Source organism: Pseudomonas sp. HMSC08G10 (assembly GCF_001808425.1).
Classification (GTDB): domain Bacteria; phylum Pseudomonadota; class Gammaproteobacteria; order Pseudomonadales; family Pseudomonadaceae; genus Aquipseudomonas; species Aquipseudomonas guariconensis.
This window is the reverse complement of record NZ_KV793298.1, coordinates 185,346-240,806: the sequence shown is the minus strand read 5'-3', so window position 1 is coordinate 240,806 and position 55,461 is coordinate 185,346. Positions and strand designations below refer to the sequence as shown.

52 protein-coding genes (1 of these 52 cut by a window edge) are annotated in these 55,461 nt (G+C 63.1%); 24 read left to right on the top strand and 28 right to left on the bottom strand.

All coding sequences use genetic code 11. The features are described from left to right. The 5 genes from HMPREF3173_RS07150 to tcyJ form a co-directional block, all read right to left on the bottom strand. Positions 1-925: the 5' portion of an SfnB family sulfur acquisition oxidoreductase gene (locus HMPREF3173_RS07150; RefSeq protein WP_070572032.1), read on the bottom strand. The gene continues 281 nt to the left of window position 1, outside the view; the window shows 925 of its 1,206 coding nt (coding positions 1-925); its start codon is at positions 923-925; its stop codon lies beyond the left edge, outside the window. Between the two features lie 97 nt (positions 926-1,022). Continuing rightward, positions 1,023-2,249 (bottom strand): SfnB family sulfur acquisition oxidoreductase, encoded by a 1,227-nt coding sequence (locus HMPREF3173_RS07145; protein WP_070572031.1) that lies wholly within the window; start codon positions 2,247-2,249, stop codon positions 1,023-1,025. A gap of 235 nt (positions 2,250-2,484) precedes the next feature. Beyond that, positions 2,485-3,240, bottom strand: coding sequence for an L-cystine ABC transporter ATP-binding protein TcyN (gene tcyN, locus HMPREF3173_RS07140; RefSeq protein ID WP_043208268.1), 756 nt, complete (start codon positions 3,238-3,240; stop codon positions 2,485-2,487). Positions 3,241-3,242: 2 nt separating this feature from the next. Then, positions 3,243-3,911, bottom strand: a complete 669-nt coding sequence (gene tcyL / locus HMPREF3173_RS07135) for a cystine ABC transporter permease (RefSeq protein WP_043208270.1) — start codon at positions 3,909-3,911, stop codon at positions 3,243-3,245. Beyond that, positions 3,908-4,702, bottom strand: coding sequence for a cystine ABC transporter substrate-binding protein (gene tcyJ, locus HMPREF3173_RS07130; protein ID WP_043208272.1), 795 nt, complete (start codon positions 4,700-4,702; stop codon positions 3,908-3,910). Before tcyJ ends, tcyL begins: the two co-directional genes overlap by 4 nt. 292 nt (positions 4,703-4,994) lie before the next feature. Between tcyJ and epsC the strand changes: the two genes are divergently transcribed. Continuing rightward, on the top strand, positions 4,995-5,927 hold the full coding sequence (gene epsC / locus HMPREF3173_RS07125; protein ID WP_070572270.1) for a serine O-acetyltransferase EpsC: 933 nt from the start codon (positions 4,995-4,997) through the stop codon (positions 5,925-5,927). A gap of 342 nt (positions 5,928-6,269) precedes the next feature. Further along, positions 6,270-8,231 (top strand): choline transporter BetT, encoded by a 1,962-nt coding sequence (betT, locus tag HMPREF3173_RS07120; RefSeq protein WP_167358082.1) that lies wholly within the window; start codon positions 6,270-6,272, stop codon positions 8,229-8,231. A 74-nt stretch (positions 8,232-8,305) separates the two neighbouring features. Here the strand turns inward: betT and tauD are convergent, their stop codons facing one another. The 4 genes from tauD to tauA all read right to left on the bottom strand — a co-directional run bounded on the left by tauD (position 8,306) and on the right by tauA (position 11,954). After that, positions 8,306-9,139, bottom strand: a complete 834-nt coding sequence (gene tauD / locus HMPREF3173_RS07115) for a taurine dioxygenase (protein ID WP_070572029.1) — start codon at positions 9,137-9,139, stop codon at positions 8,306-8,308. A gap of 41 nt (positions 9,140-9,180) precedes the next feature. Further along, positions 9,181-10,020 carry a taurine ABC transporter permease TauC gene (gene tauC, locus HMPREF3173_RS07110; RefSeq protein WP_070572028.1) on the bottom strand — a complete coding sequence of 280 codons (840 nt, stop codon included), beginning with the start codon at positions 10,018-10,020 and terminating at the stop codon, positions 9,181-9,183. Further along, the gene (gene tauB, locus HMPREF3173_RS07105) at positions 10,017-10,811 is read right to left on the bottom strand and encodes a taurine ABC transporter ATP-binding subunit (RefSeq protein ID WP_043208280.1); all 795 of its coding nucleotides are present in this window, start codon (positions 10,809-10,811) and stop codon (positions 10,017-10,019) included. The genes tauC and tauB overlap by 4 nt, the downstream gene beginning before the upstream one ends. A gap of 171 nt (positions 10,812-10,982) precedes the next feature. Beyond that, positions 10,983-11,954: a taurine ABC transporter substrate-binding protein gene (gene tauA, locus HMPREF3173_RS07100; protein WP_070572027.1), complete on the bottom strand. Its 972-nt coding sequence runs from the start codon at positions 11,952-11,954 to the stop codon at positions 10,983-10,985. A gap of 498 nt (positions 11,955-12,452) precedes the next feature. On the opposite strand from tauA, the gene HMPREF3173_RS07095 reads away from it, so the two are divergent. The 9 genes from HMPREF3173_RS07095 to HMPREF3173_RS07055 all read left to right on the top strand — a co-directional run bounded on the left by HMPREF3173_RS07095 (position 12,453) and on the right by HMPREF3173_RS07055 (position 20,248). Then, complete coding sequence (locus tag HMPREF3173_RS07095) at positions 12,453-13,769, top strand: OprD family porin (protein ID WP_070572026.1); 1,317 nt, start codon at positions 12,453-12,455, stop codon at positions 13,767-13,769. A 162-nt stretch (positions 13,770-13,931) separates the two neighbouring features. After that, a complete protein-coding gene (locus tag HMPREF3173_RS07090; protein WP_043208283.1) occupies positions 13,932-14,570 on the top strand; it encodes a peroxiredoxin in 639 nt (212 codons plus the stop codon). Between the two features lie 440 nt (positions 14,571-15,010). Continuing rightward, entirely contained in the window at positions 15,011-15,262 is a 252-nt protein-coding gene (locus tag HMPREF3173_RS07085) for a DUF3077 domain-containing protein (protein ID WP_043208284.1), read from the top strand. Between the two features lie 265 nt (positions 15,263-15,527). Next, complete coding sequence (gene ssuE, locus HMPREF3173_RS07080; protein ID WP_070090814.1) at positions 15,528-16,121, top strand: NADPH-dependent FMN reductase; 594 nt, start codon at positions 15,528-15,530, stop codon at positions 16,119-16,121. Positions 16,122-16,213: 92 nt separating this feature from the next. Further along, positions 16,214-17,179 (top strand): sulfonate ABC transporter substrate-binding protein, encoded by a 966-nt coding sequence (locus HMPREF3173_RS07075; RefSeq protein WP_070572025.1) that lies wholly within the window; start codon positions 16,214-16,216, stop codon positions 17,177-17,179. 59 nt (positions 17,180-17,238) lie between these two features. Beyond that, positions 17,239-18,387: an FMNH2-dependent alkanesulfonate monooxygenase gene (gene ssuD, locus HMPREF3173_RS07070; protein ID WP_043208289.1), complete on the top strand. Its 1,149-nt coding sequence runs from the start codon at positions 17,239-17,241 to the stop codon at positions 18,385-18,387. Positions 18,388-18,397: 10 nt separating this feature from the next. Next, positions 18,398-19,192 carry an aliphatic sulfonate ABC transporter permease SsuC gene (gene ssuC / locus HMPREF3173_RS07065; RefSeq protein ID WP_043208290.1) on the top strand — a complete coding sequence of 265 codons (795 nt, stop codon included), beginning with the start codon at positions 18,398-18,400 and terminating at the stop codon, positions 19,190-19,192. Beyond that, positions 19,189-20,001 (top strand): aliphatic sulfonates ABC transporter ATP-binding protein, encoded by an 813-nt coding sequence (ssuB, locus tag HMPREF3173_RS07060; RefSeq protein ID WP_070572024.1) that lies wholly within the window; start codon positions 19,189-19,191, stop codon positions 19,999-20,001. Before ssuC ends, ssuB begins: the two co-directional genes overlap by 4 nt. Positions 20,002-20,032: 31 nt before the next feature. Further along, positions 20,033-20,248: a TOBE domain-containing protein gene (locus tag HMPREF3173_RS07055; RefSeq protein WP_003255829.1), complete on the top strand. Its 216-nt coding sequence runs from the start codon at positions 20,033-20,035 to the stop codon at positions 20,246-20,248. A 116-nt stretch (positions 20,249-20,364) separates the two neighbouring features. Here the strand turns inward: HMPREF3173_RS07055 and HMPREF3173_RS07050 are convergent, their stop codons facing one another. The 4 genes from HMPREF3173_RS07050 to HMPREF3173_RS07035 form a co-directional block, all read right to left on the bottom strand. Further along, positions 20,365-20,991, bottom strand: a complete 627-nt coding sequence (locus tag HMPREF3173_RS07050; RefSeq protein WP_070572023.1) for a TetR/AcrR family transcriptional regulator — start codon at positions 20,989-20,991, stop codon at positions 20,365-20,367. After that, positions 20,991-22,568, bottom strand: a complete 1,578-nt coding sequence (gene gshA, locus HMPREF3173_RS07045; RefSeq protein ID WP_168166368.1) for a glutamate--cysteine ligase — start codon at positions 22,566-22,568, stop codon at positions 20,991-20,993. The genes HMPREF3173_RS07050 and gshA overlap by 1 nt, the downstream gene beginning before the upstream one ends. A 228-nt stretch (positions 22,569-22,796) precedes the next feature. Continuing rightward, positions 22,797-23,180, bottom strand: a complete 384-nt coding sequence (locus HMPREF3173_RS07040; RefSeq protein WP_052352403.1) for a PaaI family thioesterase — start codon at positions 23,178-23,180, stop codon at positions 22,797-22,799. After that, the gene (locus HMPREF3173_RS07035; protein ID WP_070572021.1) at positions 23,180-25,501 is read right to left on the bottom strand and encodes a Tex family protein; all 2,322 of its coding nucleotides are present in this window, start codon (positions 25,499-25,501) and stop codon (positions 23,180-23,182) included. Before HMPREF3173_RS07035 ends, HMPREF3173_RS07040 begins: the two co-directional genes overlap by 1 nt. Positions 25,502-25,732: 231 nt before the next feature. On the opposite strand from HMPREF3173_RS07035, the gene ompR reads away from it, so the two are divergent. Both ompR and HMPREF3173_RS07025 read left to right on the top strand, forming a co-directional pair. After that, positions 25,733-26,473 (top strand): osmolarity response regulator transcription factor OmpR, encoded by a 741-nt coding sequence (gene ompR, locus HMPREF3173_RS07030; RefSeq protein ID WP_043208299.1) that lies wholly within the window; start codon positions 25,733-25,735, stop codon positions 26,471-26,473. Between the two features lie 123 nt (positions 26,474-26,596). Beyond that, on the top strand, positions 26,597-27,910 hold the full coding sequence (locus tag HMPREF3173_RS07025; protein WP_070572020.1) for an ATP-binding protein: 1,314 nt from the start codon (positions 26,597-26,599) through the stop codon (positions 27,908-27,910). 31 nt (positions 27,911-27,941) lie between these two features. Here HMPREF3173_RS07025 and rimK read toward each other — a convergent pair whose 3' ends face one another. Continuing rightward, positions 27,942-28,847: a 30S ribosomal protein S6--L-glutamate ligase gene (gene rimK, locus HMPREF3173_RS07020; protein ID WP_070572019.1), complete on the bottom strand. Its 906-nt coding sequence runs from the start codon at positions 28,845-28,847 to the stop codon at positions 27,942-27,944. Further along, entirely contained in the window at positions 28,844-29,326 is a 483-nt protein-coding gene (locus tag HMPREF3173_RS07015) for a retropepsin-like aspartic endopeptidase RimB (RefSeq protein WP_043208301.1), read from the bottom strand. Before HMPREF3173_RS07015 ends, rimK begins: the two co-directional genes overlap by 4 nt. A gap of 109 nt (positions 29,327-29,435) precedes the next feature. Between HMPREF3173_RS07015 and HMPREF3173_RS07010 the strand changes: the two genes are divergently transcribed. After that, a complete protein-coding gene (locus tag HMPREF3173_RS07010; protein ID WP_043208302.1) occupies positions 29,436-29,837 on the top strand; it encodes an RNA-binding S4 domain-containing protein in 402 nt (133 codons plus the stop codon). 31 nt (positions 29,838-29,868) lie between these two features. On the opposite strand, the gene HMPREF3173_RS07005 is transcribed toward HMPREF3173_RS07010, so the two are convergent. After that, positions 29,869-30,669 carry a phosphatase PAP2 family protein gene (locus tag HMPREF3173_RS07005; protein ID WP_070572018.1) on the bottom strand — a complete coding sequence of 267 codons (801 nt, stop codon included), beginning with the start codon at positions 30,667-30,669 and terminating at the stop codon, positions 29,869-29,871. 108 nt (positions 30,670-30,777) lie between these two features. Between HMPREF3173_RS07005 and hslO the strand changes: the two genes are divergently transcribed. The 3 genes from hslO (at position 30,778) to HMPREF3173_RS06990 (ending at position 34,011) form a co-directional block, all read left to right on the top strand. Further along, on the top strand, positions 30,778-31,677 hold the full coding sequence (gene hslO, locus HMPREF3173_RS07000; RefSeq protein WP_070572017.1) for an Hsp33 family molecular chaperone HslO: 900 nt from the start codon (positions 30,778-30,780) through the stop codon (positions 31,675-31,677). A 179-nt stretch (positions 31,678-31,856) separates the two neighbouring features. Next, the gene (locus tag HMPREF3173_RS06995) at positions 31,857-33,398 is read left to right on the top strand and encodes a phosphoenolpyruvate carboxykinase (RefSeq protein WP_043208309.1); all 1,542 of its coding nucleotides are present in this window, start codon (positions 31,857-31,859) and stop codon (positions 33,396-33,398) included. A gap of 178 nt (positions 33,399-33,576) precedes the next feature. Further along, positions 33,577-34,011: an acyl-CoA thioesterase gene (locus HMPREF3173_RS06990; protein WP_070572016.1), complete on the top strand. Its 435-nt coding sequence runs from the start codon at positions 33,577-33,579 to the stop codon at positions 34,009-34,011. A 66-nt stretch (positions 34,012-34,077) separates the two neighbouring features. Here HMPREF3173_RS06990 and HMPREF3173_RS06985 read toward each other — a convergent pair whose 3' ends face one another. Further along, entirely contained in the window at positions 34,078-34,560 is a 483-nt protein-coding gene (locus HMPREF3173_RS06985) for a glycine zipper domain-containing protein (RefSeq protein ID WP_043208314.1), read from the bottom strand. Positions 34,561-34,805: 245 nt separating this feature from the next. Then, the gene (gene fdhD / locus HMPREF3173_RS06980) at positions 34,806-35,645 is read right to left on the bottom strand and encodes a formate dehydrogenase accessory sulfurtransferase FdhD (protein ID WP_070572015.1); all 840 of its coding nucleotides are present in this window, start codon (positions 35,643-35,645) and stop codon (positions 34,806-34,808) included. 173 nt (positions 35,646-35,818) lie between these two features. Here fdhD and lysM point away from each other — a divergent pair, with 173 nt between their 5' ends. After that, positions 35,819-36,259 (top strand): peptidoglycan-binding protein LysM, encoded by a 441-nt coding sequence (gene lysM, locus HMPREF3173_RS06975; RefSeq protein ID WP_070572014.1) that lies wholly within the window; start codon positions 35,819-35,821, stop codon positions 36,257-36,259. 78 nt (positions 36,260-36,337) lie between these two features. On the opposite strand, the gene yrfG is transcribed toward lysM, so the two are convergent. Beyond that, on the bottom strand, positions 36,338-37,000 hold the full coding sequence (yrfG, locus tag HMPREF3173_RS06970; RefSeq protein WP_070572013.1) for a GMP/IMP nucleotidase: 663 nt from the start codon (positions 36,998-37,000) through the stop codon (positions 36,338-36,340). A gap of 64 nt (positions 37,001-37,064) precedes the next feature. Between yrfG and nudE the strand changes: the two genes are divergently transcribed. Both nudE and cysQ read left to right on the top strand, forming a co-directional pair. Continuing rightward, the gene (gene nudE / locus HMPREF3173_RS06965) at positions 37,065-37,631 is read left to right on the top strand and encodes an ADP compounds hydrolase NudE (protein ID WP_043208324.1); all 567 of its coding nucleotides are present in this window, start codon (positions 37,065-37,067) and stop codon (positions 37,629-37,631) included. Further along, positions 37,628-38,461, top strand: coding sequence for a 3'(2'),5'-bisphosphate nucleotidase CysQ (gene cysQ / locus HMPREF3173_RS06960; RefSeq protein ID WP_070572012.1), 834 nt, complete (start codon positions 37,628-37,630; stop codon positions 38,459-38,461). Before nudE ends, cysQ begins: the two co-directional genes overlap by 4 nt. A gap of 39 nt (positions 38,462-38,500) precedes the next feature. On the opposite strand, the gene HMPREF3173_RS06955 is transcribed toward cysQ, so the two are convergent. Genes HMPREF3173_RS06955 through rfbB form a run of 7 tightly spaced genes read right to left on the bottom strand, consistent with a single transcriptional unit; the run spans position 38,501 to position 45,573 of the window. Beyond that, complete coding sequence (locus HMPREF3173_RS06955) at positions 38,501-38,956, bottom strand: thioesterase domain-containing protein (protein ID WP_070572011.1); 456 nt, start codon at positions 38,954-38,956, stop codon at positions 38,501-38,503. Further along, on the bottom strand, positions 38,953-40,362 hold the full coding sequence (locus HMPREF3173_RS06950; protein WP_070572010.1) for a sigma-54-dependent transcriptional regulator: 1,410 nt from the start codon (positions 40,360-40,362) through the stop codon (positions 38,953-38,955). Before HMPREF3173_RS06950 ends, HMPREF3173_RS06955 begins: the two co-directional genes overlap by 4 nt. After that, positions 40,359-42,173: a sensor histidine kinase gene (locus tag HMPREF3173_RS06945; protein ID WP_043208333.1), complete on the bottom strand. Its 1,815-nt coding sequence runs from the start codon at positions 42,171-42,173 to the stop codon at positions 40,359-40,361. The genes HMPREF3173_RS06950 and HMPREF3173_RS06945 overlap by 4 nt, the downstream gene beginning before the upstream one ends. A gap of 37 nt (positions 42,174-42,210) precedes the next feature. After that, positions 42,211-43,071, bottom strand: coding sequence for a dTDP-4-dehydrorhamnose reductase (rfbD, locus tag HMPREF3173_RS06940; protein WP_070572268.1), 861 nt, complete (start codon positions 43,069-43,071; stop codon positions 42,211-42,213). 5 nt (positions 43,072-43,076) lie between these two features. Continuing rightward, complete coding sequence (gene rfbC, locus HMPREF3173_RS06935) at positions 43,077-43,622, bottom strand: dTDP-4-dehydrorhamnose 3,5-epimerase (RefSeq protein WP_043208335.1); 546 nt, start codon at positions 43,620-43,622, stop codon at positions 43,077-43,079. Further along, entirely contained in the window at positions 43,619-44,494 is an 876-nt protein-coding gene (gene rfbA / locus HMPREF3173_RS06930) for a glucose-1-phosphate thymidylyltransferase RfbA (protein WP_070572009.1), read from the bottom strand. Before rfbA ends, rfbC begins: the two co-directional genes overlap by 4 nt. Beyond that, positions 44,491-45,573, bottom strand: a complete 1,083-nt coding sequence (rfbB, locus tag HMPREF3173_RS06925; protein WP_070572008.1) for a dTDP-glucose 4,6-dehydratase — start codon at positions 45,571-45,573, stop codon at positions 44,491-44,493. The genes rfbA and rfbB overlap by 4 nt, the downstream gene beginning before the upstream one ends. Positions 45,574-45,788: 215 nt before the next feature. On the opposite strand from rfbB, the gene HMPREF3173_RS06920 reads away from it, so the two are divergent. The 3 genes from HMPREF3173_RS06920 to HMPREF3173_RS06910 all read left to right on the top strand — a co-directional run bounded on the left by HMPREF3173_RS06920 (position 45,789) and on the right by HMPREF3173_RS06910 (position 50,372). Beyond that, positions 45,789-48,689, top strand: a complete 2,901-nt coding sequence (locus HMPREF3173_RS06920) for an aminotransferase (protein ID WP_070572007.1) — start codon at positions 45,789-45,791, stop codon at positions 48,687-48,689. Positions 48,690-48,886: 197 nt separating this feature from the next. Next, positions 48,887-49,993 carry an agmatine deiminase gene (gene aguA, locus HMPREF3173_RS06915; protein ID WP_043208342.1) on the top strand — a complete coding sequence of 369 codons (1,107 nt, stop codon included), beginning with the start codon at positions 48,887-48,889 and terminating at the stop codon, positions 49,991-49,993. A 181-nt stretch (positions 49,994-50,174) separates the two neighbouring features. Next, the gene (locus HMPREF3173_RS06910) at positions 50,175-50,372 is read left to right on the top strand and encodes a hypothetical protein (RefSeq protein ID WP_070572006.1); all 198 of its coding nucleotides are present in this window, start codon (positions 50,175-50,177) and stop codon (positions 50,370-50,372) included. Between the two features lie 96 nt (positions 50,373-50,468). Here HMPREF3173_RS06910 and HMPREF3173_RS06905 read toward each other — a convergent pair whose 3' ends face one another. Further along, the gene (locus HMPREF3173_RS06905; protein ID WP_070572005.1) at positions 50,469-52,556 is read right to left on the bottom strand and encodes a TonB-dependent receptor; all 2,088 of its coding nucleotides are present in this window, start codon (positions 52,554-52,556) and stop codon (positions 50,469-50,471) included. A 484-nt stretch (positions 52,557-53,040) separates the two neighbouring features. Between HMPREF3173_RS06905 and HMPREF3173_RS06900 the strand changes: the two genes are divergently transcribed. Beyond that, a complete protein-coding gene (locus tag HMPREF3173_RS06900; protein WP_070572004.1) occupies positions 53,041-54,327 on the top strand; it encodes an OprD family porin in 1,287 nt (428 codons plus the stop codon). A 30-nt stretch (positions 54,328-54,357) separates the two neighbouring features. On the opposite strand, the gene HMPREF3173_RS24855 is transcribed toward HMPREF3173_RS06900, so the two are convergent. Beyond that, positions 54,358-55,461, bottom strand: a 1,104-nt coding sequence (locus HMPREF3173_RS24855; RefSeq protein ID WP_256544068.1) for an FMN-binding glutamate synthase family protein, incomplete at its 5' end; no start/stop codon positions are given.

Here is a 55,461-nt window from a genome sequence, read left to right as displayed (position 1 = left end):
ATTCCCCGGCCCGCTCCAGCAAGGCCTCGGCAGCGTGCAAGCGGATGGCCAGATGACCGAAGCTTTTGAGTGTGAGCGGGTCGTCACTGGCCTTGTCGATCCCCGCGTCGACCCACGGCCGACTGCGGGTACGCACGAAGTGCAGGGCGTCCTCGAGGGCAGCGCGGGCGATGCCGGTGTCGATGGCGGCATGGAGGATCTGCGCCAGGGGGCCGACGGGTGTCGGGCGGTCAAAGGCGCTCTGGAACGGCACTACGTCTTCCTCGCGGACCGGCACGTTGTCGAACACTACCGAACCGCTGCCGGTGGTGCGTTGGCCGAAGCCGCTCCAGTCATCGATCACTTGCAGGCCTGGACTGTCGGCGGGTACGAACACCAATTGCTGAACGCCGGCATCATCGACCACCGAGGTGGGGATGCGCTGGGCGTACAGGGCGCCGGTGGCGTAGAACTTGCGACCGTTGATACGCAGGCCATCGCCGTCGCGGCTCAGGCGGGTGGTGCGGTCGTGGGCGGTCTTGGTGCCCAGCTCGGCCAGTGCGTTGCCGAAGCGTCGGCCCGCCAGGACTTCAGCGTAGAGGCGCTGTTGCTGCTCGGGCGTGCCGTTTACCCGCAGCACTTCCAGGGCATAGAAGTGGTTCTGCGGAATCTGGCCCAGGGCGGCATCGGCCTGGGCAATGCGCGCGATGACCTTGGCCAGGGTCACGTTGGACACGCCGGCGCCGCCAAAGACTTTGGGCACGCTGATGCCCCACAGGCCGGAGCGGGTGAACAGCTCGAGTTCGGCGTAGGGCAGCAGGCGTTCGCGGTCGCGTTGGGCGCTGTCGCGCTGCAGTTGCTGGGCGAGGTCCTCGGCGACGGCCAGAGCCTGGGCATCGCTGGTGATGACCGCCGCCTTGGGGGTGGGGTGGGTCAGTGCGTTCATGTGCTTCTCCAGTGCGGATCGTAAGGGGCTGCTCCGTGCCCCATCGCAGGCTGTCGCCAGCCCTGCAGGTTCAGTGCAGGTGCTGGCGCAGGCTCACTCAAATCCAGGAATGACGGGCAGGGCGGGTACCGTTGAGGTGCCAGGCGCCGACGGCGTGGTATTTCCAGCGCACCGGGTCGTGCAGCGTATGCACGCGGGCATTGCGCCAGTGGCGGTCGAGGTTGAATTCGGCGAGGGTGGCGCGGCTGCCGGCCAGCTCGAACAGCTTCTCGCTGGCCTGTAGGGCCACCTCGGTGGTCAGCACCTTGGCCTCGGCCACGGCGATCGAGGCGCGGGCTGCCGACGCTTCGTCCACCGGACCTGCATTGACCTCGTCGAGTACCTGGGCGGCCTTGCGCAGCAAGACCTCGGCGGCATGCAGCTCCAGCTTCAGACGGCCGATGTCGGCGATCACATAGGGGTCATCGCTGGCTCTATCCACCTTGGCTTCGATCCAGGGGCGGGATTTTTCCCGCACGAAGGCAATGGCATCGTCGATGGCCGCTTCGGCGATACCGGCATCGATGGCGGCCTGGATCAACTGCGAGGCCGCGCCCTGGGTGTTGGGCACCTCGCGCTGGCGCCAGTTGTCCACCACCAGCTCGGCGTCCACCGGGACTTGATCCAGCAACACGGTGCCGCTGGCGGTGGTGCGCTGGCCAAAGCCGGACCAGTCGTCGACGATGCGCAGGCCCGGGCTGCCCCGGCGGACGAAGGCCAGGCGCTGGCGGCCCTCTTCATCCAGGGCTTTGACCGCGACCCAATGGGCGAACAGGGCGCCGGTGGAATAGAACTTCTCGCCGCTGATGCGATATTGCTCACCGTCACGGACGATCCGTGCCTTGAGGGTGAGGGTGTCCTTGGTGCCACGTTCAGGCCCGGCATTGCCGATGCGCCAGCCGTCGAGCACGGAGCGGAACAGCACGGCTTGCTGGGCCTCGGTGGCGGTCAGGCGCAGCAGTTGAATCATGCCGAATTGGTTCTGTGGGATCTGTCCCAGGGCCGGGTCGGCTGCGCTGATCACGCGGAAGACTTCGGCGATGGTCTGGAACGAGACCTCGGGTCCGCCAAAGGCTTTGGGAATGCTGATGCTGCCCAAGCCGCTGCGGGTGAATTGTTCGATCTCGGCCCAGGGCAGCTTGCGCTGCTGGTCGCGGCGCGAGGCCTGTTGACGGGCCGCGTCGGCCAGTTCCCGAGCGGCCTGGAGGGCCTCGGCGTCGTTGCGCAATACCTTGGCCGGCAGTAGCGGGGGTGAGCTGTCGAGATCGCTTGTGGACCAGACCATTCCTTACCTCACAAAAGTTAAAAGCGTCGCTGGCGGCGACTGACGTTTGCTGGTCCGGTGGTCCGGTTTATATACCCTATTCGCTTATAAAAACTTTATGAACTAACTTTTTGGACTATGTATAGAAGCCATGCTTTTGTGTCGCGCACGCGAACGCATCCGCGGGCAAACCCGCTCCTACAGAACTGTGGGAGTGGGTTTACCCGCGAATAGGTAAGGGGGACAGCGAGAAAAATCAGCCGGCTGCGGTGCCCAGGAACTTGCGCAGGAACTGCCGCGTCCGCTCTTCCTTGGGATTGGCGAACAGCGCCTTGGCTTCACCCTGCTCCACGATCACGCCCTTGTCGAAGAAGATCACCCGGTTGGCCACGTCCCGGGCAAAGCTCATCTCGTGGGTGACAATGATCATGGTGCGCTTTTCCTCGGCCAGGCCGCGGATGGTCGCCAGCACCTCGCCGACCAGCTCAGGATCGAGCGCAGAGGTCGGTTCGTCGAAGAGGATCACTTCCGGCTCCATGGCCAGGGCCCGGGCGATGGCCACCCGTTGCTGCTGGCCACCGGACAGCCGCCGAGGGTAGGCGTCTTCCTTGCCCGCCAGACCGACCTTGGCCAGCAGGCGCCGGCCCAGTTCGACGGCTTTGTCCCGGGGTGTCTTCTTGACGATCACCGGCCCTTCGATGACGTTCTCCAGGGCGGTGCGGTGGGGAAACAGGTTGAAGTTCTGGAACACGAAGCCGGCCTGCTGGCGCAGGCGCCGGATCGCGCCTTGCTGGCTGCCCAGCGAGCGGTTGGCGTCGATGCTGATGTCGCCAATCTGGATGCGTCCGGCGTCGGGCGTTTCCAGCAGGTTGAGGCAACGCAGGAAGGTGGTCTTGCCCGAACCACTGGGGCCGATGATGGCCACCACTTCGCCGGGCTGGACGGTCAGGTCGATGCCGTTGAGCACGGTCTGGCCCTTGAACTGCTTGGTCAGGCCTTCTACTACGATCATCTTCAGTGCTCCTGGTCGTGCTGGTTGACCCGCGCTTCCATGCGGTTCTGGAAGTGCGCAAGGATGGTGCACAGGATCCAGTAGATCACTGCCACAGCCAGGTACATGGTGAAGACTTCGAAGGTCCGGGCGGTGATCAGCTGCGCCTGGCGGAACAGCTCAGGCACCTGGATGGTCGCCGCCAGGGCGGTGTCCTTGACCAGGGAAATGAAGCTGTTGCCCAGCGGCGGCAAGGCGGTGCGCATGGCCTGGGGCAGGATCGCTCGGCGCATGGCCTGGGTGCGGGTCATGCCGATGCTGGCGGCAGCCTCCCATTGGCCACGGTCGATCGAAGAGATCGCCGCGCGCAGGATTTCGCAGATGTACGCGGCCATGTTCAGCGAAAGGCCGATCAGCGAAGCCGGGATCGGGTCGAGTTCGATACCGATCTGCGGCATGCCGAAATAGATCACGAACAGCTGCACCAGCAGCGGCGTGCCACGGAAGAACGACACATACACCCGGGCCAGCCAGTCCAGCGGCAGGATCTTCGAGCGGCGCATCAGGGCCAGGGCAAAGCCCAGGACCAGGCCGAAGAACATGCCGCCTACACTGAGCAGCACCGTATAACCCGCGCCCTTCAACAGGAAGGGCGTGGAGTCGATGACAAGTTGCAGGCTTTCGGAAATCATTTAGTGACGTCGGCACCGAAATATTTCTCGGACAGCTTGGCCAAGGTCCCGTCGGCCTTGAGCTTGTCCAGCGCCTTGTTGATCGCCTCGAGCAGTTCAGGCTCGCCCTTGCGCAGGGCCACGCCCGACTCCAGGCGCGAGAAGGCTTCGCCGGCGAGTTCGGTGTCCTTGGCTTTCTGGGCGTATTCCAGGGCGGCCAGGCGGTCGATCAGGATGGCGTCGATGCGGCCGTTGCGCAGGTCGGCGAATTTGCTCGGGTCGTCTTCATAGGTGCGCACGTCGGCTTGAGGAACGTCCTTCTTCACCCACTGCTCGTAGTTGGTGCCCAGGCCTACGCCGACCTTCTTGCCGGCGAGGTCCGCGGCCTTGTGAATGTTCAGCTGGTCGGCTTTCTTCTTCAGGATCAGGGCCTGGATGCCGGAGATGGTGTAGGGCTCGGAGAAGTCATACTTCTTCTTGCGCTCGTCGGAAATGGTTACCTGGTTGATCACCACGTCCAGGCGCTTGGACTCCAGCGCGGCGAGGATGCCGTCCCACTTGGTTGGCTGCAGCTTGGCCTTCACGCCCAGCTCTTTGGCCAGCAGTTCGGACAGCTCGACCTCGAAGCCGGCGAGCTTGCCGTTTTCGTCAACGAAGCTGAAGGGTGGGTAGGTGCCTTCCAGGCCGACGCTGATGCTGCCTTTTTCCTGGATGGTCTTGAGCTGCTCGCCTGCGAACGCATGGCTGAACAGGCCGGTACCAAGCACAAGGGCCAGGCTGGCATTGAGAAGGGGTTTGGCGAATTTGGTCATGTAGGGCCCCGCGCTTGTTGTGGAAGTAGTGGGTGGCGACTATAGAGGTGGCCTTTATAGGCCTGGAAATAATAAAAATTTATTTTGTTATTTCTTTTTATAAGCATTGTCGAATTGGACAGCATTGAGGGTAGGCGAGGATTACACACTCTGTCAGCGCTGCTTATACCCGACTTAGCGCAGGATGGAATAAAGCGTTGTTTTTTCCAAGTACTGGATTTGCCGTACAGTTGAATCCATAGCGCGGCCCGCTCCCATGAAGGCCCGCACAGCCTCGATCCAGGAGACCACCGTGAGCGAACATCCATCCACCGGACACTGGCAACTGCAGACCATCGTCAGCGACCTGCGCAGCGCCCGCGAGCAATGGCGAACCCGCAATGGCCGCAGCAGCGGCGAACAGGGCGGGCGCGAGCTGCCTTCGCGCGAGGCGATGCGCCAGATTCTCGAGCAGCTGTGCGGGGCGTTGTTCCCCATGCGTTTGGGCCCGGTGGACCTGCGTGAAGAGAGCGAAGACTTCTATGTCGGGCATACCTTGGATGCCGCACTCACTGCGTTACTGGCCCAGGCACGCCTGGAACTGCGCTATGCCTCGCGCCATGGCAAGGCCGAGGTGGAGGACGTCGACGCCCATGCCCTGCAGCTGATCCAAGGCTTTGCCGCGGCACTGCCAAGCCTGCGTGTACTGCTCGATACCGACGTGCTGGCCGCTTATCACGGTGACCCGGCGGCGCGCAGCGTCGATGAGGTGCTGCTGTGCTATCCGGGGATCCTGGCGATCATCCATCACCGCCTGGCTCACCACTTGTACCGGGCCGGCCTGCCGTTGCTGGCGCGGATCAGCTCGGAGCTGGCGCATTCGGCCACCGGCATCGATATTCACCCCGGCGCCCAGATCGGCCCGAGTTTCTTCATCGATCATGGCACCGGCGTGGTGATCGGCGAGACCGCGATCATCGGCGAGCGGGTGCGCATCTACCAGGCCGTGACCCTGGGCGCCAAGCGCTTCCCGGCGGACGAGACCGGCATGTTGCACAAGGGCGAGCCGCGCCACCCGATCGTCGAGGACGATGTAGTCATCTACGCCGGGGCCACCATCCTTGGGCGGATCACCATCGGCAAGGGCTCGACCATCGGCGGCAATGTCTGGTTGACCCGCAGTGTGCCGGCCGAGAGCAACATCACCCAGGCGAATCTGCAGTTGGAGTGTGAAGGGCAGAAATAGCCCGTAACCGATGCCTTCTATGGCGCCCCATTCGCGGTTGTAACCGCGCCTACAGGTCCGGCGCTGACGCCAGGATCGAGCTGGACTTGTAGGCGCGGGTTCAACCGCGAACGTGTCGGAATTCACTGCAAATGACCGGTTCAGCGGTCGGGCGAGGTCGCGTTGAAAACCGATCCGTGTTTAACTTGAACGCTTGTTCAAAGTAAAAACGCTGGTCCATTGCCGGTGTTCAACAGGAGGATCCCCTTTGCTGAACCCGTTCAATCCGAGTCTTTCAACGCTGCATGAGGTGCGCGCCCAATGAGTGCACCGACCCCCTCACTTGCCAATGGCAAGATCCGCATGAACCCTCCGGTGTTCTACTTCGCGGCCAGTTTCATTCTCATCTTCGGCCTGGTGGTCATCGCCAACCCCAAAGCGGCGGGCGACTGGTTGCTCGCGGCGCAGAACTGGGCGGCCAACACCGTCGGCTGGTACTACATGCTGGCCATGACCCTGTACCTGGTCTTCGTGGTGGTCACCGCCTTGTCGGGCTACGGCAAGATCAAGCTCGGTGCTGACCACGACGAGCCCGAGTTCAGCTACCTGTCCTGGGCTGGGATGCTGTTCGCCGCCGGCATCAGCATCACCTTGTTCTTCTTCTGCGTCTCCGAACCGCTCACCCACATGCTGCAACCGCCCCAGGGCGAGGGTGGCACGGTGGAGGCCGGGCGCCAGGCAATGGAGCTGCTGTTCCTGCACTGGGGCCTGCATGGCTGGGGCGTGTTCGCCTTCGTCGGCATGGCCCTGGCGTATTTCGCCTATCGCCACAATCTGCCATTGGCGCTGCGTTCGGCACTGTATCCATTGATCGGCAAACGCATCAACGGGCCGATCGGCTACGCCGTCGACGGCTTTGGCATCATCGCCACGGTCTTCGGCTTGGGCGCCGACATGGGCTTTGGTGTGCTGCACCTGAACGCGGGCCTGGATTACCTGTTCGACATCAGCCACAGCCAGTGGATACAGGTCGCGCTCATCGTCCTGATGATGGGCGCCGCGGTGGCTGTGGCGGTCGCCGGGGTGGAAAAGGGGGTGCGGGTGATGAGCGACATCAACCTGTTCCTGGCCTGTGCGCTGCTGCTGTTCGTGCTGTTCGCAGGACCCACCCAGCACCTGTTCAACACCTTGATCCAGAACCTGGGCGACTACCTCGGCGCCTTGCCGCGCAAGAGCTTCGATGTCTATGCCTATGGCGAGAACCGCGACTGGCTGGGCGGCTGGACCGTGTTCTACTGGGCCTGGTGGATTGCCTGGGCGCCGTTCGTGGGGCTGTTCATCGCACGTATCTCCCGTGGCCGGACCATCCGCGAGTTCGTCTTCGGTGTGCTGTTGATCCCGCTGGGCTTCACCCTGGCGTGGATGTCGATCTTCGGCAACAGCGCCATGACCCAGGTGCTCGACCACGGCATGACCGCCCTGGGCCAATCGGCCTTGGAAAACCCGTCCATGAGCCTGTACCTGCTGCTGGAGACCTACCCGTGGAGCAAGACCGTCATCGCGGTGACGGTGTTCATCAGCTTCGTGTTCTTCGTCACATCGGCGGATTCCGGCACCGTCGTGCTCTCCACGCTGTCGGCCAAGGGCGGCGATGCTGATGAGGATGGCCCGAACTGGCTGCGCATCTTCTGGGGCGCCATGACCGCGTTGATCACCAGCAGCCTGCTGTTCGCCGGCAGCATCGACTCGCTCAAGTCGGCGGTGGTGCTGACGTCGCTGCCGTTCTCGCTGATCCTGCTGTGCATGATGTGGGGGCTGCACAAAGCGTTCTACCTGGAGTCCCAGCGGCAGATCGCGCAGATGCACTCGCTCGCGCCGTTCGCCGTGTCGCGCCGTGGCCGGGGTGGCTGGCGCCAGCGCTTGAGCCAGGCGGTGCACTTCCCGTCACGCGATGAGGTGTACCGCTTCATGGACGACGTGGTGCGCCCGGCCATTGGCGAGGTGACTGAAGTCTTCGTGCAGAAGGGTTTGAACGTGATCACCCAGGACGATCCGAGCCACGACAACGTCAGCTTGAAGATCGGGTTGGGCGAGGAGCAGCCGTTCATCTATCAAGTGCAGATGCGCGGGTATTTCACCCCGTCGTTCGCCTTGGCCGGGTTGGGCACCCAAGAGCTGAAGAACCGCCGTTACTACCGCGCCGAGGTGCATCTGTCCGAAGGTAGCCAGAACTACGACCTGGTGGGCTACAACAAGGAGCAGATCATCAACGACATCCTCGACCAGTATCAGCGGCACATGCAGTTCCTGCATCTGGTCCGGTAGTCGCCTCTTCGCAGGTAAATCCGCGCCCACAAGGATCGTTACAAGCCCTGTGGAAGCGGGTTTACCCGCGACCTTCAGAACGGCGCATCCCCCAGGATGGTCGCCCGATGCATCACCCGTCGGCTCGGCCGGTAGTCATCCACCGCATAGTGCTGGGTCACCCGGTTGTCCCAGAACGCTACGTCGTTCTCTTGCCACCGCCAGCGGATCGTGAACTCGGGCCGGGTTGCATGGGCGAACAGCAGCTTGAGCAGCGCCTCGCTCTCCTGCTCGTTCAGTTCGTTGATCCGCGTGGTGAATCCTTCGTTGACGAACAGCGCCTTGCGCCCGCTGACCGGGTGGGTACGCACCACCGGGTGCGACAGCGGCGGGTTGTTGCGCCGGGTGGTTTCCCACCGCGCTAGGTCTTCGGGCGTGGTGCCGAAGCGCTCGAGCGGGAAGGACTTGGTGAAGTCGTGGGTGGCGGTCAGGCCATCGAGCATCTCCCGCAGTGGCGCCGACAGCGCCTCGAAGGCCGCGATGCCGCTGGCCCACAGGGTATCGCCGCCGAAGGCGGGCAACTGCTTGGCGCTGAGCACCGCGCCCAGGGCGGGCGTGGGCAGGAACGTCACGTCGGTGTGCCAGACCGCATTGTCGCGCACGTCGGTGACGGCAGTGTCCAGGACCAGCACCTGCGGGGTATCCGGCACGTTGGGGTAGATCGGGTGGATGTGCAGGTCGCCGAAGCGGGCGGCGAAGCGGGCCTGTTGCTCAGGGGTGATGGGCTGGTCTCGGAAGAACAGCACCTGGTGCTTGAGCAAGGCCTGCTCGATGGCATCGCGTTGCTCGACGCTGATATCGCGGGAGAGGTCCACGCCACTGATCTGGGCGCCGAGCGCTGGGCTCAGGGGGGTGATGGTCAGGCTCATGTCGGTCTCGCTTGAATGTTTTGTGCCGGAGCAGGTGTTCATCAGTGGCTTTGCCCGTGCCAGGGCACCAGCTTGCGTTGCAGGGCGCGCAGGCCCATTTCCAGGGCGAAGGCGATCAGGGCGATCAGCAGGATCCCCAGTACCACCACATCGGTGACCAGAAACTGCGCCGCCGACTGCACCATGAAGCCCAGGCCGCTGGTGGCGGCGATCAGCTCGGCGGCCACCAGGGTCGACCAGCCGACCCCAAGGCCGATACGAATGCCGGTGAGGATGTCGGGCAGTGCACTGGGCAGGATCACATGGCGGATCAACTGCGCCTTGGTCGCGCCCAGGGACTGGGCGGCGCGCAGCTTGGCCGGGTCGACGGTGCGCACGCCGGTAGCGGTGGCGATGGCGATCGGGGCGAAGATGGCGAGGTAGATCAACAGCACCTTCGACAGCTCGCCAATGCCACACCAGATCACGATCAGCGGCAGGTAGGCCAGCGGCGGGATCGGCCGATAGAACTCGATCAGCGGGTCGAGAATGCCGCGGGCGACGCGGTTGTGGCCGATGGCCAGGCCCACCGGGATGGCAGTCAGGGCGGCGGCGACCAGGGCCAGGCCGATCCGTCCGAGGCTTGCGCACAGGTGCTGCCAGAGGCTGGCGTCCATGTAGCCCCGGGTGAGCAAGGTCCAGGCCTTGGCCAGGATATCGGCGGGCGAGGGCAAAAACAGCGGCTCGATCCAGCCGGCGGCGGTCACCAGCCACCAGGCCAGCAGCAGGCTGGCCAGAGTCAGGGCGCTGATCCAGCGGGTGGGCAACGGGCGGCGTACCTTGGCGGTTGGGGTTGGCCGGGCGACAGGTTTGTCGGCGGCCGTCAGGTCCAGGCTGCTCATGCGGACTCCTGCCGACGGGCGGCTTCGCGTTGAGAGAACACCCGCGCCAGGACGTGCTCGCGGGTCTCGATGAAACGTGGGTCGGACTTAATCGCCCGGGCCGATTCACCCGCGGCGTAGCGTTGGCCAAAATCCAGGTGCAGGCGTTCGACCACCCGTCCAGGATTGGGCGCTAGCAACACCAGCTCGCTGGCCAGGAACACGGCTTCCTCGATGTCATGGGTGATCAGGAACACCGGCTTGGCGGTGCGCTGCCAGACCTGCAGCAGTAGCTCCTGCATCTGCTCGCGGGTGAAGGCGTCGAGGGCGCCGAAGGGTTCGTCCATCAGCAGCACGCGCGGGTCGGCGGCCAACGCGCGGGCCAGGCCCACGCGCTGCTTTTGCCCGCCGGAAAGTTGCCAGATACGCCGGTCGCCGAATCCCGCGAGGTCGACCAGCGCGAGCATTTCCCGGGCCTTGGCTTCGCGTTCTGCGCGGGCGACGCCTGCCAGCTCAAGGCCGAAGGCGACGTTGCCCAGGACGTTCTGCCAAGGCAGCAGCGCGTCATCCTGGAACACCACGCCGCGCTCGGCACCCGGGCCTTCGACCGGCTTGCCGTCGAGGGTGATGCGACCGGCGCTGGGGGCGACGAAGCCGGCAATGAGGTTGAGCAGCGAAGTCTTGCCGCTGCCGGAGGGGCCCAGGGCCACCAGCAACTGGCGTGGCCCCAGGCTCAGGTTGATGTCGGTCAGCACCGGGGCATCGGTGCCGGGGTACTGTGCGCTGATACGCTCCAGTTCGAGCAAGGCCATGGCAGGCTCCGTCGTGACGTGTCGTGCGAGGGTGGGAGGTTGCGCGGTTCTGGGGGAGCGGGTTTACCCGCGAATGCTGTTTTGAATTCACCGACACATTCGCGGGTAAATCCGCTCCCACATGTTCTGCGCTGCTCTCGATAACACCGCTGTACCTGTGGGAGAGCTGGATCAGTTGGGCAGGTACTGGGCGCTGACGTACGGTGAGTAGTCCGGCAGCACCGCCTCGACCTTGCCCTGTTGCTTGAGGAAGTTGGCCGTGTCGGTCAGTGCCTGGGTGGTCGGAGCACCCAAAGCGCTGGCCTGGTCGCTGGCCAACGGGTAGACGTTGCCCTGCAGCAGTACCGGGATGTCGGTGGGCTTGGCGCCGGACAGCTTGGCCAGTTTGCTGACGTTGTCGGGGTTGGCCAGCCAGGCTTTCGGGTCCTTGCGGTAGTCGGCGTAGGCGTCGAGGGTGACCTTGGCGAACGATTTGACGATGTCCGGGTGCTTGGCGGCGAAGTCTTTACGCACGATCCACGCATCGAAGGTCGGGGCGCCTTTGCTGGCCAGCTCGCCGGAAGTGATCAGCACGTTACCGTTTTCCTTGGCCACGCCCAGGGCGGGGTCCCAGACGTAGGTGGCATCGATGTCGCCACGCTTCCAGGCGGCGATGATCGCAGGAGGGGCGAGATTGAGGATCTGCACCTTGCTCGGGTCGATGTTCCAGTTCTTGAGGGCGGCCAGCAGGCTGTAGTGGCCGGTGGAAACGAACGGTACGGCGACCTTCTTGCCGATCAGATCCTGCGGCGTCTTGATGCTGTCGCGGGCGACCAGCGCTTCGCCTGCGCCAATCTGAGTGGCGATAAGGAAGGTCTCCACCGGCAGCTTGCGGGTGGCCGCGGCAGCCAGGGGGCTGGAGCCCAGGTAGCCGATCTGCACATCGCCGGAGGCCACGGCGGTGATCACGTCGGCGCCATTGTCGAATTTGCGCCAGTCGATGCTGGCATTGCTGGCTTTTTCATAGGTGCCATCGACCTGGGCGACCTTGGCTGGGTCGACGGTGGTCTGGTAGGCGACGGTCAAGTCGGCGGCCTGGGCAAGCCAGCTGGCACTGGCGAGGGTCAGGGCGGCGAACAGGCGCAACGGAGTGTGCGGGATCATGGATGAGCTCCTCGTCAGGCAAATCAGGGCTGGGTTGACGAAGAGACTAAGTGATCTAAGAAATCAAAAATAAATAACTTTTTAGAATTAGCTTAGGAACCAATGGCTGGTTTTCTTGATCGGGGAGTCAGCTTCACTGGCAAAGCCTGGAATGGCAGCTACGCTTTTTCGGTTTTGCGAGGACGTGAAGTCAGTTATGGGCAAACGTTTGCAAATAACCATTAGGAATAAGGAAATATGGTTTATACAACGAAGGGGAGTAAAGGTTTCAAATATATTCCTTAAAAATCTTAAAAAGTCATAAAACGGTCATTTTGGATTTATAGGATTGTCATTATCCTGTGGCGCAAGCGGCGTCTTAGACCAAAGTCGCGAAACGATTGGTAACGATTGACTTCGCAGACACTGTTTGGTGCTAAATCGCCCAATCCATGGCGAGCGGGGCAAAAGATCCTGCCGCTTGAGATACACAAGAATTAGAACGTAGAGGAGCAAAACATGTACAAGTCCAGCCTGGCCCTGGCCGTGGCACTGGGGGTTCTCGCCCAACAAGCAGGCGCTGCCGGTTTCGTTGAGGACAGCAAGCTGTCCGTGAGCTCGCGCACCATGTACTTCAACAATGACAACCGTGAAGCTCACAGCGATCCGCGCCCGGACCAGCGTGAATCCGGCCAGGGCTTCAAGCTCGACTACATTTCGGGCTTCACCGAAGGTACTGTGGGCTTTGGTGTCGATGCTCAAGCGTTGTGGGGCATCCACCTGGATGGTGGTCAGGGTTACCACAAAGGTGGCTTCTTCCCTGACGATGGCGACGGCTCCGCGAGCCAGTGGGCGCGCTTCGGCGCCAACGCCAAGGCCCGTTTCTCCAAGACCGAAGCGCACTTCGGTAGCGCCCTGGCACCGAACCTGCCGATCCTGGTCTCCAACGATGGCCGTCTGCTGCCGCAGACCTTCGAGGGTGGCACCATCACCTCGAAGGAAATCGACAACCTGACCATCAACGCAGGTCAACTGACCCATGCGATGGGCCGTGCTTCCAGCAACCGTACAGGTCTCTCTGTCCAGGGTGCTACCCAGGAAAGCAACAAGTTCCGTTACGCCGGTGCTGACTGGAAGGTCACCAAGGACCTGACCCTGCAGTACTACTACTCCAACCTCGAAGACTTCTACAAACAGCACTTCCTGGGCGCGACACACGTGTTCCAGATCGCTGATGACCAGTCGTTTAAGACCGACCTGCGCTACTTCGACAGCAGCAAGGATGGCCGCAACGGCGAAGCGGGTTACGAGTTCAAGAACAACAACGGCTACGCCAAGAACCCTGGCGAGGTTGATAACAAGACCTGGTCCGCCATGTTCACCTACACCCTCGGTGCCCACTCTCTGATGCTCGGTCATCAGCAGGTCAGCGACGATGGCGGTTTCGTATGGCTGAACCAAGGCAGCCTGGTCGATGAAGGTGCCGGTGGGTCGAGCTTCTATCTGTTCACCGACAGCATGATCAACCAGTTCGCCAAGGCTGGTGAGAACACTACCTTCGGTCAGTATTCCTATGACTTTGCGCGCCTGGGCGTGCCGGGCCTGAAGGCTTCTGTGGCCTACTTGCGTGGCGAGGATGGCCGCAGCTCCGATGGCCATGGCACCTTCAGTGAATGGGAGCGTGACGCACGGATCGATTACGTGCTGCAGGAAGGTACCCTCAAAGGTCTGGGCTTCAGCCTGCGCCAAGGTGTCTACCGTGGCACCGGTTCGGGATCAGCGAACGACCAGGACCAGACTCGCTTCATCGTCAACTACACTTACGCCTTCATGTAAGTCGTAGCTGCACAAAAAGCCTCGCCTAGTGCGAGGCTTTTTTATGTCTGCAACTAGAAATGCCTAATGGTTATAAATAAATCAATATTTATTCTTTTTGTTTTTAATCGAATGCAGGCACATTGAATCCATCGACCAGACACAGCACAGGAGCCCACCCCCATGAGCCTCAAACTCGGTGACATCGCCCCCGATTTCGAACAGGAATCCAGCGCCGGCAAGATCCGCTTCCACGAATGGCTGGGCAATAGCTGGGGTGTGCTGTTCTCCCACCCGGCCGACTTCACCCCGGTATGCACCACCGAGCTGGGCCTGACTGCCAAGCTCAAGGACGAATTCGCCAAGCGCGGCGTCAAGGCCATCGCCCTGTCGGTGGACCCGGTCGACTCCCACACCCGCTGGATCGATGACATCAACGAGACCCAGAACACCGTGGTCAACTTCCCGATCCTCGCCGATGCCGATCGCAAGGTGTCCGACCTGTACGACCTGATCCACCCCAACGCCAGCGACACCCTGACGGTGCGCTCGCTGTTCGTCATCGACCCCAACAAGAAGGTGCGCCTGACCATCACTTACCCAGCCAGCACCGGGCGCAACTTCAACGAAATTCTGCGGGTGATCGACTCGCTGCAACTGACCGACAACCACAAGGTGGCCACGCCGGCGAACTGGCAGGATGGCGACGAGGTGGTGATCGTGCCTTCGTTGAAAGACGAAGATGAAATCAAACAGCGCTTCCCCAAAGGGTACCGGGCGGTCAAACCCTATCTGCGCCTGACCCCGCAACCGAATCGTTAAGGAATCCTCGTTGCATTGCTCTTAGCCATAGCAGGGATCTTTGGGCCGTTTCGACGGCCCTTTTTTATGCGCGGAGATTGGTGGTGTCCCCTGTAGGAGCGTGCCGACCTCCAATGTGTCGGATATTTCCGAACCTCAAGCCAAGCGCTTCAGGCCTTTGCAGGTAACGACCTATCCTACGCACCTGCCGGAAGCCGCTGCATTGTTGGGGCAACACCCCGGGGATAACGTCGCCGGGTCGTCCTATTTGGCGACCGGGTGTGAGAACCCGACTGCGTAGAGAGCTGGCCTTCCTGTTATGGCAGCCGTGCCCGGGCAGACTTCGGTCTGGCCGAGTTCCTCTTGCGCCTCGGTTTCTCACCCCGCGTGTACGGCTGCCACCCTACCTCGTGAGAAAGGCTCTGGTGGTGGTGATCCTGTAACCGCGCAGAGAGCTGACCATGGAAAAGCCCATTATCTGGAAAACCGCAGGCGTCCAGACCTGCCTGGACTTGTACCGCATCCAACCCGACATCCCCTTCCAACAAGCCTTCGACGAACTCTCCGTGTTGCTGGGGTGCATCCGCCATCTGACCTGCGAGGCGGAGATGGAAGGCGACCAGATGTCAGGCAGCGCCGCCCGAATCCTCAGTGCCATGGCCAAGGCCTTGATCGACGATATGGAAGTTGGGATGAATCGGGGCTGTGATTAGTTGCTCCGAGGCACCTCTTCGCGGGTAATCCCGTGCCTGAAAGGATCACCGCCCACCCTGTGGGAGCGGGTTCACCCGCGAATGCGCCAGTACATTCGCTACCGCATCCACAGGAGCACCCGCCGAAATCACTTTTTCGTCAAAATGGAATAAACAAATGAAAAAATATGATTTCTAGATATATGTGACAGCCTGTTAATGTCGATTCCATTCCAGCGGGGCCAACTCCTCGCGGCTCTGCAATCGAATCGAAGGAAGCGTTTTCATGCTGGTTGTTTCTCTCGGTGGTAGCCCCAGTACCCGTTCACGCTCCGGCGTGCTGCTCGAGCGCTCGCGCCAGTGGCTGCAGGATCGGGGCGTGGAGGTGGTGACCTTCCAGGTGCGCGAATTTCCGGCCGAGGACTTGCTCCACGCCCGCTTCGACAGCCCACAGGTCCAGCACTTTCAGCAACTGGTCGCCCAGGCCGACGGCCTGGTAGTCGCCACGCCGGTGTACAAGGCGTCTTTCGCCGGTGCGCTGAAAACCCTGCTCGACCTGCTGCCTGAGCGCGCGCTGGAGCACAAGGTCGTCTTGCCAATCGCCACTGGCGGCAGCATCGCCCACATGCTGGCGGTGGATTACGCCCTCAAGCCGGTGCTGTCGGCACTCAAGGCGCAAGAGACCCTGCAAGGGATCTTCGCCGACGACAGCCAGATCGCCTACGGCGAGCACGGCAAGCCCGCGCAACTGGCCGCCGCGCTCGAGGCGCGGCTTGAGGATTCACTGGAACTGTTCCACAGCGCCTTGGCCCGACGGCCCAAACCCGTGGCCCCGGGCGTGCTCAACGAACGCCTGCTCACTGCCCGCTGGAGCATCTGAGCCGGCATCACCGCTTCACCGTTTTCCCACCTTACTCGCCCGCAAACGGGCAAGCAGGTGCAACCCGAACCCAACTCGCACAGGAGAGCGCCATGCGCACAGTCTTCTTGCGTCGTGGTCTGGTCGCCCTGTTTGCGGCGGCTGTGTCCTTCGGCGCCATCACCCAGGCCCAGGCAGAAAGCCTGCGTATCGGTTATCAGAAATACGGCACCCTGGTGCTGCTCAAGGCCAAGGGGTCGCTGGAGAAGCGCCTGGCCGAGCAAGGCATCCAGGTGCAGTGGACCGAATTCCCCGGCGGCCCTCAGTTGCTCGAAGGGCTGAACGTCGGCTCCATCGACTTCGGCGTCACCGGCGAGACCCCGCCGGTGTTCGCTCAAGCCGCCGGTGCCGACCTGCTCTACGTGGCCTACGAGCCGCCAGCGCCGCACAGCGAGGCGATCCTGGTGCCCAAGGGCTCGCCCGTGCAGTCGGTGAAAGACCTCAAAGGCAAGAAGGTCGCCTTCAACAAAGGCTCCAACGTCCACTACTTGTTGGTCCGCGCCCTGGAAGATGCAGGCCTCAAGTACAGCGACATCCAACCGGTCTACCTGCCGCCGGCCGACGCCCGCGCCGCCTTCGAGCGTGGCAGTGTCGATGCCTGGGTCATCTGGGACCCGTACCAGGCCGCTGCCGAACAGCAGCTGCAAGCCCGTACCCTGCGTGACGGCAAGGGTCTGGTCGACAACCACCAGTTCTACCTGGCCACCCGCAAGTACGCCACTTCACACCCGGCGGTGATCCAGACCTTGGTCGACGAGGTGCGTGCCATCGGCCAGTGGTCGCAGGCCAACCCGCAGGAGGTCACCGACCAGGTCGCCCCGCTGCTCGGCCTGCCTGCCGACATCACTCTCACGTCCGTCAAGCGCCAAGGCTTCGGTGCCAAGCCGCTCACGCCCGAGGTAGTCGCCGCCCAGCAGAAGATCGCCGACACCTTCCAGGCGCTGAAGCTGATTCCCAAGCCCTTGAGCATCAAAGACGTGATTTGGACACCCCCCGCCAAGGTCGCCACCGCGCCTTGATCGATTCGCTGCGGTCGGGGCTGCTCCCGGCCCGAGCCACCCTTGAGGAGACAACTCCAATGAGTCTTAACATTTTCTGGTTCCTCCCGACCCACGGTGACGGCAAGTACCTGGGCACCAACGACGGTGCCCGCGCGGTCGACCATGGTTACCTGCAGCAGATCGCCCAGGCTGCTGACCGCCTGGGCTTTGGTGGCGTGCTGATCCCCACCGGGCGTTCCTGCGAGGACTCCTGGCTGGTGGCCGCCTCACTGATCCCGGTGACCCAGCGCCTGAAGTTCCTGGTGGCACTGCGCCCAGGCATCATTTCGCCGACCGTGGCCGCACGCCAGGCCGCGACGCTGGATCGCCTGTCCAATGGTCGCGCGCTGTTCAACCTGGTGACCGGCGGCGACCCGGAAGAACTGGCCGGTGATGGCCTGCACTTGAACCATCAGGAGCGCTACGAAGCCTCCGTGGAGTTCACCCGCATCTGGCGCAAGGTGCTCGAGGGCGAGGTGGTCGATTACGACGGCAAGCACATCCAAGTCAAAGGCGCCAAGCTGCTCTATCCGCCGATCCAGCAACCGCGGCCGCCGCTGTACTTCGGTGGATCCTCCGACGCTGCCCAGGACCTGGCTGCCGAACAAGTCGAGCTGTACCTGACGTGGGGCGAGCCGCCGGCTGCGGTGGCGGAAAAGATCGCTCAGGTCCGTGAGAAAGCTGCGGCGCAGGGGCGCGAAGTACGCTTTGGCATCCGCCTGCACGTAATCGTCCGCGAGACCAACGAAGAGGCCTGGGCGGCCGCCGACAAACTCATTTCGCACCTGGACGATGACACCATCGCCCGTGCCCAGGCATCCCTGGCACGTTTCGATTCTGTGGGCCAGCAGCGTATGGCCGCCCTGCACGGCGGCAAGCGCGACAAGCTGGAGGTCAGCCCCAACCTATGGGCAGGTGTCGGACTGGTGCGCGGCGGTGCCGGTACCGCGCTGGTGGGCGATGGCCCGACCGTGGCGGCACGGGTCAAGGAATATGCCGCGCTGGGCATCGATACCTTCATCTTCTCCGGGTATCCGCACCTGGAAGAGTCGTATCGGGTCGCCGAGCTGCTGTTCCCGCACCTGGATGTGCAGCGCCCCGAACAGCCCAAGAGCGGTGGCTACGTGAGCCCGTTCGGCGAGATGGTCGCCAACGACATCCTGCCCAAGTCCGTGGCGCAGAGCTGAGGGCCTGGCCATGAGTCGAGCAACTTCTTCCTGGTCGAAGCGCCTGGCACCCTGGGCCTTGCCACTGCTGCTATTGGCGGTGTGGCAGTTGGCGGTCGCCAGCGGCTGGCTGTCGACCCGCATCCTGCCGGCGCCGAGCGCGGTGGTCAGCGCCGGCGTCGAGTTGGTGCGCAGCGGCGAGATCTGGACGCACCTGGCGATCAGCGGCTGGCGCGCGGCCTTGGGCTTTGTGATCGGCGGCAGCATCGGCCTGGTGCTGGGCTTCATCACGGGCCTGTCGAACTGGGGCGAGCGTCTACTCGACAGCTCGGTGCAGATGATCCGCAACGTGCCGCACCTGGCGCTGATTCCCCTGGTGATCCTGTGGTTCGGCATCGATGAGTCGGCCAAGATCTTCCTGGTGGCGCTGGGGACGTTGTTCCCCATCTACCTCAACACCTACCACGGCATCCGCAACGTCGACCCGGCACTGGTAGAGATGGCGCGCAGCTATGGCTTGTCGGGCTTCGGCCTGTTCCGCCAGGTGATCCTGCCGGGCGCGCTGCCATCGATCCTGGTGGGCGTGCGCTTCGCCCTGGGCTTCATGTGGTTGACGCTGATCGTCGCCGAGACCATCTCGGCCAATGCCGGTATCGGTTACTTGGCGATGAATGCCCGTGAGTTCCTGCAAACCGATGTGGTGGTCCTGGCCATCGTCCTGTACGCCGTGCTCGGCAAGCTTGCCGACCTGGCCGCCCGTGGCCTGGAGCGTGTCTGGCTGCGCTGGCACCCGGCCTATCAACCGGCGAAGAAGGAGGGCGCATGACCGTGCTCAAGGAACAACCGCCGCGCTTGCTGCGCGGTATCCCCCTGGCGGTCCAGGGCGTGCGCAAGGCGTTTGGCCAGCGCGAGGTGCTGCGGGGCATCGACCTGCACATTCCGGCCGGCCAGTTCGTCGCTATCGTGGGGCGCAGTGGCTGCGGCAAGAGCACCTTGCTGCGCCTGCTGGCGGGCCTCGATCAGCCCAGCGCCGGCCAGTTGCTCGCCGGTGCCGCGCCGTTGGAGCAAGCCCGCGAGGAAACCCGGCTGATGTTCCAGGACGCGCGCCTGCTGCCCTGGAAGAAGGTGATCGACAACGTTGGCCTGGGGCTTTCCGGCAACTGGCGCGCCGATGCGTTGCAAGCCCTGGAAGCGGTCGGCCTGGCCGAGCGCGCCCATGACTGGCCGGCGGCGTTGTCGGGCGGCCAGAAGCAACGCGTGGCCCTGGCCCGGGCACTGATTCACAAACCGCGCCTGTTGCTGTTGGACGAGCCACTGGGTGCGCTCGATGCCTTGACCCGGATCGAGATGCAGCAACTGATCGAACGCCTGTGGCACCAGCACGGTTTCACCGTGTTGCTGGTTACCCACGACGTCAACGAAGCCGTCGCCGTGGCAGATCGGGTGATCCTCATCGAAGACGGCGCCGTCGGCCTGGACCTGACTGTCGACCTGCCGCGTCCGCGAGCGCGTGGATCGCACCGCCTGGCGGCGCTGGAAAGCGAAGTCCTCAACCGTGTTCTCGCCGTACCGGGCACGCCGCCCGAGCCGGAACCTGTAGCCCCTTTGCCCACGCAGCTGCGTTGGGCGCACTGAACCCAAGAAGCCCTAGAGAAGGAATTACATCATGACCATCAAAGCCATCAACGTCCGCAACCAGTTCAAAGGCACCGTGAAGGAAATCCTCGAAGGCCCGGTGCTTTCGGAAATCGACGTGCAGACCGCCTCTGGCATCGTCACCTCGGTGATCACCACCCGTTCCGTGCGTGAGCTGGAACTGCAGGTGGGCAGCGAAGTGATCGCCTTCGTCAAATCCACCGAAGTGTCCATCGCCAAGTTGTGAGGGTGATGGGGCGTTGTGCGCCCCTTTCGCGACGCGAGGCCGCTCCTGCAGGGTGCACGATGCCCGGCAGCAGTGGCCTTGTGTCGTGAGTGGGCCGCGCAGCGGTCCCCTGTGGTTCAGCGCTTGGGCAGGAACGGCGGCAGGTACAGCCCCAGGTACGCCTCGAACACCCGCTTGCCTTCCTCGGCCATGCGTGGGGTGATCTGTTCGTGCAGTTGCATCGAGCGCGCATAGACCCGGTCGCTCAGCTCCATGGCCAGGGCGAATACATCCACATCCCTGGGCATCGCCGGTAGCTGGAAGTGCTGCTCGAACAGCTTGTGCATCAGTTCGCCCAGTTCCAGGTCGTGCTGGCGGTCGGCCTGGACCACTTCGCTCAGGCCATGTTGGGCGAGGATCAGTTGGCGTGCGGCCGCATCCTCGTTGTAGATGTCCAGCATGCGCTGCTCGATCAGCCGTGACAGGTCGTGCCAAGTGCTGAACGCGCTGTTGTCGATAGGGGCGCTCAGGGCTTCGCGAAACGCAAGATGCACGTCAGCGGTCAAGGCTTCGAGCAGTGCCGGTACGCTGGCGAAGAAGTGGTACACCGAAGACGGCGGGATCTGTGCCCGCTCGGCCACGCTGTAGATCGACAGGCCCGCCACGCCTTGATCGGCCAACAGTCCGCGCGCCGCGGCGAGGATCGCGTCGATCCTGGCCTGGCTGCTGGCGCGTGGCTTGCGCGGGCTGGTGGCGCGGCTCATCAATTGCTGATGGCCAGGATACTGGCCTGATAGGCACCCACGAACAGGTCGAAGTCCCCGACTTCCTGCTGCTCCAGGCGCGACTGCTCGGCCAGCGACTCGCGCGCCAGGGTCTCGAAGGCCTGCTGGCGCTCGACGCTCAGCGGTTGCTCGCGGAAGGTTCCGGCATGCAGGCGGCTTTGACGCAGGGAGAACTGGACAAAGGTTTCGTTGTGTTCGGCCATGCGCGCCAGCACCTGGGCCGACGGCGTCAGGGAGGCATCGTCGACCTTGGCCTGCTGTGCGGCCAACGCCTTGGCGTGTTCTTCACCACCTTGGGCACGGTCGAGCAGTTCGGCCAGAGGGGCGATACGGGCGATCAGCTCGCTGGCCCAATCCTTCAGACTGATGGGCTGGCCGTTGCGACGAAGTTCGAGGCCCGGACGGCGGCCTTCCTTGACCACGGTGAGGAAGTTGTTGGTGCACTGGCCGCATTCGCCGCTTTCGAGCAGCGGACTGTCGTCCAGGGCGCAGAACAGCAGGAAGGCATCGAGGAAACGTGCCTGGGGAAGATCGATACCCACTGGCAGGAACGGGTTGATATCCAGGCAACGCACTTCGACGTACTGCACGCCGCGGGAGGTCAGGGCCTGGATCGGACGTTCGCCGGTATAGGTGACGCGCTTGGGGCGAATGTTCGAGTAGTACTCGTTCTCGATCTGCAGGATGTTGGTGTTCAGCTGGACCCACTCGCCATCCTTGTGCGTGCCGATCTCGACATAGGGCGGGTAGGGCGTGCCGACCGCCTTGCGCAGGCTGTCGGTGTAGCTGGCCAGGTTGTTGTAGCAAGGCGTCAGGCCAGCCTGGGCATTGCTCTGGTAGCCCAGGTCGCTCATGCGCAGGCTGGTGGCGTAGGGCAGGTACAGGGTTTCGGCATCCAGCTCTTCGAGCTGATGCGGGTGGCCACGCAAGAAGCCTTTGTCCAGGGCGGGCGATGCGCCGAACAGGTACATCAACAGCCAGCTGTAGCGGCGGAAGTTACGGATCAGGGCGATGTACGCCGCCGACTGATAGTCGCGGTCGTTTTCCTCGCTGCCTTCGGCTGCGCGCAGCAGCGGCCACAGCGCCTCGGGCAGGGAGAAGTTGTAATGGATGCCGGCGATGCACTGCATGGTGCGGCCGTAGCGCAGGGCAAGGCCCTTGCGGTAGACATGCTTGAGCTTGCCGATGTTGGAGGTGCCGTACTCGGCGATCGGGATGTCCTCCTCGGCCGGCAGCGTGCAGGGCATGGACGGGCTCCACAGGTACTCGTCGCCGAGCTTGGCATAGACGAAGCGGTGGATCTCGTCGAGGCTCTCGAGCACCTTGGCCGGGTCCGCCAGGGCGGGGGTGATGAACTCCAGCAGCGACTCGGAGTAGTCGGTGGTGATCTGCTCGTTGGTCAGCGCCGAACCCAGGGCCTCCGGGTGCGGCGTTTGGGCCAGGCGACCTTCGTCGGTCACACGCAGGCATTCGCGCTCAATACCGTGCAGGCACTGCTTGAGCAGGGGGAGATTGGCGCCGAGCAGGCTCAGGCGGCGGTTGAGGAGTTCGCTCAAGATGTATTCCTTCACGCGTCAGTCGCCCCAATATGGGGGTAGGGATGACGGTCTACAAGGGTAGTTGGAAAAGGAACTGGCGTTGTCGCCTGGTTTGTCTGGGTTTTCAGCAGTGCCAGTGCCGACTGCGGCCGCGTCGCAGCCCATCGCTGGCGAGGCCTGCGATGGGCTGCGAAGCGGCCCCGATACTTGATAACGCCGAAAATACCGCAGATAAGCCTTGGTGAGCTAGAGAACCGCGAAGGTTCCTTGTGCCTTGGCCACGCGCTTGTCGCCCTGGAATACGTCGGCGTCGACCACCAGTGTGCGGCGCCCGGCGTGCAGCACCTGGGCGGTGCACACGACTTCACCGTCACTGACTGCGCGCATGTAGTTGATCTTGCATTCGATCGTCACGCTCTGCTGATCGAAGCCATGGCTGGCCGAGCAGGCCAGGCCCATGGCGATGTCCACCAGGCTGAAGATCGCCCCGCCGTGCAGCTTCTGGCCGCGGTTGCGTAAGTGCGGCTCCAGCGTCAGGGCCACCTCGGCTACGCCCGTCTCCAGGCGTTGCAGGCGGCAGCCCAGGAGTTGGCTGAAGGCGCTTTCAACGTATTCGGCCGGGATCTGCATCACTTCTTCTTCAACTGCTTGGCGTTGGCGAACAGCGCGGCCATGGCGTTGTTGGCCGGTGCGGCTGCGGTTTCACGCGGGCGCGGTGGCTGTTGCTGGCGGTTGCCGCCATTGCCACGATTGCCACCACGGTTGCCTTCGACCTTCTCGCCGGGTGTGTCGCTCATGCGCATGGACAGGCCGACCCGCTTGCGCGGGATGTCCACTTCCATGACCTTGACCTTGACCACGTCGCCGGCCTTGACCGCCTCGCGCGGGTCCTTGACGAACTTCTCCGACAGCGCCGAGATGTGCACCAGGCCGTCCTGGTGCACGCCGATGTCGACGAAGGCGCCGAAGTTGGTGACGTTGGTCACCACACCTTCGAGGATCATGCCGGGCTCCAGATCCTTGAGGTCCTCGACGCCTTCCTGGAAGGTCGCGGTCTTGAACTCAGGGCGTGGATCGCGACCGGGCTTGTCCAGTTCCTGAAGAATGTCGGTGACGGTTGGCAGACCGAAGGTCTCGTCGGTGAACTTCTTTGGGTCCAGGCGCTTGAGGAACGCGCTGTCGCCGATCAGCGAGCGGATGTCGCGGTCGGTATCGGCGGCGATGCGCTGCACCAGTGGGTAGGCTTCCGGGGGAACCGCCGAGGCGTCCAGCGGGTTGTCGCCGTTCATTACCCGCAGGAAGCCTGCGGCCTGTTCGAAGGTCTTCTCGCCCAGGCGGCTGACCTTCTTCAGCGCCGCACGGGTGGTGAACGGGCCGTTGGCGTCGCGATGGGCGACGATGTTCTGGGCCAGGGTGGCATTCAGGCCGGAGATGCGGGTCAGCAGGGCCACGGAGGCGGTGTTGACGTCCACGCCCACGGCGTTCACGCAGTCCTCGACCACCGCGTCCAGGCCGCGCGCCAGCTTCACCTGAGAGACGTCGTGCTGGTACTGGCCGACGCCGATGGATTTGGGGTCGATCTTCACCAGTTCGGCCAGCGGGTCCTGCAGGCGGCGGGCGATGGAGACCGCGCCACGGATCGAGACGTCCAGGTCCGGGAACTCGCGGGCTGCCAGTTCAGAGGCAGAGTAGACCGACGCGCCGGCCTCCGAGACCATGACCTTGGTGATCTTCAGGGCGGGGTATTTCTTCACCAGCTCGATGATCAGCTTGTCGCTCTCGCGGCTGGCGGTACCGTTGCCGATGGCGATCAGCTCCACCGAGTGCTTGGCGCACAGCGCGGCGAGAATGGAAAGGGTGCGGTCCCAGTCGTTCTTCGGCGCGTGCGGGTAGACCGTGGTGTGGTCGAGCAGCTTGCCGGTGGCATCGACCACCGCGACCTTGCAGCCGGTACGCAGGCCCGGGTCGAAGCCCAGGGTGGCGCGAGGACCGGCGGGCGCAGCGAGCAGCAAATCGTGCAGGTTATGGGCGAAGACGTTGATCGCCTCGCTCTCGGCGTTGTCGCGCAGCTCGCCGAACAGGTCGGTTTCCAGGTGGGTGTACAGCTTGACCTTCCAGGTCCAACGCACCACTTCGGCCAGCCACTTGTCGGCCGGACGGTTGCGGTTTTCCAGGCCAAAGTGGTTGCCGATCATCAGCTCACAGGGGTGCAGTGTGCCTGGCAGCTCCTCGCCTACCTTCAGCGAGGCGGTCAGCACGCCTTCGTTGCGACCGCGGAAGATCGCCAGGGCGCGGTGCGAGGGAACGCTGCGCAGCAGTTCGTCGTGGGCGAAGTAGTCGCGGAACTTGGCGCCTTCTTCTTCCTTGCCGGCGACAACGCGGGCGCTGAGCACCGCTTCCTGCTTGAGGAACACGCGCAGCTTGTCGAGCAGGGCGGCGTCTTCGGCGAAGCGCTCCATGAGGATGTACTTGGCCCCTTCCAGGGCGGCCTTGACGTCGGCCACGCCCTTGTCGGCATCGACGAAACGCGCCGCTTCGGCTTCCGGGGTCAGTTGCGGGTCGTTGAGCAGACCGTCGGCCAGTTCGCCCAGGCCGGCTTCCAGGGCGATCTGGCCCTTGGTGCGGCGCTTTTGCTTATAGGGCAGGTAGAGGTCTTCAAGGCGGGTCTTGGTGTCGGCCAGCTTGATCTCGCGGGCCAGCTCCGGGGTCAGCTTGCCCTGCTCCTCGATGCTGGCCAGGATGCTGGCGCGGCGCTCGTCGAGTTCGCGCAGGTAGCGCAGGCGCTCCTCCAGGTGACGCAGCTGGGTGTCATCCAGGCTGCCGGTGACTTCCTTTCGGTAACGGGCGATGAAAGGCACCGTCGAGCCTTCGTCCAACAGGGCCACGGCCGCTTCGACCTGCTGCGGGCGAACGCCCAGTTCCTCGGCGATACGGCTGTTGATGCTGTCCATGAGAACCACCTGACAAATAATGAATGCTGGAGGCCGCAAGGGGGCATTCAGGCCCGGCGGCGCAGGGTGAAAGCGGCGCATTATACCCATCGTGCCGGGCTTGCGGTGATAGCGCCGGGCCAGCCTCGGCCAGGCGGGAAGTGGCGCCATGGGAAAAATCTGCTAACAATGCACACGGCACGCGTAGTCATGGCTACGCCATAATGCGCGGCGATACCAAAGGAGTTATTCATGACCAGCACCGCAAATACCGCTGAAGGCGAGAAGATTCTCATCGTCGATGACGATCCGGGGCTGAGCAGCCTGCTGGAGCGTTTCTTCACCAGCAAGGGCTATCGTGCCCGCGCGGTGCCCAATACCGAGCAGATGGACCGCCTGCTGGCCCGTGAGGTCTTCAACCTGGTGGTGCTCGACCTGATGCTGCCCGGCGAGGACGGCCTCTCTGCCTGTAACCGCCTGCGCAAGGCCAACAACCAGATCCCGATCATCATGCTCACCGCCAAGGGCGACGAGCTCAGTCGCATCAAGGGCCTGGAGCTGGGGGCCGACGACTACCTGGGCAAACCTTTCAACCCGGACGAGCTGATGGCGCGAGTCAAGGCCGTGTTGCGTCGTCAGGCCCCGAGTGTACCGGGTGCGCCTGGCAGCGAGGACGAGACCGTCACGTTCGGCGACTACGAACTTTCACTGGCTACTCGCGAGCTCAAGCGTGGCGATGAAGTGCACATGCTGACCACCGGCGAGTTCGCCGTGCTCAAGGCGCTTGTCATGCACGCCCGCGAGCCGCTGACCCGCGACAAGCTGATGAACCTGGCCCGCGGCCGTGAGTGGGATGCGTTGGAGCGGTCCATCGACGTGCAGATCTCGCGCTTGCGCCGCATGATCGAGCCGGACCCTTCCAAACCGCGCTATATCCAGACCGTGTGGGGTGTAGGCTACGTCTTCGTGCCGGACGGAAACGCCAGCAAATGAACATGAGCCTGCAGGCTTGCCATCACGCACCAGGGCGACCCGATGGGGTCGCCCTGTTTGCGTCTGGATCAGGCCTGCACCCTGTCGAGCCCCGCCTGTGAGCGCAGCGCAGTAGTTGTCTAGATGAAAACGCCTCTTTGGTTCCCGCAAAGCTTCTTCGCCCGCACCCTGTGGCTGGTGCTGATCGTCGTCCTGTTCTCCAAGGCCTTGACGCTGGTGTACCTGCTGATGAACGAGGACGTGCTGGTCGATCGCCAGTACAGCCATGGCGTGGCCCTGACACTGCGCGCCTATTGGGCCGCCGACGAGGAGAACCGCGACAAGATCGCCGAGGCGGCAGGGTTGATCCGGGTCACCGGCTCCGGTGTGCCGGAGGGTGAGCAGCATTGGCCCTACAGCGAGATCTACCAACGCCAGATGCAGGCCGAACTTGGCGATGACACCGAGGTGCGGTTGCGCATCCACGCGCCGCCTGCCTTGTGGGTCAACGCGCCGAGCCTGGGCCCCGGCTGGTTGAAGGTGCCTTTGTATCCGCACCCGCTGCGGGGGCAGAAGATCTGGAACGTGCTGGGCTGGTTCCTGGCTATCGGCTTGTTGTCCACCGCTTCGGCGTGGATCTTCGTGCGCCAGCTCAACCAGCCGCTCAAGCGATTGGTGTTCGCTGCCCGGCAGCTGGGCCAGGGGCGCAGCGTGCGGTTGCCGATCAGCGACACACCAAGCGAGATGACCGAGGTGTACCGGGCCTTCAACCAGATGGCTGAAGATGTCGAGCAGGCCGGACGCGAGCGTGAACTGATGCTCGCGGGAGTGTCCCATGACTTGCGCACCCCCCTGACCCGCCTGCGCCTGTCGTTGTCATTGATGGCCAACGACAGTGAGCTGACCGATGACATGGTCCGCGACATTGAGGATATGGATGCGATCCTCGACCAGTTCCTGGCCTTCATCCGCGATGGTCGGGACGAGCCGGTGGAAGTGGCCGATCTGGGCGCACTGGTTCGCGAAGTCGTGGCGCCTTACAACCAGCCGGAGGAGCGGGTGCGCCTGTGCCTGGAGCCGATTCCGCCGTTCCCGCTGCGTCGGGTGTCGCTCAAGCGCATGCTGGGTAACCTGATCGGTAATGCCTTGCATCATGCGGGCAAAGGGGTCGAAGTGGCGGCGTACGTGTCGGGTGACCAGAGCGCGCCCTATGTGGTGCTCAGCGTACTGGACCGAGGGACGGGGATAGACGAGTCGGAGTTGGAGACCATCTTCAACCCCTTCATCCGCGGGGACCGTGCCCGAGGCGGCAAGGGCACCGGGTTGGGGCTCGCGATCGTCAAGCGGATCGCGGCCCAGCACGGGGGCAATGTCGAGTTGCGCAATCGTTCCGGTGGCGGAATCGAAGCGCGGGTAAGGTTGCCATTGGGGTTGCTGTTGCCCCGTAACGCCGTTTAATGCCCTGTCATGGCTCCGCGGCTGTGTTGGCTCAGCCTTTGCCTTTGGTTCGTGTCTGGTTTGGCCCGCCGTTCTTCTCCAGGTGTTCGATGATCATCCCGGCCACGTCCTTGCCGGTGGTGACTTCGATCCCCTCGAGCCCCGGCGAGGAGTTCACCTCCATCACCAGTGGCCCGTGATTGGAGCGCAGGATGTCCACCCCCGCCACGCTCAAACCCATGACCTTGGCCGCACGAATGGCGGTCATGCGCTCTTCGGGGGTGATCTTGATCAGGCTGGCGACGCCGCCGCGGTGCAGGTTGGAGCGGAACTCGCCAGGCTTGGCCTGGCGCTTCATCGACGCGATGACCTTGTCGCCGACGACGAAACAGCGGATGTCGGCACCGCCCGCTTCCTTGATGTATTCCTGGACCATGATGTTCTGCTTTAGGCCCATGAATGCCTCGATCACCGATTCGGCGGCCTTGGTGGTTTCGCACAGCACCACGCCGATGCCCTGGGTGCCTTCGAGCACCTTGATCACCAAGGGGGCACCGTTGACCATCTGGATCAGGTCGGGGATGTCATCCGGCGAATGAGCGAAACCTGTGATCGGCAGGCCGATTCCGCGACGCGACAGCAGTTGCAGGGAACGCAGCTTGTCGCGTGAGCGGGCGATGGCCACCGACTCGTTGAGCGGGTAGACGCCCATCATCTCGAACTGGCGCAGCACCGCGCAGCCATAGAAGGTGACGGACGCGCCGATGCGCGGTATGACTGCGTCGAAACCTTCCAGCGGTTTGCCGCGATAGTGGATCTGCGGTTTGTGGCTGGCGATGTTCATGTATGCGCGCAGGGGATCGATCACCACCATCTCGTGACCACGCTGGGTACCGGCTTCGACCAGGCGGCGGGTGGAATACAGACGCGGATTGCGCGACAGCACAGCGATCTTCATGCAGCACCTGTGACAGGGGATAGGGTGGCCGGAAAGGCCGGTTTGTCCTGAACGTACTTAAGGCCAGGATTGACTACTAGCTGGCCGTGAATTAGCGCCTTGGAACCGAGCAGCAGGCGATAGCGCATGTTTTTGCGACAGGCAAGGGTGAACTCCACCTCCCAGACCCGGTCGCCCAACGCCAGCGGCGTACGGATCACATAGCGGACCTGGGCTTGGCCGTTGGAGCTCTTGATGGTTTTCATCGTGACCAACGGGGCTTCGCAGCGGCGGTGGCGAAGTTGCACCACTGAACCCAGATGAGCGGTGAAGCGCACCCAGGACTGGCCGTCGCGCTCGAACGGTTCTACGTCCGTGGCGTGCAGGCTGGAGGTGCTGGCGCCGGTATCGATCTTGGCGCGCAGGCCCGCCAGGCCGAGGTCGGGCAGGGCGACCCACTCGCGCAGGCCGATTACAGTCAGATGGTCAAATGTCTTCACGAAACACGCCCTGCGAATGAGGTGGTGAACTGTAAGCACGGCACGGACTTTTTGCATCCGCAAGTTACGGTAGTACAGTTCCGTGAAAGACAGAATTCGAGGTAATGCAATGGCCCACAAAGCGGAAGAAGACGACAAGGTACGCCTGGATAAATGGCTATGGGCGGCGCGGTTCTATAAGACCCGGGCCCTGGCCAAGGCGGCCATTGAGAGTGGCAAGGTGCATTGCCGGGGAGAACGCTGCAAGCCGGGCAAGGAGCCTCGGGTGGGTGACGAATTCGTGCTGCGTACCGGATTCGATGAACGTACCGTAGTGGTCAAGGCCTTGTCGGATGTACGTCGCGGAGCGCCGCAGGCGCAGGCCTTGTACGAAGAGACCGAAGAAAGCGTACGGCGTCGTGAACAGGCTGCCCAGATGCGCAAGGCTGGCGCGCTCGGTGTGACCACCGATGGGCGGCCGACCAAGAAGCAGCGGCGCCAGATTCATCAGCTGCATGGCAGTTATGAATGAGTAGGGGCCGTAGCGCGGCCCCGAAGGCCATTCAGGCCGTGCGAATGACGCTCATCCTGCCCACCAGCGGCAATCGTGCCAGCCAGCTGAACAACGGGGAGGTCCATCGCAGTAACGCCGCACTGGCTTTTGCCGCCAGCGGTGTGTAGCAGCTCCAGCCCAAGGCCAGCACGGCCATCAGCAATCCGCCGATATAGTCGTCCTGCCCCCAATGGGCGCCTGCCACCAGGCGCGGCAGCATGAACAGCAATGCCAGGCCCCAGATCACCAGCCGCTGCAGCAGGGTGCGGCTGAACAGGCTCATGAACAGCGCCCAGATCAACAGCACCGAAGCGTGATCGCCCGGGAAACTCTGGCTGGAGCGATCCTTGAGTTCCCACTTGGCTTCCAGATTCGGGTAGTAGTCGCTCAGATGGACTACGTTGTCGAAGACCATCGATGGGCTGTTGTGTTGCCAGCCCATGATCGCCACCCACTTGGAAAACAGCACGCGAACCACCACTAAGAGGAGCAGCGTTACCAGAAAGCCGAAGAAGGCTTCGCGCACCTGGGTCGCCTTGAACACCCAATTGCCCCGGATCAGCAGGGCCAGCAAGATCAAGCCGACGACAATATCGAAAGGACGCAGACTGCCGATCGTCCAGACGTATCGCCAGAGGGTGTTGTCGGCCAAGGGTGCGTTGAGGCTGTGGAACAGCCACTCGTCTAAAGTCAGACACAGGATCTGGCCAAAAGGCCATAACCAGAAACACAGTAGAGCAACAGGCAGCAGGGTACAGGCTACGAGGGGTCCCCAGGACCACCTTGCTTGGAACAGTGGTCGATTGTCCATAAAATACCTCTATTACCAACGGGGTTAAGGGCGTCTCGTGGACGCTCTGCCACGGGAGTCGTAATTCCCTGTAACCATTTTGTCATCATTTTCAGATAGCCAAAACCTATGAGCGATTTGCCGGATACCGACTTCACCCAACGTTTCATCTTCGACGACCGCGATATCCGCGGCGAGTGGGTGGCGCTCGAGCAGAGCTATGCCGACGTGCTGGCCCGTCATCCTTACCCTCAGCCGGTCGCCGTGCTGCTGGGTGAACTGATGGCGGCGACCGCGTTACTCGTGGGCGCACTCAAGTTCGATGGCCTGCTGGTGCTTCAGGCGCGCTCCCAGGGGCCGATTCCGCTGTTGATGGTCGAGTGCTCCAGTGATCGCGACATCCGCGGCATGGCGCGCTACGAGGCGGACCAGATCCCGGCCGACGCCACCCTGGCCCAGCTGATGCCTGACGGGCACCTGACCTTGACCATCGATCCGGTCAAGGGCCAGCGCTACCAGGGCACCGTGGACCTCGATGGCGCCAACCTGTCGGAGTGCTTCACCAATTACTTCGTCCAGTCCCAGCAGCTCAACACGCGCTTCTGGCTCGATGCCAAGGGTGGCAAGGCCCGTGGTCTGCTGCTGCAGCAGTTGCCGATCGATCGTCAGCGCGACGAAGAAGAGCGCGAGGGCAGTTGGCAGCATGTCGTGGCCCTGGCAGGCACCCTCAAGCCTGAGGAATGGTCTCTGGACAACGAAACCCTGCTGCACCGCCTCTACCATGAGGACGCCGTGCGTCTGTTCGACATCGAACCCCTGCGCTTCCATTGCAGCTGCTCGCGCGAGCGTTCCGGCAATGCATTGGTGAGCCTTGGAGAAGAGGATGCCAAGGCATTGGTGGAAGAGTGTGGTGGCAAGGTCGAGATCGATTGCCAGTTCTGCAACGAGCGCTATTTCTTCGACGCGAGCGATGTGGCGCAATTGTTTGCAGGTGGTGGCACCGAGGCACCGTCAGATACTCAGCACTGAAACGGTTCACTACAGGAGAAACTCCTGTCGAATTGCGCAAAAGCGCAGTTCTGACAGGAGGGGCCTACTTTTTTTGGGCTTTTCTGGCATAATCCGGCCACTTTTTTCGCTGTAGTAGTTTGAAATAGACAACTACAAAACGTTTGGAGCACTCGGCCTTGGGCCGGATGGGGTATCTCATGACGCAAGCCAACAACACCGTGTACACCGACCTGACCGTCGATGAGCTGGTAAAAGAAGCGCTGTCCCGCGGTGAAGGCGAGCTGGCCGATACTGGCGCACTGGTTGTGAAAACCGGTCATCGTACCGGCCGTTCGCCGGCTGACCGTTTCATCGTCGACGAGCCCAGCACCTCCGGTGCCATTGCCTGGGGGCCGATCAACCGCAAGTTCCCGGCTGACAAGTTCGATGCTCTGTGGGCTCGCGTCGAGGCGTTCAACAACGCCCAAGAGCACTTCGTTTCCCACGTTCACGTAGGCGCTGCCGCCGAGCACTACCTGGCGGTCAAGATGACCACCCAGACTGCCTGGCAGAACCTGTTCGGCCGTTGCCTGTTCATCAATCCGGCCCAGTACAACCCGGCCGGTCGTGAAGAGTGGCAAGTGCTCAACGTCGCCAACTTCGAGTGCGTTCCAGAGCGTGACGGCACCAACTCCGATGGTTGCGTCATCATCAACTTCGCCCAGAAGAAAGTGCTGATCGCTGGCATGCGTTACGCCGGCGAAATGAAAAAAGCCATGTTCTCTGTGCAGAACTTCCTGCTGCCAGCCGCAGACGTTCTGCCGATGCACTGCGCCGCCAACATCGGCGAAGCAGGTGATGTGACCCTGTTCTTCGGTCTGTCCGGCACCGGCAAGACCACCCTGTCGGCCGACGAGAGCCGTTACCTGATCGGTGACGACGAGCACGGTTGGGGCGAAGGCGTTGTCTTCAACATCGAAGGCGGCTGCTACGCCAAGTGCATCGACCTGTCCGAGAAGAACGAGCCGGTCATCTGGAAAGCCATCAAGCATGGCGCGGTGCTGGAAAACGTCGTTCTCGACGACGCCAAGCACGCCGACTACGCCGATGGCAGCCTGACCCAGAACAGCCGCGCCGCCTACCCGCTGGAGCACGTCGAGAAGCGTTCCGAGAAGAACCTGGGCGGCGAGCCGAACGCGGTCATCTTCCTGACCTGCGACCTGACTGGCGTTCTGCCTCCGGTTTCGATCCTGAACAATGAGCAGGCGGCCTACCACTTCCTGTCCGGCTACACAGCGCTGGTTGGTTCCACCGAGATGGGTTCGGGCGGCGGCATCAAGTCGACCTTCTCCACCTGCTTCGGCGCTCCGTTCTTCCCACGTCCGGCTGGTGAGTACGCTGAACTGCTGATCAAACGCATCAAAGGCTTCGGCTCCAAGGTCTACCTGGTCAACACCGGCTGGACCGGTGGTGGCTATGGCGTTGGCAAGCGTTTCAGCATCCCGACCACCCGTGCCGTGATCGCTGCGATCCAGAGCGGTGCCTTGATCGGTGCCGAGACCGAGCACCTGGACATCATCAACCTGGATGTGCCGAAGGCCGTTCCGGGCGTCGAAACCGTCCTGCTCAACCCACGCAACACTTGGGCTGACTCGGCTGCCTACGACGAGGCCGCCAAAGGCCTGGCCAATCTGTTCATCGAGAACTTCAAGAAGTTCGACGTCTCCGAAGCCATCAAGGCCGCTGGCCCGCAGCTGTAAGCACGCGAGCACGGACGAAAAAGCCGCCCCTTGGGGCGGCTTTTTTGTTTCTGGTCCTGAGCCGATGGTATGGTCGCTGGAGTAATCGAGGCTTGTCCGGTGTTTGGGCTGCTGGGCAGCCCAACTGCTCCTAATGACGGCCGCAACCTCCACTCGCGTAACCAAGCCTGGGTAACCTATGACCGAATCCCCTCAGCGCAGCCATTTCAACCACTTCCATCCTATCCTCACCCGCCCCCACGACAACGACATCAATGGTCATATTGCCGGCGCGACGGTGCATGGCTACTTCGAGACGGCCATCCAGGCGTTTCTCGTCGAGCAGGCCGAGCTGGACTTGCGCGAGGGTGAACTGGCGGGCGTGGTGATCAGCTCGGCGGCGCAGTTCTATGCCTTGCCGGGCTTTCCCGATGTGCTCGAAGTGGGGTTGGGCGTGGTGCGCCTGGCAGGTAGCACGGTGGAGTACCACCTGGCGCTGTTCCGTCCAGGCGAGCCGCAAGCCTGTGCGGCGGGGACGGTGGTGCAGGTCTTCGTGGAGCGTGCCTCCGGCAACCCGGTGACCTTCCCCGACGCCCTTCAGGCGTTCCTGGCGGGCTTGCAGTTCAACGGCTGAGCCCCCAAGTCGACACCAACGAAAAGGCCCTGCCGGTCAGGGCAGGGCCTTTGCTTGACTGAGTGATCAGTCGTCGTAACGCCAGTGGCGTTTGTGCTTGCGATGGCCGTAGTGATGGCCACGGTCCCAGTGACGGCGGCCGTCGTAGTCACGACGATAGCGGCGGTCGTGACGATCGTCATCGTCGGCCTTGTTGCCCAGGTAGTTACCCAGGGCACCACCGGCACCACCACCTGCGGCGGCACCGATATGGCTACCGGTGGTGCCGCCCATCGAGCGACCGATTACGTTACCGCCGGCCGCGCCCAGTGCGCCACCGATGGCGGCCTCACCGCGCTGACGCTTGTCGGCACCCAGGGCACCGCCGGCCGCACCGCCCAGGCCGGCACCGATGGCGCCGCCGGTGCTACCACCGATGGAGTTACCTACTACGGAGCCGAGTACCCCACCCAATGCGCCGCCAATGCCGGCCTCGGTATTGCCACCGGCCATGGCAACGCCGCTGAGCAAGCTGAAAGACAACAACAGAATCGAGGAGTACTTCTTCATCGAGAGAGCCTCATAGGGATGACGAGGCGAATTTGAGGCTCGGCGAGGCGGCTGGCAATGGAAATCCGACGAGTAGCACGACTTGTACACAATTCTCTAACTTCTTGTTTTTTAGGTGAAACTTTCTCAAATTTTGCTTGTCTGAAGCTACTTGAGACAAAGCCCTGGCCGTTGCGCACAGGGCTTTTTTTATGGCTGTTCGCCAGCTTTCGAACAGGAGGGGGAGGCCGCCGTCTCGGGCGCGTTCATCCCAGCGACTGCTCCGCCACAGGGCTGTATACCCGTGGTGCGCTGTGTTTGGGCAAGTGGATGAGATTGAGATTGTGCTTACGCGCCCATTGCAGGGCCAGGCCGGTCGGTGCCGAGAGGCTGACCAGGGTCTGGATGCCGGCACGCAGGACTTTCTGGATCAGTTCGAGGCTGCAACGGCTGGTGACGATGGCCAGGCCACCCTCAGTATCGATGCGTTGGCGCAGCAACGCGCCGATCAGCTTGTCCAGCGCGTTGTGGCGCCCGATGTCTTCACGGCCTAGCAGCAGCTCGCCGTCACGGTCCATGAACAGCGCCGCATGCACCGCGCCACAGTGCTGCCCGAGCGGCTGGAAGGCATCGATGCGCTGACGCAGCCCGGCCAACCAATGCGCCGGAGGCAGGGGCGCGCCGGGCAGCGTGGCCAGCTCGGGTAGCGCCTGCTCCAGGGCTTCGACGCCGCACAGGCCGCAGCCGCTGGTGCCGGCCAGTTGACGACGCTGGTTCTTCAGGTTCCAGAAGGCGCGGCTGGAAATCTCCAGGTCGGCGTAGAGCGCCGAGCCGCTGCCGGAGAGCTTCACGTCATAGATTTCGTCGGTGCTGGCGACGATACCGCTGCCGACGCTGAACCCGACGGCGAAGTCTTCCAGGTCGGTAGGGCTGACCAGCATAACCGCCTGGTTCAGACCGTTGTAGACGATGGCCAGAGCCACCTCTTCGGCGAGCGGCGTGCTGTCGCGCACCTCGTCGGTGAGTTGTACGTAGTCGTAGGTATTACTGGCGGCAGGCAAGGCAAGAGGCATGGACGCCGCGCAGACTGGGGGTTTGCTGTTCATCAGAGCGGATTACCGGCGGCTTGTTACCTGCACAAGCCTAGGCTTGCAGGCGGGCGACGTCTAGTCGCTAGGTTCTATCCCCTGATAGAGGACGTCGATTGGCTTGGCGAGGCAGATTGGCCAAGTCTGTCCTAGACTCCTGCTTCCCATGTTTGATCATCAAGGAGAGTGACATGAGCCTGTTCAGTTTCGTGAAGGAAGCCGGTGAAAAACTGATCGACTTGCTGACGCCCGGAAACGCCAACGCCGAGGCGCAGCTCAAGAAGCACGTCGAGTCCGTCGGCTTGGGTAACCCGAACATCTCCGCCACCGTCCAGGGCGATACGATCGTGCTCAAGGGCGAGGTGGCGAGCCAGGAAGAAAAGGAAAAGATCATCCTGGCGGCGGGCAACATCGATGGCGTGGCATCGGTGGACGACCAGATCACCGTCACAGGGCCCGTGGCCCAGGCGGCACGCTTCGTCACGGTCAAGAAAGGCGATACCCTGAGCGCCATCGCCAAGGCCGAATATGGCGATGCCAACAAGTACAACAAGATCTTCGAGGCCAACAAGCCGATGCTCAAGCATCCGGACAAGATCTATCCGGGACAGGTGCTGCGCATTCCTGAGTGATTGCCTGTTGTCCCGATGCGCGGATAAGCCCGCTCCCGTGTGATCTTCGTGGGAGAGGGTTCATCCGCGACTGCATGCTCACAGACCTTCCAGCAGTTGCCGGTAATCCTCCACCGCGGCGAACTCTTGGGTATCACGCGGTCCCGCCTTGCTGTCGGGCTGGCGCACGGCCAGCAAATGCTCCACGCCGAAGCGTCGCGCACTGCGCAAGATCGCCAGGGTGTCGTCGATGAACAGGCTGCGCGCAGGTTCGAAGCCGATGTCCGCCTGCAGGGCGTCCCAGAACTGCGGGCTTTCCTTGGGAAATCCGTAGTCGTGGGAACTGATCAGCCGCTCGAAATAGGGCGCCAGCTCCACACGCTCGAGCTTCAGTGACAGCGAGTCGCGATGGGCATTGGTGATCAGCACCACGCGTTTGCCGGCTTGGCGGATTGCGGCGAGGAAGGTATCGGCGTCCGGGCGCAGCGCAATCAGGTCGGCGATTTCCTGTTTGAGTTCGCGGATCGGCAGGTTCAGCTCGCGGCTCCAGAAGTCCAGGCAGTACCAATTGAGAGTGCCTGCATTGCGCTCGAACAGCGGCTGCAGCTCAAGCTCGGCCATGGCCCGACTGACACCGTGCAGCTCGGCGTAGCGCTGGGGCAGGTGCTCCAGCCAGAACTGGTTGTCGTAGTGCAGGTCGAGCAGGGTGCCATCCATGTCCAGCAGGACGGTATCGATGGCGGACCAGGGAAGAACAGGCATGGGAAACTCTCGTTAGGTCGGCAAGCCACGGTATAGTAACCCGTTCACGCCAAGGAGCCGCCCCATGCGCCAGAAACCCACCGTCCTCGCCCGCGAGATCGTCGCCAGCAGCCGTCTGTTCCGCGTCGAAGCCGTGCAGTTGCGTTTTTCCAACGGTACCGAGCGGACCTACGAGCGCCTGGTCGGTCGCGGCAATGGCTACGGCGCGGTGATGGTGGTGGCCATGCTCGATGCCGAGCACGCGGTGCTGGTGGAAGAATACTGTGGCGGTACCGATGAGTATGAATTGTCCTTGCCCAAGGGCCTGATCGAGCCTGGCGAGGACGTGCTGGCCGCAGCCAACCGTGAGCTCAAGGAAGAAGCCGGCTTCGGCGCGCGCCAACTGGAGCATCTCACCGAGCTGTCCCTCTCGCCCGGCTATATGAGCCAGAAAATCCAAGTGGTACTCGCCACTGATCTCTACGAAGAGCGTCTGGAAGGGGATGAGCCCGAGCCGATGCGCGTGGACAAGGTCAATCTGCGTGAACTGTCGGCGCTGGCCATGCATCCGCAATTCTCCGAAGGCCGGGCGCTCGCAGCGCTGTACCTGGCCCGCGACCTGATGATCCAGCGGGGGCTGCTCAGCGTATGAACGATCAGCAATTGATGGACGAAGTGGTGAAACTGGCCCGTCTGGCGGGTGAGGCGATCGTGCCGTTCTGGCGCGCCGATGTGGCGGTGACGGCCAAGGCTGATGACTCGCCGGTGACCGCTGCCGATCTCGCCGCTCATCAGGTCATCGCGGACGGCTTGCAGGTGCTGGCCCCGCATATCCCGGTGCTGTCGGAGGAGGACTGTGAGATTCCGCTGGCCGAGCGCCAGGCCTGGCGCCGCTGGTGGTTGGTCGACCCGCTCGATGGCACCAAGGAGTTCATCGCCGGCAGCGAGGAGTTCACTGTCAACATCGCCTTGATCGAGGAGGGCGAAGTGGTGTTTGGTGTGGTGGCGATGCCGACCAATGGCCGCTGCTACTTCGGCGGCCGGGGGCTGGGCGCGTGGCGCGCCGAGGTGAATGGCTCTGCCGAATCGATCCGGGTGCGTCGACAACCGCCGGAGGGCGGGCGCTTCACGGTGGTCGCCAGCAAGCGACATTCCAGCCCTCAGCAGGAAGCGCTGTTGGGCGGGCTGGGCAGCGCCGTTGGCGAGCTGGAACTGGCCAATATCGGCAGTTCGCTGAAGTTCTGCCTGTTGGCCGAAGGGGCCGCGGATTGCTATCCGCGACTGGCGCCGACCTCCCAGTGGGATACCGCTGCCGCCCAGGGTGTGTTGGAAGGTGCCGGGGGCGAGGTCATCGGGCTGGATGGCCAGCCGTTCCGCTACCCGCCACGTGAATCCCTGCTCAATGAATTCTTCCTGGCCTTGCCTGGCGCGGCTGCGTGGCGTCCGGCCTTGTTGCAATTGGCAGCGGCCATCGGTCGCTGAATGATTAGGGACGCAAGGCGTCCCCCGGCAGCGGCAAGCCTAGCGATGCAACACGTATTGTCCGCTGAATTTCACGGCGGGCTCATCGCTGCCCGCGTTGCAGACGATCGTCTCGAGGGTCAGGCGAGCCCGTCCGCGGCGCTGGTACATCGCCACGAAACGCTCCCAGGTCTTGTCGTCCGGTGCTTCGCAGCGTGCCACGGCCGTGTCGGTTACCGGCAGCGGGTAGCTGATCTGGCCTTCCTGAATGACGATATGCCCGTCATCGATTCCCAGCTCACGCAAGCGCAGGTGCAGCCAGCCCCATCCCACCAGCACCGCACCGCAATACAGGCTGCCACCGAACATGGTGCTCTTGTGATTGACGTTGGGCGCCAACGGCAACTGCAGGCGCAGGCAGTGATCTTCCCAGCCGATGACTTCCATGCCCATCTCCCGGGTCAGGGGAATGTCGCTGTGCAGTACGGACTGCAGGTACTGGCTGTCGGTGGTCATGGGCGGGTTTCCTCCTGATCGTCGTGTCCGCTGGCGCCGCCTTCGAAATTCAGGCCATGCTTGCGCAGCTTGTCGTGCAGTGTCTTGCGCGGGATGCCGAGGGCTTCGGCGAGGCTGCGCAGGGAGTTGTGGGGCTGGGCCAGCTCGGCGGCGATCAATGATCGCTCGAACTGTTCGACCTGTTCGCTGAGCGTGCCGCTGCGCTCAGCTTCGTGGGCTGTGTGAGTGCTGGGCGCCTGGCCGTCGAGGGCCAGCTCCAGACCCAGTGCGAAGCGCTCCGCAGCGTTCTGCAGCTCGCGCACGTTCCCTGGCCAGTCGTGACGCAGCAGCAGGGCACGCTGGGCCGGTTGCAGGCTATGGGCCGGCAGGCCATGGCGTGCGCTGGCGGCATCGGCGAAGTGCTGGAACAGCACCAGGATATCGTCACCACGTTCGCGTAGCGGCGGGATGCGCAGCGGTGCCACATTCAGGCGGTAATACAGGTCGGCGCGAAAGCGCCCTTGGTCGGCGGCTTGGCGCAGGTCTTCCTTGGTGGCGGCGATGATGCGGATGTCCAATGGGATGAGCTGGTTGCCACCCAAGCGCTCCACCACCCGCTCCTGTAACAGGCGCAACAGCTTGACCTGCACATCCAGGCTCATGCTTTCGATTTCATCGAGGAACAACGTCCCACCATTGGCGAACTCGAACTTGCCGATGCGGCGCTTCTGCGCGCCGGTAAAAGCGCCGGGTTCATGGCCGAACAGCTCGCTCTCGACCACCGACTCGGCCAGGGCACCGGCGTTGATCGCCACGAAAGGCCCCTCGCGGCGGCTCGACAGGTCGTGCAGCGCACGGGCCACCACCTCTTTGCCGGCGCCGGTCTCGCCGAGGATCAGCACATCCGCGCGGGTGGCGGCCAGGGCGCCGATCTGCTCGCGCAGGCGCTGTATGGCAGGCGACTGGCCAACCAGACGCGTGGACAGCTCCTGGCGGTCGCTCAGGGCCAGGCGCAGGCTACGGTTGTCCAGCACCAGACGGCGCAAGGCCAGGGCGCGGCGTACGCTGTCGAGCAGGGCATCGCTGGCAAAGGGCTTTTCGAGAAAATCATAGGCCCCGGCGCGCATGGCCTGCACAGCTAGCGGCACATCGCCGTGGCCGGTGATCAGCAGCACCGGCAGGTCGCTGTCACGCCCATGCAGTTGCTCCAGCAGTTGCAGGCCATCGATGCCGGGCATGCGGATGTCACTGACCACCACGCCAGGCCAGTCCGCAGCGATGCGCTCGGCCAAGCCCTGGGCGTCGGCCAGCGTCACGACTTTCAGGCCGGCCAGGTCCAGGGTCTGACCCAGGGCCTGGCGCAGGTGCGGGTCATCGTCCACCAGGATGACCTGGGTGCGGCTGTCGATGAGTGTCTCGGTCGTCATGCCGAGGGGTCCTCCGAAGGTTGCAGGTTCGCGCCGGGCGTGGCCACGCGCAGTTGCAGGGTGAGCAGTGCGCCGCCTTCCGGGTGGTTGCCGAGCAGCAGTTCGCCACCCAGGGCTCGCATCAGGCTTTCACAGATCGCCAGGCCCAGGCCCAGGCCTTGGGTGCGGGTCTTGGTGGTGAAGAAGGGTTCCTTGGCGTGCTCCAGGGCCTGGCTGCTGAAGCCTGGGCCGTTGTCGCGGATGTACAGGTAGACGTAGCCGTCGCGGGTTTCGGCACTGAGCCACAGCTTGCGCGGGTTGGCTTTCTCGGTCAGGGCGTCTAGGGCGTTGGCCAGCAGGTTGCCGAGCACCTGGCGCAGGCGGGTTTCGCCGGCCTGGACCCAGAGTGTGGCGTCGGGTAGGTCGCGGACCAGCTCCACGGCCATGGCCCGGCGGCGCTTGGCCAGCAACGCCAGGGCGTCATCGAGCGCCGGTTGCAGGGCGACGCTTTCCGGGGCGTGGCGGTCGCGACGGGCGAATGCACGCAAGTGGGTGATGATCGAGGCCATGCGCCCGGTCAGCTCGCCGATCAGCTTGAGGTTGCCACGGGCATCTTCGATGCGTTGATGATCGAGCAGGATCTCGGCGTTTTCGGCATAGCTGCGGATAGCGGCCAATGGCTGGTTGAGCTCATGGCTGATGCTGGCCGACATGGTGCCCAGCACCGACAGCTTGCCGGCCTGGACCAGCTCGTCCTGAGCGCGGACCAGCTCCTGTTGGGCCTGTTCTCGCTCCAGTACTTCCTTCTTCAGGCGTGTGTTGAGGCCTTCGAGGTCGGCGGTGCGCTCCATTACGCGCTTTTCCAGCTCCTGGCGGCCGCGGGCTTCGAAGTCGATACGGTCGATGTAGTGGCGTCGGCGCTGCATCACCAGGCCTGCCAGCAGCATCAGCACCAGCAAGGCGGCCGCACCGATGGCCATGACCGTCTGCACGGAGCGGTCGACCAGCGTGCGCGGGGCGAGGATGCTGACTTGCCAGCCGGTTTCGTTGATGCTGCGGGTCTGGATCAGCCAGGCAGCGGTGTCGAGGTTGAGCGGTTGCGGGGCCTGGGTCGGGTAGGGCTGGATGGCGATGATCGCCTCGCGCTCGGCGGCGGTCAGCGCCCGGGTGGCGCGAAAGCGCCAGTCCGGTCGCGAGGTCAGCACCACCACGCCATTCTGGTCGGTGAGCAGCAGTTGCTCTGGGGTACGGCCCCACAGGGTTTCGGTGTGGTCCAGGTCAACCTTGACGACCAGCACGCCGACGATCTTGTCCCGCTCGTGCACGGCAGCGGCGAAGAAATAGCCACGCTTGGCCGAGGTGGTGCCTTGGCCGAAGAATCTCCCCAGGCGCCCCTGCATAGCTTCGAGGAAGTACGGCCGGAAGGCGAAGTTGCGGCCCACGAAGCTGTCGTGTTTGTCCCAGTTGGAGGCGGCCAGGGTATTGCCGCTGACGTCCATCAGGTACATGACCTCGGCACCGGTCTGCTCGACGATCTCCTTGAGCAGTCGGTTGGCGTTGGTCACCGCTTCGGTCTTGAACGGGTCGTGGAGCGCACCGCGCAGGGCTGGCAGGTCGCCTAGGATCTGCGGCAAGGTCTCGTAGCGGTGCAGAGTGCCCAGCAGGTTGGCGACATAGAGGTCGAGGGTCTGGCGGTTTTGTGAGGCCAGTTCCTCCTGGTAGTAACGCTCGGCCAGGTGATGCAGCGGCCAGAGCAGCGGAGCCAGGCACAGGGCCAGCAGGGCGAGGCTGCGCCAGCGGGGACGGCGTGGAGGCGTGGAGGTCGAAATCATCAAGGGATGCGCCAGAAGGATCTGGCGCAATTATGCGCTACTTGAGGCAGTCGATCAGCGCTTGGTGCCAGTGCGGTTGTTGGACCTGCCACTCATGGGCTAGGCGCGAGCAGTCCAGGCGCGAGTTCAGCGGCCGGCGCGCAGGTGTCGGGTACTCGCTGGACGGGATCGGCAGCAACTCGGCGCAGGGCAGGCCTTGGGCGCGCAGGTGTTCGGCAATGGCCTGGGCAAAGCCGAACCAGGACGTCTCGCCTTGCGCTGTCAGGTGGTAGAGGCCCCAGGCGCCGGCCTGGCCTGCCTGCCAACGCTCAATGAGTGCGCGGGTGCTGACGGCAAGGGTGCCGGCCCAGGTCGGCGCGCCGACCTGGTCGTCGACCACCCGCAGCTGCGGGCGCTCTTGCAGCAGGCGTTGCATGGTCAGCAGGAAGTTGCGCCCATGCCGCGAGTAGATCCAGCTGGTGCGCAGGATCAGGTGCTCGCCGCCCACCGCGCTGATGGCCTGTTCGCCAGCCAGCTTGCTGCGCCCATAGACGCCCAGCGGGTTGGGTGTGTCCGCCTCGGTGTAGGGAGTGGGCTTGTCGCCGTCGAAGACATAATCGGTGGAGTAGTGGATCAGCGGCACGCCAAGTCGCGCTGCTTGCTCGGCCAACACGCGCGGGCCTTCGGCGTTGATGGCGAACGCCAGCTCCGGCTCGCTCTCGGCCTGGTCCACTGCGGTGTGGGCGGCGGCGTTGATGATCAGGTCGGGGGCCAGTCGGCGCAGCGGTTCACGCAGTTGCTCGGGATTGGCCAGGTCGAGCTGGTCGCGACCGAGCAGCAGTACCTCGCCCAGGTCGGCCAACTGCGGGCGCAAGGCTTGGGCGAGTTGGCCGTTATGGCCACAAACGAGGATCTTCAATGGTTTCATGGCAGCAGGTCGAGCTCGCTGAACAGCTTGCCAAGCTGGTCCTTGGCCGACAGCTGCGGCGGCGCCTGTAGTTGCCAGTCGATGTTCAGGGTCGGGTCGTCCCAGCGGATGCAGCGCTCGGCAGCGGGGTTGTAGTAGTCGGTGGTCTTGTAGAGGAACTCGGTTTCCTCACTCAGTACCACGAATCCATGGGCGAACCCTGGCGGTACCCACATCTGGCGGAAGTTCTCGGCCGATAGGCGCGCGGCGACCCAGCGGCCGCAGGTCGGGGAACTGCGACGTACGTCGACGGCCACGTCCAGGACCTCGCCGCGCACCACGCGCACGAGCTTGCCTTGGGTATTCTCGACCTGATAATGCAGGCCGCGCAGCACGCCTTTGCGCGAATAGGAGTGGCTGTCCTGGACGAAGGTGATGTCCAGGCCGGTGTGAGCGGCGAAATCCCTGGCGTTGAAGCTCTCGAGGAAAAAACCCCGGCTGTCGCCGAACACCTTGGGTTCGATGATCAGCACGTCGGGGATGTCGGTGTGGATGATGTTCATGCGGGCTCTTCGGCGATTTTGCTCAGGTACTGACCGTAACCAGTCTTCTTCAGTTCGTTTGCCTTGGCCAGCAGCTGCTCGCGGGTGATCCAGCCTTTCTGGTAGGCGATTTCTTCCAGGCAGGCAACTTTAAGGCCTTGGCGGTTCTCGATGGTCTGCACGTACTGCGAGGCTTCCAGCAGGCTCTCGTGGGTTCCGGTGTCCAGCCAGGCGAAGCCACGGCCGAAACGCTCCACGCGCAGGTCGCCGCGCTTGAGGTAGGCATTGTTGACGTCGGTGATCTCCAACTCGCCACGAGGGGAGGGGCGCAGGCCCTTGGCGATCTCGATCACGTCGTTGTCGTAGAAATACAAGCCGGTGACGGCATAGCTGGACTTGGGCTCGGCAGGCTTTTCCTCGATCGAGAGTGCTCGACCTTGCTCGTCGAAATCGACCACACCGAAGCGCTCCGGGTCCTTGACCCAGTAACCGAACACCGTCGCGCCCGAGGGATGGCTGGCCGCACGGGTCAGCTGCTCGGTGAAGCTTTGACCGTGGAAGATGTTGTCGCCCAGGATCAGGCACACCGGATCGTTGCCAATGAACTGCTCGCCAATCAGGAAGGCCTGGGCCAAACCGTCGGGGGAGGGTTGCTCGGCGTAGCTGATACGCAGGCCGAACTGGCTGCCGTCGCCGAACAACTGACGATACTGTGGCAGGTCCCGGGGGGTGGAGATCAGCAAGATGTCACGGATGCCGGCCAGCATCAGCACCGAGACCGGGTAGTAGATCATCGGTTTGTCGTAGATGGGCAGCAGCTGCTTGGAAACACCAAGCGTAATGGGATGCAGGCGGGTGCCGGAGCCTCCCGCCAGGACGATGCCTTTGCTCATGCGATCAGGTCCTTGAAATTGGAATGTCCCAGGCGCTCACCCTGGTAGCTGCCATCCTGGACATGGCGGCACCACTGGAGGTTGTCCAGATACCACTGCACGGTCTTGCGCAGTCCGCTCTCGAACGTCTCTTCGGGCACCCAGCCCAGCTCCCGCTCGATCTTGCTGGCGTCGATGGCATAACGCAGGTCGTGGCCTGGGCGGTCGTGGACGAAGGTGATGAGGTCAGTGTAGCGGGCCACGCCCGCCGGATGTTCAGGCGCCAGTTCCTCGAGCAGCGCGCAGATGGCGTGCACGACATCGATGTTCTTCTGCTCATTGTGGCCACCGATGTTGTAGGTCTCGCCGACCTGGCCTTCGGTCACCACCTTGAGCAGGGCACGGGCGTGGTCGTCGACGTACAGCCAGTCGCGCACCTGCTGGCCATCGCCGTACACCGGCAGTGGTTTGCCGGCGAGGGCGCTGAGGATCATCAGTGGGATGAGCTTCTCGGGGAAGTGGTACGGGCCGTAGTTGTTCGAGCAGTTGGTAACCAGAACAGGCAGCCCGTAGGTCCGGTGCCAGGCGCGTACCAGATGATCGGACGCTGCCTTGCTTGCCGAATAGGGCGAGCTTGGCGCGTAGGGCGTGGTCTCGGTGAACAGGTCGTGTGCACCATGCAGGTCGCCGTAGACCTCGTCAGTAGAGATGTGGTGGAAGCGAAACGCCGCGCGTGCCTGCGATGGCAGGCGGCTCCACCAGGCACGGGTGGCTTCGAGCAGGGTGTAGGTGCCGACGATGTTGGTCTGGATGAACTCCGCCGGGCCATCGATGGAGCGGTCCACGTGGGATTCGGCGGCCAGGTGCATGATCGCGTGGGGCTGGAAACGCTCCAGCACGGCGCTGACCGTGGCCGCATCGGCGATATCGGCCTGGACGAGTTCGTAGCGGGTGTTGCTGGCGATGCGTTGCAGCGACTCCAGGTTGCCGGCGTAGGTGAGTTTGTCGAGGTTCATGACCTCGTGCTCGGTATTGTCGATCAGGTGGCGGATCAGGGCAGAGCCAATGAAACCGGCGCCACCGGTGACGAGAATTCGCATCTGAAAGAACCTCTGGGTCTGAAGGAAGCTCCAGTGGAGCTTAGCGTGTCGGCCGGGTCGCTGCGGTCTGGCCCTTTGTTCGTGCGGCGGCATTGTCCGGCAAAGCCGGACAGTTTGGAACTGCCTTGCTGTAACCAAGGCTTTTATCGCCAGCCTCTTGTATATCGGCAGCAGCAGTGGCGATATAAGCGACAAAAAAACCGAGGTTCCACTCCATGCCCTTGAGCACCCTGATCCAGCGTTCCCGCCAGCCCAACCCTTCGCTGAGCGAAGCCCAGGCCCATGCCCTGCTGCGCGCGCACTACGACCTGGACGGACCCTTGCAGCCGTTGGGCAGTCAGCAGGACCTGAACCTGCTGCTCGACAGCGAACAAGGCCGCTTCGTGCTCAAGGCCTGCCACGCCAGCTATGCGCAGGTGGAGCTCGAAGCGCAGCACGCGGCACTGGCCTACCTGCGGGAACAAGGCTTGCCGGTGCCGGCCGTGCGTCGGGCAGGCGATGGCCAGGATCTTTTAGCGGTGGACATCGATGGCCAGTCTTTGCGGGTGCGCCTGCTCGACTACATCGAGGGCCAGCCACTGACGCGTCTCAAACACATGGAGCCGCGCCTGATCGCTGAACTGGGCGCGCTGTGCGCGCGTGTCGATCGGGCATTGGCTGACTTCGATCATCCCGGGCTCGAGCGCACCCTGCAGTGGGACCCGCGCCACGCTAAGGCACTGATCGAGCATTTGCTGCCGGTACTGCAAGACCCGTCCCGTCGAGCCCGTGTGCAGCAACTCACCGGGCTGGCCGCCGAACGCTTGCAGCCGTTGGCCGATGACCTGCCGGCCCAGGCCGTGCACCTGGACATCACCGATGACAATGCGGTCTGGGCGCGTGATGCCGGGCGCCAGTGGCAATTGCAGGGCGTCATCGACTTCGGCGATCTGGTGCGTACCTGGCGTATCGCCGACTTGTCCGTGACCTGTGCTGCCCTGCTGCACCACGCCGAAGGCGACCCGCTGCGTATCCTGCCGGCGATCCAGGCGTACCAGGCCATCAATCCGCTGCAGGAGGCCGAGCTGCGAGCCTTGTGGCCATTGGTGCTGATGCGCGCGGCCGTACTGGTGCTCAGCAGCGAACAGCAGTTGCAGGTAGAGCCTGGCAACCAGTACATCCTCGACAACATCGCCCATGAGTGGGAAATCTTCGACACCGCCAGCGCCGTGCCTTTTGCCCTGATGGAGGCTGCGATTCTCCAGGCCGCAGGGCACGCCCTGGCGCCGCTGACCCTTTCGGACTGTGCGCTGCTGATGCCGGCCTTGGCCGGCGAGGCGGTGGCGCGCATCGACCTGGGCGTGCTCAGCCCTCATTGCGAAGCCGGTAATTGGGAGCAGCCCGGTTTCGACCAGCGGCTGCTGACCGGGCAGGCCGGGCCGGCGTGCACCCTGCACGGGCAGTACCGGTTGTCACAGACGCATATCGATCGTCCCGAGGAGCCCGCCACCTGCGCTTTGGGTGTGGAACTGAACGTGCCCGCCGGCACCGCGTTGCAGGCACCGCAGGCAGGTGTCTGGGAGCGCACCGGCGAGGGCCGTGGTCGGCTGCGCACACCCGACTGGAGCCTATGGCTGGCAGGGCTGGAAGAAGCGCCGCAGGACGGCCAGGCATTGGCCAAGGGGCAAACCCTAGGGCTGACCTGCGGCTTCCTGAGCGTCCAGTTGAGCCGGGATGAGCAACATCAGCCGCCGTTCTTCGCCAAACCATCCCATGCCCAGGCCTGGTTGGCGGTGTGCCCGTCCCCCCGCGCCTTGCTGGGCTTCGATTGCGACGCCGAGCCCTTGGTCGACGCCCAGGCCCTGCTGGCTCGCCGTGACGCCAGCTTTGCCCGCTCGCAGAAGCACTACTACGCGCAGCCACCCCATATCGAGCGGGGCTGGCGCAACTACTTGATCGACATGCAGGGCCGCTCCTACCTGGACATGCTCAATAACGTCGCGGTGCTGGGCCATGGGCATCCGCGCATGGCCGCCGAGTCGGCGCGCCAGTGGTCGCTGGTCAACACCAACTCGCGTTTCCACTATGCGGCGATCGCCGAGTTCTCGGAGCGACTGCTGGCGTTGGCGCCGGAAGGCTTCGACCGGGTGTTCCTGGTCAACAGCGGCACCGAGGCCAACGACTTGGCCATCCGCCTGGCCTGGGCCTACAGCGGTGGGCGCGACTTGCTCAGCGTGCTGGAGGCCTACCACGGCTGGTCGGTGGCTACCGACGCCATTTCCACCTCCATCGCCGACAACCCGCAGGCGCTGGAAACCCGGCCGGACTGGGTGCATCCGGTGGAGGCTCCGAACACTTTCCGCGGGCGTTTCCGTGGGCCGGACAGCGCACCTGATTACCTGCAGGATGTCGACGCCAAGCTGGCCGATCTCGATGCCCGGGGGCGGCAGCTGGCCGGATTCATCTGCGAGCCGGTCTACGGCAATGCCGGGGGGATCTCGCTGCCGGCGGGCTACCTGCGCGAGGCCTACGCGAAGGTCCGAGCCCGGGGCGGGGTGTGCATCGCCGACGAGGTGCAGGTCGGCTATGGTCGCCTCGGCGAATACTTCTGGGGCTTCGAGGAGCAGGGCGTGGTGCCGGACATCATCACCATGGCCAAGGGCATGGGTAACGGTCAGCCACTGGGCGCGGTGATTACCCGGCGGGAGATTGCCGAGGCCCTGGAGGCTGAGGGTTACTTCTTCTCATCGGCCGGTGGTAGCCCAGTCAGTTGCCGGATCGGCATGGCAGTGCTGGATGTCATGCAGGAGGAAGGCCTTTGGGAGAACACCCGCGAGGTAGGCCGTTACTTCAAGGCGCGCCTGGAGGCATTGGTCGATAAACATCCACTTGCAGGGGCTGCCCACGGCTCCGGGTTCTACCTGGGGCTTGAACTGGTGCGCGACCGCCAGACGCTGGAGCCTGCCACCGAGGAGACCATGACCTTGTGCAATCGCCTGCGCGATCTGGGCATCTTCATGCAGCCCACCGGGGACTACCTGAATATCCTCAAGATCAAGCCGCCCATGTGCACCACCCGGGCGAGCGTGGATTACTTCGTCGACAGCGTGGACCGCATTCTGTCCGAAGCGCTTTAAGTCGAGGTCATCGAGCCACCTGAGTCGATTGTTATCGGCTTAGGTGGCTTTTTTATGACCAAATAATTTGTCTTTCAGCTTTTAAGTTCGATTTTTATCGAGTATATAATGGTGTAACGCACGGCCGCTTCTGAGCAAGCTGCCCTCTTTATCAATGACCTGGCGCAGTCGGCGCCGGGCCCTCGCAGAGGTTACCGATGAAAACCCTCAACTCGACCCCGCGTGCCGACGGTTTCCATATGCCCGCCGAATGGGCGCCGCAAACCCAGGTCTGGATGGTCTGGCCAGAGCGCCCGGACAACTGGCGCCTGGGCGGCAAGCCGGCGCAAGCTGCGCATGTGACCCTGGCCAAGGCCATCGCCCGCTTCGAGCCGGTTACCGTGGCCGTCTCTGCCGGCCAATACGAGAACGCCCGTCGTCAGCTCGATGTCCCCAACATCCGTGTGGTGGAAATCAGCAACGACGACGCCTGGGTGCGTGACACCGGCCCGACCTTCGTCATCAATGACCATGGCGAAGTGCGGGGTGTGGACTGGGGCTTCAATGCCTGGGGCGGCTTCGACGGCGGCCTGTACGCGCCCTGGAACCGTGACGAGGAACTGGCCGCCAAGGTCCTGGAAATGGAGCGCTGCCAGCGTTACCACACCGAGGGCTTCGTGCTCGAAGGCGGTTCGATCCATGTGGACGGTGAAGGCACGCTCATCACCACCGAAGAGTGCCTGCTCAACCGCAACCGCAACCCGCACCTCAATCGCGAGCAGATCGAAGACATTCTGCGTGAGCATCTGGCCGTCGAAACCATCATCTGGCTGCCGGACGGGCTGTACAACGACGAGACCGACGGCCACGTCGACAACTTCTGCTGTTACGTCAGCCCAGGCGAAGTGTTACTGGCCTGGACCGATGATTCCAACGACCCCAACTATGCGCGTTGCCACGCCGCATACGAGGTATTGAAAAACAGCCGCGATGCCAAAGGCCGTGAATTCGTCGTGCACAAAATGCCGATCCCGGGCCCGCTGTACGCCACTGAGCAAGAGTGCGCAGGCGTCGACCATGTGGCTGGCAGCCAGGAGCGTGACCCGTCCGTGCGTCTGGCCGGCTCCTATGTCAACTTCCTGATCGTCAACGGCGGCATCATCGCCCCGAGCTTCGATGACCCCGCTGATGCCCAGGCCAGAGCGATCCTGGCCAAGGTCTTCCCGGACCACGAAGTCGTCATGATTCCAGGCCGTGAGCTGCTTCTGGGTGGCGGCAACATCCACTGCCTGACCCAGCAACAGCCGGCGCCGGTCAAGCGCTAAACCCTCGACCACAAAAAAGCCCGTCCATTGACGGGCTTTTTTGTGGCTGCCGATTACCGGAGGGGGGCGATGGCATATGTCTTGTATTGTTTTTCAGGTGTTTCAGTCAGATAGCGATCTGCTGTTCTGTAATAAAACCAACGTAAGTTAGCCGCTCACGGCACCTGGAGTACCTGTGGACATGAATGCAACAAGTGAGTCGGCTATGCCTTCCTCGGTGATGGATCACGAATCGCTCAAGACCCTCGCCCAGTGGTTGAAAAACCATGGTGGCTATCGCTTCGAGACGGGCGACCCACGGCGTCTGTTGGATGGGCGATATCCGCAAGGCCTGATCAGCGAGGCTGAGCTGGAAGCGTTGATGGCCGTCTGGCACTGATTGGGTGCACGCTCGCCCAAACGAAAACGCCACCGTGTTTATCGCGGTGGCGTTTTTTTTCGGCCTTGGCTGGCCTGACGAGACCGGATACCTGACTCAGAAGCTGTAGGTACCGGTCACCACCAGGCTGCGTGGATCACCGAACTGGATTTGGCTGGCACTGGTGGCCGAGCTGTAGTAGGTCTTGTCGGTGAGGTTGCTCAAGGCCGCGCGCACATCCCAATCGTGGGTGCGGTAGCCCGCCAGCGCATCCCAGCGGCCATAACCGGGCAGCTTGACGGTGTTCTGGTTGTCGGCGAATCGATCGCCTACCAGCGTCAGGCCAGTTTCGGCGTACCAGCCGAGTTCTGGTTTCCAGGTGACGAAGAGGCTGCCATTGCGTTTGGCTACATCATTGATGCGGTTGCCTTGCTGGCCATTGTTGTCCTTGACGATGGTCGCATCCTGCAGCCCCACGCCGCCGCGCACGTACCAGTTGCCGGTGACATTGCCCCTGACAGTCAATTCGATGCCTCTTGAGCGCTGCTCGCCGCTGAGCTGGATGCGCTCGGGGTTGTTCGGGTCGCGGGTACGGCGGTTGTACAGCTCCAGCTCGTAGAGGGCGAGGGTGGTGCTCAGGCGTTCGTCGAACCAATCGCTCTTGACCCCGATCTCCTTCTGCCGAGTGAGCTCAGGGCCTGCATCGTTGCCATTGCCCGGAGCGCCAGGTGTGATGCCGATCAGGCCTCCACCGACCGGTGAGAAGGTCTTGCTCCAGGACGCATAGAACGAGTGCTCGCGCCATGGGGAATAGACCACGCCCACGCGCGGGCTGGTGCTGGTGCTCTCCTGGATTTCCGTGAGGTTCTTCACTTTGCTCGTAGTCTTTACCTCGAAGCGATCGAAGCGCACGCCTGCCAGTAGTTGCCATTGATCGTTCAGGCGTATCTGGTCCTGCACATAGAGGCCAGCGCTTTCCACGCGGGTGTGGTTGTTACTCGATACCTTCAGCGCACCGGTGTGCTGGTGTTGCCCACTGGAGCCTCCCAGCGGTACGGAAGGCACGCCGACCCCTTGATGCAACAACGAATTGCGGCGCTGTTCGCCCAGCTCCAGGCCCACCAGCAGGGTGTGCTCGAGATCGAAGGTTTGCAGATGACCTTCGGCCTCGAAGGTATTGAATAGATTGCGAGTGCTCAGGTCCTGTTGCCAGCGCTGGCGACTCACCAGGCCGGTGGAAGGGATGTAGCCGGTGAGGTAGGTGTTGTCGAAGTCGCTCTCCAGATTGAACAGGCTGAACGTATGGCGCAGTTGCCACTGGTCATTGAGCTCGTAGTTCAGGCGCGAGCGCAGCGACTGGGCACGGTCATCGATGAAGTCGCGCTGGGTATCACCGTAGGTGGTATGACGGCTGACATCGACGGGGCGCCCGGTCTGCGGATCGCCAGGAATGCCGCGGTCGGGGGTGCGGTTGTAGCGGCTGTATTCGTATTGCACCAGCCAGTTCAGCTGCGGGGTCAGCTGCCAGCTCATGGACGGTGCGAACAGTTGGCGGCTGCCGTCGATGCCGTCGCGGAAGCTGTTGTTGTCGGCATTACCGAGGTTCAGGCGCAGGCTGAGGGTATCAGTCGGGTCAGCGCTCAGATCGGCATACAGGCTGCGCAGGTCTTCGCTACCGCCCTGGGCTTCGATGCTCGAGCGCCGGCCGTGCTCCGGGGCCTTGCTGACCCGGTTGACGATACCGCCCTGGCTGCCACGGCCATAGAGAACCGCCGCTGGCCCCTTGAGTACTTCGACCCGCTCGATGTTGTGCAGGTCGCGCACGTACTGGCTGTCATCGCGTACGCCGTCCAGATAGAAGTCGTTGCTGGCGTCGAAGCCACGGATGCGCAAGCTGTCGAAGCGGGTATCGGCACCACTGCTGACGTTGGGAATGCCCTCCAGTGCCTTGCCCAGGCTGAAGCTGCCGTAGTCGAGGACGTTGTGGGTCTTCACCGTGTCGATGGCCTGTGGCACGTAGCGAACCGGGGTAGAGGTGCGGGTGGCCGTGCTGACTTCATGAACCCGAGGATTGTCGTCTTCGCGCTCGCGGTCGGCGGTGACCGAGAGCTCCGGCAGGGTGGTGGTGGCGGCGTTGGCCAGGCTTGCTCCAAGCAGTAGCGACAAGCCAAAGGATAAAGAGGGAAGGTGGGAGGATACCGACATTGAGAATCCGCAAAACAATAAATGAAAATTGAGTGCGAATGGTAACGAGTGCTATTAGTGGTTGCTTGGGTAATTTGTAAGGCGTTGTCTTTACAGGTGTTTCTATTTGTAAAAAATACTCAACCCACTTTCGGGACTACCGTGGGCGTCGGAAGCGCAAGATGGCAACACAGGGCGGGCCTGCGCCATAGGGAAAAAACCTAATGCTGTGCGGATTTCTCCAGAAATTCACGGGTTGTTGTCGTGAATCTGGTTATAAGCATCTGCCTTTCACGATTTTTTGACATCTCGAATCAGCCAGGGCTAGGATTCGCCCAACGCCTGCTGGCCATGACTTGGCCATGCTGTTGTACAAAGCCCGCTGCATGCCACATGACGGGCTTTTTTCAGTTTTGGATCCGCATAGCGTCGAACCTACGAAGGGGCGTTGGTTCCTGGCGTCAGGTTGCAGAGCGTTTAAAAATTCAGAAATAAGGAAAACAAGATGTTGAAAACCAGGATCAGCCTGGTCGCTCTGGCGATGATCGCCGCGACCCAGGCCCAGGCCAACGACCAGGCCGAAAGCAAGGGCTTCGTTGAAGACAGCCAGCTGAACGTCTTGCTGCGCAATGCCTACATGAACCGCGACTACAAAGACGGTAACAAAGACAAAGCCGAATGGGGCCAAGGGGTCATCGGTACGTTCTCGTCCGGCTTCACCCAAGGGACCGTTGGGGTTGGTGTCGATGCATTCGGTCTGTACGCAGTGCGCCTGGATGGCGGCAAGGGCCACTCCGGCGCGCAAGGGATCGACTTCTTCAAGAAAGGCGACAGCGGCAACGCTGCCGATGACCTCTCCAAGGGTGGCGCAGCGGTCAAGTTCCGTGTCTCCAACACTGTACTGAAGTACGGTGACCAGATGCCTACGCTGCCTGTTCTGAACTACGACAACGCGCGTCTGCTCCCGGAAAGCTACACCGGTACCCTGATCACCTCCAAGGAGATCAAAGGTCTTGAGCTCAATGCCGGTCGCTTCACTGCTGAATCGCGCAAAAGCGCCGAAGGTCGTGACAGCGGTGGCCTGAAGTCGATCAACGTGTTGGGCGGTAGCTACAAGTTCACCGACCAGTTCACTGCTGCGCTGTATGCCTCCGACGTTGAAGACGTGCTGAAGAAGCAATACGTGGGCGCCAACTACGTATTCCCGATCAGCAAGGATCAGTCCTTGACCCTGGACTTCAACGGCTACCGCACCAAGCTGGACAACTCCTATGTCCGCGAAAACGGTATCACCGGCGACGACAACAAGATCTGGAGCCTGGCAGCGACCTTCGCCACCGGTCCGCACTCGTTCACCCTGGCCCATCAGCGCTCGACCGGCGACAGCAACCTGGGTTACGCCTACGGCGGTTACCAGAAAGACCAACGCCGCGTAGGCGATGGCGGCAGCACCATCTTCCTGGCCAACTCCTACTGGTCCGACTTCAACGCCGAAGACGAGCGCAGCTGGCAGCTGGGCTACGGTCTTGATTTCACCGCCTTCGGTGTTCCAGGCCTGACCTACAACGTTGCGTACGTTCGTGGCGATAACATCACCACCTCGACCAGCACTGGCGGTACCGAGCGCGAAATCTTCAACCAGCTCAAGTACGTGGTACAGAGCGGCGCAGCCAAGGACCTGAGCGTCAAACTGCGCAGCTCCATCCTGCGTGTCTCGCAGAAGTCCAGCGAGTACAACATCAGCGGTAACGAAGTCCGCGTCTTCGTCGAGTACCCGATCAACGTCTTCTGATCCCGTACTCGCGTCCCGAACAGCCCTGGCTCATGCCGGGGCTGTTTCTTTTCGGCGTACCGCTGCCATTGGCGCAACGCTGTCTGCGGTTTGCGGCGCGAAGCTGTCGCTGCGGGCCATCCGCCACATCCGCGCATAGAACTCGTTCTCGATCGAGCCGCTGAGCAATTCGCCGGGCTTGAGGAACTGGTGCAACTGGGAAAACAGGCTGATCTCGCTCGGGCTGATACGCCTTGCCAGGTGTTTGGGTTTGAGCTGCGAAGGATGCTCCAGGCCTGCCGCCGCAAGCATCTCGGCCAAGGCATGCAGGGTATTGCGATGAAAGCTCGCCACCCGTTCGGCTTTTTCCGGCACCACCAGGGCGCGCTGGCGCAGCGGATCCTGGGTGGCCACGCCGGTAGGGCACTTGTTGCTGTGGCAACTCTGCGACTGGATGCAGCCAATGGCGAACATGAAACCCCGTGCCGAGTTGACCCAGTCAGCACCGATGGCCAGCGTACTGGCGATATCGAAGGCACTGACGATCTTGCCGGCTGCACCGATACGCACGCGGTCACGCAGGTTCAGACCGACCAGTGTGTTGTGCACGAACATCAGCCCTTCACGCATGGGTACGCCCATGTTGTCGCTGAACTCCCGCGGTGCGGCACCGGTGCCACCTTCCTTGCCGTCGACGACGATGAAGTCGGGCGTGATCCCGGTGGCCAGCATGGCCTTGGCGATGGCCATGAACTCCCAGGGATGACCCAGGCAGAACTTGAAGCCCACCGGCTTGCCGCCAGACAGCTCACGCAGGCGGGCGATGAAGTGCAGCAGCTCCAGCGGCGTGTGGAAGGCACTGTGGGCGGCTGGCGAAATGCAGTCCTCGCCGACCCGCACACCACGGGTGGCGGCAATCTCGGCACTGACCTTGTGCCCAGGCAGGATGCCGCCATGACCGGGCTTGGCGCCTTGGCTTAGCTTGAGTTCGATCATCTTCACCTGGGGATCGCGCGCCTGTTCGGCAAAACGCACCGGGTCGAAGCGGCCCTCTTCGGTACGGCAGCCAAAGTAGCCGCTGCCGATCTCCCAGATCAGATCCCCGCCGTGCTGGCGGTGGTAGGGGCTGATGCTGCCTTCGCCGGTGTCGTGGGC

What these genes read in the sequence shown, in the direction of transcription:
- HMPREF3173_RS07145 (WP_070572031.1), bottom strand. Translation starts at nt 2,249, where the DNA reads ATGGTCTGGTCCACAAGCGATCTCGACAGCTCACCCCCGCTACTGCCG.
- tcyN (WP_043208268.1), bottom strand. Translation starts at nt 3,240, where the DNA reads ATGATCGTAGTAGAAGGCCTGACCAAGCAGTTCAAGGGCCAGACCGTG.
- tcyL (WP_043208270.1), bottom strand. Translation starts at nt 3,911, where the DNA reads ATGATTTCCGAAAGCCTGCAACTTGTCATCGACTCCACGCCCTTCCTG.
- tcyJ (WP_043208272.1), bottom strand. Translation starts at nt 4,702, where the DNA reads ATGACCAAATTCGCCAAACCCCTTCTCAATGCCAGCCTGGCCCTTGTG.
- betT (WP_167358082.1), top strand. Translation starts at nt 6,270, where the DNA reads ATGAACCCTCCGGTGTTCTACTTCGCGGCCAGTTTCATTCTCATCTTC.
- tauD (WP_070572029.1), bottom strand. Translation starts at nt 9,139, where the DNA reads ATGAGCCTGACCATCACCCCCCTGAGCCCAGCGCTCGGCGCCCAGATC.
- tauC (WP_070572028.1), bottom strand. Translation starts at nt 10,020, where the DNA reads ATGAGCAGCCTGGACCTGACGGCCGCCGACAAACCTGTCGCCCGGCCA.
- tauB (WP_043208280.1), bottom strand. Translation starts at nt 10,811, where the DNA reads ATGGCCTTGCTCGAACTGGAGCGTATCAGCGCACAGTACCCCGGCACC.
- tauA (WP_070572027.1), bottom strand. Translation starts at nt 11,954, where the DNA reads ATGATCCCGCACACTCCGTTGCGCCTGTTCGCCGCCCTGACCCTCGCC.
- HMPREF3173_RS07095 (WP_070572026.1), top strand. Translation starts at nt 12,453, where the DNA reads ATGTACAAGTCCAGCCTGGCCCTGGCCGTGGCACTGGGGGTTCTCGCC.
- HMPREF3173_RS07090 (WP_043208283.1), top strand. Translation starts at nt 13,932, where the DNA reads ATGAGCCTCAAACTCGGTGACATCGCCCCCGATTTCGAACAGGAATCC.
- HMPREF3173_RS07085 (WP_043208284.1), top strand. Translation starts at nt 15,011, where the DNA reads ATGGAAAAGCCCATTATCTGGAAAACCGCAGGCGTCCAGACCTGCCTG.
- ssuE (WP_070090814.1), top strand. Translation starts at nt 15,528, where the DNA reads ATGCTGGTTGTTTCTCTCGGTGGTAGCCCCAGTACCCGTTCACGCTCC.
- HMPREF3173_RS07075 (WP_070572025.1), top strand. Translation starts at nt 16,214, where the DNA reads ATGCGCACAGTCTTCTTGCGTCGTGGTCTGGTCGCCCTGTTTGCGGCG.
- ssuD (WP_043208289.1), top strand. Translation starts at nt 17,239, where the DNA reads ATGAGTCTTAACATTTTCTGGTTCCTCCCGACCCACGGTGACGGCAAG.
- ssuC (WP_043208290.1), top strand. Translation starts at nt 18,398, where the DNA reads ATGAGTCGAGCAACTTCTTCCTGGTCGAAGCGCCTGGCACCCTGGGCC.
- ssuB (WP_070572024.1), top strand. Translation starts at nt 19,189, where the DNA reads ATGACCGTGCTCAAGGAACAACCGCCGCGCTTGCTGCGCGGTATCCCC.
- HMPREF3173_RS07055 (WP_003255829.1), top strand. Translation starts at nt 20,033, where the DNA reads ATGACCATCAAAGCCATCAACGTCCGCAACCAGTTCAAAGGCACCGTG.
- HMPREF3173_RS07050 (WP_070572023.1), bottom strand. Translation starts at nt 20,991, where the DNA reads ATGAGCCGCGCCACCAGCCCGCGCAAGCCACGCGCCAGCAGCCAGGCC.
- HMPREF3173_RS07040 (WP_052352403.1), bottom strand. Translation starts at nt 23,180, where the DNA reads ATGCAGATCCCGGCCGAATACGTTGAAAGCGCCTTCAGCCAACTCCTG.
- HMPREF3173_RS07035 (WP_070572021.1), bottom strand. Translation starts at nt 25,501, where the DNA reads ATGGACAGCATCAACAGCCGTATCGCCGAGGAACTGGGCGTTCGCCCG.
- ompR (WP_043208299.1), top strand. Translation starts at nt 25,733, where the DNA reads ATGACCAGCACCGCAAATACCGCTGAAGGCGAGAAGATTCTCATCGTC.
- HMPREF3173_RS07025 (WP_070572020.1), top strand. Translation starts at nt 26,597, where the DNA reads ATGAAAACGCCTCTTTGGTTCCCGCAAAGCTTCTTCGCCCGCACCCTG.
- rimK (WP_070572019.1), bottom strand. Translation starts at nt 28,847, where the DNA reads ATGAAGATCGCTGTGCTGTCGCGCAATCCGCGTCTGTATTCCACCCGC.
- HMPREF3173_RS07010 (WP_043208302.1), top strand. Translation starts at nt 29,436, where the DNA reads ATGGCCCACAAAGCGGAAGAAGACGACAAGGTACGCCTGGATAAATGG.
- HMPREF3173_RS07005 (WP_070572018.1), bottom strand. Translation starts at nt 30,669, where the DNA reads ATGGACAATCGACCACTGTTCCAAGCAAGGTGGTCCTGGGGACCCCTC.
- hslO (WP_070572017.1), top strand. Translation starts at nt 30,778, where the DNA reads ATGAGCGATTTGCCGGATACCGACTTCACCCAACGTTTCATCTTCGAC.
- HMPREF3173_RS06995 (WP_043208309.1), top strand. Translation starts at nt 31,857, where the DNA reads ATGACGCAAGCCAACAACACCGTGTACACCGACCTGACCGTCGATGAG.
- HMPREF3173_RS06990 (WP_070572016.1), top strand. Translation starts at nt 33,577, where the DNA reads ATGACCGAATCCCCTCAGCGCAGCCATTTCAACCACTTCCATCCTATC.
- HMPREF3173_RS06985 (WP_043208314.1), bottom strand. Translation starts at nt 34,560, where the DNA reads ATGAAGAAGTACTCCTCGATTCTGTTGTTGTCTTTCAGCTTGCTCAGC.
- fdhD (WP_070572015.1), bottom strand. Translation starts at nt 35,645, where the DNA reads ATGAACAGCAAACCCCCAGTCTGCGCGGCGTCCATGCCTCTTGCCTTG.
- lysM (WP_070572014.1), top strand. Translation starts at nt 35,819, where the DNA reads ATGAGCCTGTTCAGTTTCGTGAAGGAAGCCGGTGAAAAACTGATCGAC.
- yrfG (WP_070572013.1), bottom strand. Translation starts at nt 37,000, where the DNA reads ATGCCTGTTCTTCCCTGGTCCGCCATCGATACCGTCCTGCTGGACATG.
- nudE (WP_043208324.1), top strand. Translation starts at nt 37,065, where the DNA reads ATGCGCCAGAAACCCACCGTCCTCGCCCGCGAGATCGTCGCCAGCAGC.
- cysQ (WP_070572012.1), top strand. Translation starts at nt 37,628, where the DNA reads ATGAACGATCAGCAATTGATGGACGAAGTGGTGAAACTGGCCCGTCTG.
- HMPREF3173_RS06955 (WP_070572011.1), bottom strand. Translation starts at nt 38,956, where the DNA reads ATGACCACCGACAGCCAGTACCTGCAGTCCGTACTGCACAGCGACATT.
- HMPREF3173_RS06950 (WP_070572010.1), bottom strand. Translation starts at nt 40,362, where the DNA reads ATGACGACCGAGACACTCATCGACAGCCGCACCCAGGTCATCCTGGTG.
- HMPREF3173_RS06945 (WP_043208333.1), bottom strand. Translation starts at nt 42,173, where the DNA reads ATGATTTCGACCTCCACGCCTCCACGCCGTCCCCGCTGGCGCAGCCTC.
- rfbC (WP_043208335.1), bottom strand. Translation starts at nt 43,622, where the DNA reads ATGAACATCATCCACACCGACATCCCCGACGTGCTGATCATCGAACCC.
- rfbA (WP_070572009.1), bottom strand. Translation starts at nt 44,494, where the DNA reads ATGAGCAAAGGCATCGTCCTGGCGGGAGGCTCCGGCACCCGCCTGCAT.
- rfbB (WP_070572008.1), bottom strand. Translation starts at nt 45,573, where the DNA reads ATGCGAATTCTCGTCACCGGTGGCGCCGGTTTCATTGGCTCTGCCCTG.
- HMPREF3173_RS06920 (WP_070572007.1), top strand. Translation starts at nt 45,789, where the DNA reads ATGCCCTTGAGCACCCTGATCCAGCGTTCCCGCCAGCCCAACCCTTCG.
- aguA (WP_043208342.1), top strand. Translation starts at nt 48,887, where the DNA reads ATGAAAACCCTCAACTCGACCCCGCGTGCCGACGGTTTCCATATGCCC.
- HMPREF3173_RS06910 (WP_070572006.1), top strand. Translation starts at nt 50,175, where the DNA reads ATGAATGCAACAAGTGAGTCGGCTATGCCTTCCTCGGTGATGGATCAC.
- HMPREF3173_RS06905 (WP_070572005.1), bottom strand. Translation starts at nt 52,556, where the DNA reads ATGTCGGTATCCTCCCACCTTCCCTCTTTATCCTTTGGCTTGTCGCTA.
- HMPREF3173_RS06900 (WP_070572004.1), top strand. Translation starts at nt 53,041, where the DNA reads ATGTTGAAAACCAGGATCAGCCTGGTCGCTCTGGCGATGATCGCCGCG.